49 protein-coding genes are annotated in these 57,671 nt (G+C 39.8%); 27 read left to right on the top strand and 22 right to left on the bottom strand.

What is annotated here, in order from left to right:
* The first annotated feature begins 169 nt into the window (after positions 1-169).
* From GJU39_RS14975 to GJU39_RS14950, 6 genes are all read left to right on the top strand, one after another.
* On the top strand, positions 170-1,330 hold the full coding sequence (locus GJU39_RS14975; RefSeq protein WP_154281765.1) for an HlyD family secretion protein: 1,161 nt from the start codon (positions 170-172) through the stop codon (positions 1,328-1,330).
* 68 nt (positions 1,331-1,398) lie between these two features.
* A complete protein-coding gene (locus tag GJU39_RS14970; protein WP_154281764.1) occupies positions 1,399-3,609 on the top strand; it encodes a peptidase domain-containing ABC transporter in 2,211 nt (736 codons plus the stop codon).
* Between the two features lie 39 nt (positions 3,610-3,648).
* Positions 3,649-3,957, top strand: coding sequence for a helix-turn-helix domain-containing protein (locus tag GJU39_RS14965; protein WP_154281762.1), 309 nt, complete (start codon positions 3,649-3,651; stop codon positions 3,955-3,957).
* Between the two features lie 89 nt (positions 3,958-4,046).
* Complete coding sequence (locus tag GJU39_RS14960; protein ID WP_154281760.1) at positions 4,047-4,223, top strand: hypothetical protein; 177 nt, start codon at positions 4,047-4,049, stop codon at positions 4,221-4,223.
* 8 nt (positions 4,224-4,231) lie between these two features.
* Positions 4,232-4,387 (top strand): hypothetical protein, encoded by a 156-nt coding sequence (locus GJU39_RS14955; RefSeq protein WP_154281758.1) that lies wholly within the window; start codon positions 4,232-4,234, stop codon positions 4,385-4,387.
* A 66-nt stretch (positions 4,388-4,453) separates the two neighbouring features.
* The gene (locus GJU39_RS14950) at positions 4,454-5,329 is read left to right on the top strand and encodes a CPBP family intramembrane glutamic endopeptidase (protein ID WP_154281756.1); all 876 of its coding nucleotides are present in this window, start codon (positions 4,454-4,456) and stop codon (positions 5,327-5,329) included.
* A 115-nt stretch (positions 5,330-5,444) separates the two neighbouring features.
* On the opposite strand, the gene GJU39_RS14945 is transcribed toward GJU39_RS14950, so the two are convergent.
* The 8 genes from GJU39_RS14945 to GJU39_RS14910 form a co-directional block, all read right to left on the bottom strand.
* Positions 5,445-5,912: a 4'-phosphopantetheinyl transferase family protein gene (locus GJU39_RS14945; RefSeq protein ID WP_154281755.1), complete on the bottom strand. Its 468-nt coding sequence runs from the start codon at positions 5,910-5,912 to the stop codon at positions 5,445-5,447.
* Positions 5,909-6,163 carry an acyl carrier protein gene (locus GJU39_RS14940; RefSeq protein WP_154281753.1) on the bottom strand — a complete coding sequence of 85 codons (255 nt, stop codon included), beginning with the start codon at positions 6,161-6,163 and terminating at the stop codon, positions 5,909-5,911. The genes GJU39_RS14945 and GJU39_RS14940 overlap by 4 nt, the downstream gene beginning before the upstream one ends.
* A complete protein-coding gene (locus GJU39_RS14935) occupies positions 6,160-7,434 on the bottom strand; it encodes a beta-ketoacyl-[acyl-carrier-protein] synthase family protein (protein ID WP_154281751.1) in 1,275 nt (424 codons plus the stop codon). The genes GJU39_RS14940 and GJU39_RS14935 overlap by 4 nt, the downstream gene beginning before the upstream one ends.
* Positions 7,427-7,882, bottom strand: a complete 456-nt coding sequence (locus GJU39_RS14930) for a 3-hydroxyacyl-ACP dehydratase FabZ family protein (RefSeq protein WP_245227920.1) — start codon at positions 7,880-7,882, stop codon at positions 7,427-7,429. The genes GJU39_RS14935 and GJU39_RS14930 overlap by 8 nt, the downstream gene beginning before the upstream one ends.
* On the bottom strand, positions 7,876-8,928 hold the full coding sequence (locus GJU39_RS14925; protein ID WP_154281749.1) for a type III polyketide synthase: 1,053 nt from the start codon (positions 8,926-8,928) through the stop codon (positions 7,876-7,878). The genes GJU39_RS14930 and GJU39_RS14925 overlap by 7 nt, the downstream gene beginning before the upstream one ends.
* The gene (locus GJU39_RS14920) at positions 8,925-9,635 is read right to left on the bottom strand and encodes a methyltransferase domain-containing protein (RefSeq protein WP_154281747.1); all 711 of its coding nucleotides are present in this window, start codon (positions 9,633-9,635) and stop codon (positions 8,925-8,927) included. The genes GJU39_RS14925 and GJU39_RS14920 overlap by 4 nt, the downstream gene beginning before the upstream one ends.
* A complete protein-coding gene (locus tag GJU39_RS14915; protein ID WP_154281745.1) occupies positions 9,636-10,760 on the bottom strand; it encodes an NAD(P)/FAD-dependent oxidoreductase in 1,125 nt (374 codons plus the stop codon).
* A 135-nt stretch (positions 10,761-10,895) separates the two neighbouring features.
* Positions 10,896-12,035 carry a sterol desaturase family protein gene (locus GJU39_RS14910; RefSeq protein WP_154281743.1) on the bottom strand — a complete coding sequence of 380 codons (1,140 nt, stop codon included), beginning with the start codon at positions 12,033-12,035 and terminating at the stop codon, positions 10,896-10,898.
* 245 nt (positions 12,036-12,280) lie between these two features.
* Between GJU39_RS14910 and lpxK the strand changes: the two genes are divergently transcribed.
* The 4 genes from lpxK to GJU39_RS14890 all read left to right on the top strand — a co-directional run bounded on the left by lpxK (position 12,281) and on the right by GJU39_RS14890 (position 16,687).
* Positions 12,281-13,342: a tetraacyldisaccharide 4'-kinase gene (gene lpxK, locus GJU39_RS14905; protein WP_154281741.1), complete on the top strand. Its 1,062-nt coding sequence runs from the start codon at positions 12,281-12,283 to the stop codon at positions 13,340-13,342.
* Positions 13,314-14,129 (top strand): purine-nucleoside phosphorylase, encoded by an 816-nt coding sequence (locus GJU39_RS14900; RefSeq protein ID WP_154281740.1) that lies wholly within the window; start codon positions 13,314-13,316, stop codon positions 14,127-14,129. Before lpxK ends, GJU39_RS14900 begins: the two co-directional genes overlap by 29 nt.
* Positions 14,116-16,128: a putative porin gene (locus GJU39_RS14895; protein ID WP_245227918.1), complete on the top strand. Its 2,013-nt coding sequence runs from the start codon at positions 14,116-14,118 to the stop codon at positions 16,126-16,128. Before GJU39_RS14900 ends, GJU39_RS14895 begins: the two co-directional genes overlap by 14 nt.
* A gap of 103 nt (positions 16,129-16,231) precedes the next feature.
* Positions 16,232-16,687 (top strand): NUDIX domain-containing protein, encoded by a 456-nt coding sequence (locus GJU39_RS14890; RefSeq protein ID WP_154281739.1) that lies wholly within the window; start codon positions 16,232-16,234, stop codon positions 16,685-16,687.
* Here the strand turns inward: GJU39_RS14890 and GJU39_RS14885 are convergent.
* Positions 16,684-17,787: a DNA alkylation repair protein gene (locus tag GJU39_RS14885; RefSeq protein WP_154281738.1), complete on the bottom strand. Its 1,104-nt coding sequence runs from the start codon at positions 17,785-17,787 to the stop codon at positions 16,684-16,686. The genes GJU39_RS14890 and GJU39_RS14885 overlap by 4 nt on opposite strands.
* A 182-nt stretch (positions 17,788-17,969) precedes the next feature.
* On the opposite strand from GJU39_RS14885, the gene GJU39_RS14880 reads away from it, so the two are divergent.
* Positions 17,970-18,821 (top strand): NAD(P)-dependent oxidoreductase, encoded by an 852-nt coding sequence (locus GJU39_RS14880; protein WP_154281737.1) that lies wholly within the window; start codon positions 17,970-17,972, stop codon positions 18,819-18,821.
* Between the two features lie 179 nt (positions 18,822-19,000).
* Here GJU39_RS14880 and GJU39_RS14875 read toward each other — a convergent pair whose 3' ends face one another.
* The gene (locus GJU39_RS14875) at positions 19,001-20,359 is read right to left on the bottom strand and encodes a hypothetical protein (RefSeq protein WP_154281736.1); all 1,359 of its coding nucleotides are present in this window, start codon (positions 20,357-20,359) and stop codon (positions 19,001-19,003) included.
* Positions 20,360-20,628: 269 nt separating this feature from the next.
* Here GJU39_RS14875 and GJU39_RS14870 point away from each other — a divergent pair, with 269 nt between their 5' ends.
* From GJU39_RS14870 to GJU39_RS14860, 3 genes are all read left to right on the top strand, one after another.
* Positions 20,629-22,047, top strand: a complete 1,419-nt coding sequence (locus GJU39_RS14870) for a glycoside hydrolase family 28 protein (protein WP_154281735.1) — start codon at positions 20,629-20,631, stop codon at positions 22,045-22,047.
* Between the two features lie 11 nt (positions 22,048-22,058).
* Positions 22,059-25,454: a DUF4450 domain-containing protein gene (locus tag GJU39_RS14865; RefSeq protein WP_154281734.1), complete on the top strand. Its 3,396-nt coding sequence runs from the start codon at positions 22,059-22,061 to the stop codon at positions 25,452-25,454.
* Between the two features lie 151 nt (positions 25,455-25,605).
* A complete protein-coding gene (locus GJU39_RS14860) occupies positions 25,606-27,741 on the top strand; it encodes a hypothetical protein (protein ID WP_154281733.1) in 2,136 nt (711 codons plus the stop codon).
* A gap of 218 nt (positions 27,742-27,959) precedes the next feature.
* Here GJU39_RS14860 and GJU39_RS14855 read toward each other — a convergent pair whose 3' ends face one another.
* Genes GJU39_RS14855 through GJU39_RS14840 form a run of 4 tightly spaced genes read right to left on the bottom strand, consistent with a single transcriptional unit; the run spans position 27,960 to position 30,620 of the window.
* Positions 27,960-29,249, bottom strand: a complete 1,290-nt coding sequence (locus tag GJU39_RS14855) for a GntT/GntP/DsdX family permease (protein WP_154281732.1) — start codon at positions 29,247-29,249, stop codon at positions 27,960-27,962.
* 24 nt (positions 29,250-29,273) lie between these two features.
* On the bottom strand, positions 29,274-29,456 hold the full coding sequence (locus tag GJU39_RS14850; RefSeq protein ID WP_154281731.1) for a hypothetical protein: 183 nt from the start codon (positions 29,454-29,456) through the stop codon (positions 29,274-29,276).
* Between the two features lie 15 nt (positions 29,457-29,471).
* The gene (locus GJU39_RS14845; protein WP_154281730.1) at positions 29,472-30,119 is read right to left on the bottom strand and encodes a nucleotidyl transferase AbiEii/AbiGii toxin family protein; all 648 of its coding nucleotides are present in this window, start codon (positions 30,117-30,119) and stop codon (positions 29,472-29,474) included.
* Between the two features lie 9 nt (positions 30,120-30,128).
* Positions 30,129-30,620, bottom strand: a complete 492-nt coding sequence (locus GJU39_RS14840; RefSeq protein ID WP_154281728.1) for a helix-turn-helix transcriptional regulator — start codon at positions 30,618-30,620, stop codon at positions 30,129-30,131.
* A gap of 166 nt (positions 30,621-30,786) precedes the next feature.
* Between GJU39_RS14840 and GJU39_RS14835 the strand changes: the two genes are divergently transcribed.
* Positions 30,787-31,035: a SurE domain-containing protein gene (locus GJU39_RS14835; RefSeq protein ID WP_209437656.1), complete on the top strand. Its 249-nt coding sequence runs from the start codon at positions 30,787-30,789 to the stop codon at positions 31,033-31,035.
* Here the strand turns inward: GJU39_RS14835 and GJU39_RS14830 are convergent, their stop codons facing one another.
* The 3 genes from GJU39_RS14830 to GJU39_RS14820 all read right to left on the bottom strand — a co-directional run bounded on the left by GJU39_RS14830 (position 31,036) and on the right by GJU39_RS14820 (position 35,047).
* The gene (locus GJU39_RS14830; RefSeq protein WP_154281727.1) at positions 31,036-31,578 is read right to left on the bottom strand and encodes a lipocalin family protein; all 543 of its coding nucleotides are present in this window, start codon (positions 31,576-31,578) and stop codon (positions 31,036-31,038) included. It abuts the gene before it with no gap.
* Between the two features lie 252 nt (positions 31,579-31,830).
* On the bottom strand, positions 31,831-34,365 hold the full coding sequence (locus GJU39_RS14825) for an ABC transporter permease (protein ID WP_154281726.1): 2,535 nt from the start codon (positions 34,363-34,365) through the stop codon (positions 31,831-31,833).
* Positions 34,355-35,047 carry an ABC transporter ATP-binding protein gene (locus tag GJU39_RS14820; protein WP_154281724.1) on the bottom strand — a complete coding sequence of 231 codons (693 nt, stop codon included), beginning with the start codon at positions 35,045-35,047 and terminating at the stop codon, positions 34,355-34,357. The genes GJU39_RS14825 and GJU39_RS14820 overlap by 11 nt, the downstream gene beginning before the upstream one ends.
* Positions 35,048-35,146: 99 nt before the next feature.
* Here GJU39_RS14820 and GJU39_RS14815 point away from each other — a divergent pair, with 99 nt between their 5' ends.
* The 6 genes from GJU39_RS14815 (at position 35,147) to GJU39_RS14790 (ending at position 42,211) form a co-directional block, all read left to right on the top strand.
* On the top strand, positions 35,147-35,839 hold the full coding sequence (locus GJU39_RS14815; protein ID WP_154281722.1) for an arylesterase: 693 nt from the start codon (positions 35,147-35,149) through the stop codon (positions 35,837-35,839).
* Between the two features lie 142 nt (positions 35,840-35,981).
* Complete coding sequence (locus GJU39_RS14810; RefSeq protein ID WP_154281720.1) at positions 35,982-36,266, top strand: hypothetical protein; 285 nt, start codon at positions 35,982-35,984, stop codon at positions 36,264-36,266.
* A 500-nt stretch (positions 36,267-36,766) separates the two neighbouring features.
* Positions 36,767-38,239, top strand: coding sequence for an ankyrin repeat domain-containing protein (locus tag GJU39_RS14805; RefSeq protein WP_154281718.1), 1,473 nt, complete (start codon positions 36,767-36,769; stop codon positions 38,237-38,239).
* 4 nt (positions 38,240-38,243) lie between these two features.
* Positions 38,244-38,729, top strand: coding sequence for a DUF2271 domain-containing protein (locus GJU39_RS14800; RefSeq protein ID WP_167515696.1), 486 nt, complete (start codon positions 38,244-38,246; stop codon positions 38,727-38,729).
* 13 nt (positions 38,730-38,742) lie between these two features.
* Entirely contained in the window at positions 38,743-40,932 is a 2,190-nt protein-coding gene (locus GJU39_RS14795) for a PepSY domain-containing protein (protein ID WP_154281716.1), read from the top strand.
* 181 nt (positions 40,933-41,113) lie between these two features.
* Positions 41,114-42,211, top strand: a complete 1,098-nt coding sequence (locus tag GJU39_RS14790; RefSeq protein ID WP_154281714.1) for a Fic family protein — start codon at positions 41,114-41,116, stop codon at positions 42,209-42,211.
* A 30-nt stretch (positions 42,212-42,241) separates the two neighbouring features.
* On the opposite strand, the gene GJU39_RS14785 is transcribed toward GJU39_RS14790, so the two are convergent.
* Complete coding sequence (locus tag GJU39_RS14785; protein WP_245227916.1) at positions 42,242-43,243, bottom strand: FAD:protein FMN transferase; 1,002 nt, start codon at positions 43,241-43,243, stop codon at positions 42,242-42,244.
* A 115-nt stretch (positions 43,244-43,358) separates the two neighbouring features.
* Complete coding sequence (locus tag GJU39_RS14780) at positions 43,359-45,824, bottom strand: TonB-dependent receptor (protein ID WP_245227914.1); 2,466 nt, start codon at positions 45,822-45,824, stop codon at positions 43,359-43,361.
* Between the two features lie 503 nt (positions 45,825-46,327).
* Between GJU39_RS14780 and GJU39_RS14775 the strand changes: the two genes are divergently transcribed.
* Together GJU39_RS14775 and cysC are read left to right on the top strand one after the other, a co-directional pair.
* A complete protein-coding gene (locus GJU39_RS14775) occupies positions 46,328-48,685 on the top strand; it encodes a mechanosensitive ion channel family protein (protein WP_154281710.1) in 2,358 nt (785 codons plus the stop codon).
* Between the two features lie 90 nt (positions 48,686-48,775).
* Positions 48,776-49,306: an adenylyl-sulfate kinase gene (gene cysC, locus GJU39_RS14770; RefSeq protein ID WP_154281708.1), complete on the top strand. Its 531-nt coding sequence runs from the start codon at positions 48,776-48,778 to the stop codon at positions 49,304-49,306.
* Here cysC and GJU39_RS14765 read toward each other — a convergent pair.
* Entirely contained in the window at positions 49,278-50,258 is a 981-nt protein-coding gene (locus GJU39_RS14765) for a sulfotransferase family protein (RefSeq protein ID WP_154281707.1), read from the bottom strand. The two genes, cysC and GJU39_RS14765, sit on opposite strands and share 29 nt — an antisense overlap.
* The gene (locus GJU39_RS14760; protein WP_209437655.1) at positions 50,255-50,932 is read right to left on the bottom strand and encodes an aspartyl/asparaginyl beta-hydroxylase domain-containing protein; all 678 of its coding nucleotides are present in this window, start codon (positions 50,930-50,932) and stop codon (positions 50,255-50,257) included. The genes GJU39_RS14765 and GJU39_RS14760 overlap by 4 nt, the downstream gene beginning before the upstream one ends.
* A gap of 168 nt (positions 50,933-51,100) precedes the next feature.
* On the opposite strand from GJU39_RS14760, the gene GJU39_RS14755 reads away from it, so the two are divergent.
* The 3 genes from GJU39_RS14755 (at position 51,101) to GJU39_RS14745 (ending at position 53,966) form a co-directional block, all read left to right on the top strand.
* The gene (locus tag GJU39_RS14755) at positions 51,101-52,051 is read left to right on the top strand and encodes a formyltransferase family protein (RefSeq protein WP_154281703.1); all 951 of its coding nucleotides are present in this window, start codon (positions 51,101-51,103) and stop codon (positions 52,049-52,051) included.
* A 44-nt stretch (positions 52,052-52,095) separates the two neighbouring features.
* On the top strand, positions 52,096-52,719 hold the full coding sequence (locus GJU39_RS14750; RefSeq protein ID WP_154281701.1) for a phage tail protein: 624 nt from the start codon (positions 52,096-52,098) through the stop codon (positions 52,717-52,719).
* 80 nt (positions 52,720-52,799) lie between these two features.
* Positions 52,800-53,966 carry an ABC transporter substrate-binding protein gene (locus GJU39_RS14745; protein ID WP_154281699.1) on the top strand — a complete coding sequence of 389 codons (1,167 nt, stop codon included), beginning with the start codon at positions 52,800-52,802 and terminating at the stop codon, positions 53,964-53,966.
* Here GJU39_RS14745 and GJU39_RS14740 read toward each other — a convergent pair.
* Positions 53,963-55,015, bottom strand: a complete 1,053-nt coding sequence (locus GJU39_RS14740) for an SAM-dependent methyltransferase (RefSeq protein ID WP_154281698.1) — start codon at positions 55,013-55,015, stop codon at positions 53,963-53,965. The genes GJU39_RS14745 and GJU39_RS14740 overlap by 4 nt on opposite strands.
* Before the next feature lie 82 nt (positions 55,016-55,097).
* On the opposite strand from GJU39_RS14740, the gene GJU39_RS14735 reads away from it, so the two are divergent.
* Positions 55,098-57,671 (top strand): beta strand repeat-containing protein (locus tag GJU39_RS14735; protein WP_209437654.1); only part of this gene is annotated, 2,574 nt, incomplete at its 3' end.

Here is a 57,671-nt window from a genome sequence, read left to right as displayed (position 1 = left end):
TGATAAAGACCTTATTATTGGTTATATTTTTAGTCTTTGCATTTAATTAGAGTAGTTTATTTCGGCGGCTATTCCGCCTTTCATCCCTACAATCTGCCATTTGGTGTATCAATTTTGTTGCTTTCTAAATTAAAGACAAAATTGCACTCCATAAATTAATGTAAACAGTATGGCCAATGAAAAAGAGGCAGATTTGCAAAACAATGTTTTGGTTTTTTTACACCAGACCAAAGTAAGCACCCAAATAATTTATTCTACTACTATATTGGCAATTGTGGTTGCCCTATCTGCACTTCCCTTTATTTACACCACAGTGAGTGTAAAAGGAAGTGGCTCTTTACAAAGTAATATCGAGAAAAATGAATTGCTGGCGCCCGTATCTGGCAAGATTGCGATGATCAGTTTAACTGATAATAAAAAAATAAAGAAAGGAGACCTTCTTTTAAAAATAGACCCTACGCTTCAGGAAAAGCAGGGAATGATTTTAAGCACTCGTACAAATGAACTAAACAATTTGTTAAAAGATGCTTCGCTCGTGTTAAAAACAGTCGATTTAAGCAGTGGCGGTTTGCCGGCACTGCACACCGGCTTATATGCTGCCAGCTGGCAACAATTTATGGAGCAAACCCAAAATGCATCTAACGCAAAAACCCAGGCTTATAAAATCTATACCAGATATGAAACCTTGTTTAATAAGAAGGTGGTTACACAGTCAGAGTACGAACAATATAAGTTTAACTACGATCAGGCATTGTCTGATTTCAATCTGGTAGCCAGAAAGTATAAAACACAATGGCAAACCGAAGCCAATCAATACCGCAAAGAACTGAAAGACCTGGATGATCAAAAGGTGCAGCTTTCAGAACAAGAGAAATTATATGAACTAACTGCTCAAATAAATGGTACCCTTCAAGGTTTATCGGGTTTGCAGGTAGGCTCATTCGTATCTGCAGGCCAGAAAATTGGTGAGGTATCTCCTGATAGTGCCTTACTCGCCATCAACTACATCAAACCATCAGAGATCGGATTGATTAAAAAAGGGCAGGAAGCGAGATTTCAGATCGATGCCTTTAATTATAATCAATGGGGGTTGCTTACCGGGGTGGTTACGGATATTTCAGACGATATCGTCATGATTAACCAAAATCCATATTTCAAAGTAAAGTGTAAGCTGAATAAAGATTACCTGCAATTAAAAAATGGTTACAAAGGTCAGGTGAAAAAAGGAATGAGTTTCAGCGCCCGTTTTACCATAACCAAAAGAAGCCTTTATCAACTGCTTTATGATAAGGTAGATGACTGGCTAAACCCGGTAAATGGTGGAAGGTAAAAGGCATAATGAAGGTAATGACCAGGTTACCCATCTAAATTTTTAATATTTCTCACATCAGAAAACTAATGTCTATTTTAATTAAACAACGTGATATTACCGATTGCGGAGCCGCATGCCTGGCCTCTGTTTCTGCTTTTTATCGGTTAAGAATGCCTGTTGCCCGAATCAGACAACTGGCCAGTACCGATCAGAAAGGAACGAACGTATTGGGATTAACAGAAGCCGCAGTTAAACTGGGTTTTGAAGCTAAAGGTGTTCGTGGGCAGGCCGACAGCTTAAACAAAATTCCGCTGCCCGCCATTGCGCATGTGGTGGTCAGGAAGCAACTACAGCATTATGTTGTCATTTATAAAGCCACAGATAAATATATTGAAGTGATGGATCCGGGTGATGGCAAGCTTCACCGTAAAAGCCTTGATGAGTTTGCAGCAGAATGGACCGGAGTATTGGTGTTAATGCTGCCAGATGAAAGTTTTAAAAAAGGTAATGAAAAGGTAGATACCGGTAGCCGATTCTGGAACCTGATTAAACCACACAAAACCATTGCCGTTCAGGCACTTTTTGGTGCTTTAATGTATACCATATTGGGTTTATCTACTTCTGTTTTTGTTCAGAAAATAACCGATCATGTGCTGGTTGATGGTAATCGCAATTTGCTTAATGTGATGAGTATGGCAATGATTGCGATCTTGCTGCTTCAGTTATTTATCGGCACAGCTAAAACCATTTTTACCATTCGCACCGGACAGCAAATTGATGCCCGCTTAATTTTAGGTTATTACAAACATCTTTTAAAATTGCCACAACAGTTTTTCGATACCATGCGCGTTGGGGAAATTATTTCGAGGGTTAACGACGCGGTAAAGATCAGGGCTTTCATTAACGATGTTTCCATTAACCTGGTGGTGAACGTATTCATTGTTATTTTCTCCTTTATCCTCATGTTTAGTTATTACTGGAAACTGGCGTTGATGATGCTGGCAGTGATTCCGCTTTACCTGCTGATTTATTTTGTGAGTAACAAACTCAATAAAAAGATCCAGAGAAAGCTGATGGAAGAGTCTGCTGATCTGGAATCACAACTGGTAGAAGGATTAAATAATGTAGCCACCATTAAACGGTTCGGACTGGAACGGTTTACAAATGAAAAAACCGAAACACATTTTGTTTCCTTATTGAGAACCATTTATAAATCTGGCATGAATGGGGTCTTCTCCGGAACATCTGCAGAAATTATTGCCCGGTTGCTCACTATTGTTTTGTTGTGGATAGGGGCTGGCTATGTTTTAGATGGCGAAATTACACCTGGTGAACTGTTTTCATTTTATACCTTAATTGGCTATTTCACAGGGCCGGCTGCATCGTTAATAGGTGCCAATAAAGCTATACAGGATGCGATCATTGCATCAGATCGTTTATTCGAAATTATGGATCTTGAAGTGGAGCAGGATACATCGAGTGTTCACCTCACCAAAGAATTAATGGGTAATATTCGCTTTGAACATGTTGCCTTTCGTTATGGAAGCCGCGTTAATGTTTTCGAAGACCTGAATCTTAATATTGAAGCTGGTTCGTTTACTGCAATAGTGGGAGAAAGCGGCTCTGGTAAATCTACCTTAATGTCGCTGCTTCAGAATATTTACCCCATTCAATCGGGAAATATTTTTATTGGAATCAATGCCATTAAATATTTAAATAATAGCTCTTTAAGAAGTTTATTAAGTGTTGTTCCACAAAAAATAGATCTTTTTGCCGGCAATGTTATAGATAATATTGCGGTTGGAGATTATGAACCAGATATGCAGCGCATCATTAATATTTGTTCGCAATTGGGAATTATGTCATTTATTGAAGAGCTGCCGGAAGGCTTTCAGACTTATCTCGGTGAAAATGGGGCATCGCTATCCGGCGGACAAAAACAACGGATTGCCATTGCCAGGGCCTTGTACCGAGAACCTGAAATCTTAATTCTGGATGAGGCTACTTCATCATTAGATTCTGCTTCAGAACAGTATGTTCAACGAACGATAGATTTATTGAGAAAACAGCATAAAACAATCATCATTATTGCGCACCGGTTAACCACGATTAGAAAAGCAGATAAGATCATTGTGCTGGATAAGGGAAAGGTAGTGGAAGAAGGCAATCATACTGAGATGATCTTTGCAAATGGTCATTATGCAAATTTATGGAAACAGCAGTTTGGGGATGATGATTTGACCAACCTGTTAACACCATCGCTGGGATTTGTCAATTCTAAAATTGTATCCCGGTGATTTGGCTGGATCAATAGCGTTAAACTATACCAAATATATATGAAACTATTAGAATATATAGACCGCATCAGGATCATACATAAATTGATAAAAGAAAGTCATACAGGTGTTCCGGAAAATTTCGCAAAAAGATTATCGATATCTACTTCAAGATTATATGTGGTATTGGATGAATTGAAGTTAATGGGTGCGCCAATAGAATATTCGCGCCAGCTGCAAACGTATTATTATACCCAGGCATTCGAAGTCAATATCAGGGCTGATTTTACCATTTTAAAAACACAAGAATCAATCAGTATTAATGCGGGCTTTTTTGTTCAACAGAATTATCCACTCCTTTTTTTGTAGAGTGGACAAAGGTAATTTAGTGGTGTTGCAACGAAAGGCGTAAACCGAAAAGCCTTAAATGAGTAGGTAAAATTATTAGAATATAAAAAATGAAAAATTTAAATTTAGAAAATTTTGGTGTTCAGGAGATGAATGCTAAGGAGATGAGAAATGAAAATGGTGGGAATTGGTTTTATGGATGGGTTATTGAAGGTTTAATAGACGCCGCAACCGATTGGGATGGAGCTGTTGCATCATTTAATAGAGGGGTTAAAGCCGCGAAATAGGTATGAAAATGAAAAATATAGAAAATTTAAACTTAATTCTGCTTGATAAAAGAGAATGTGAACAAGTTAATGGAGGAAACTCTTTCTTTTGGGTATTAGGTTATGTACACCAATCGGTTAAGAATTTAGTTGATTGGGTTTACGATCCAAATAACGATCAATAATTTATAAAAATCATATAGGAAATGGATTTTTATATCTAAATCCTATATGATTAATCTTTTTATATCATGAAGCATATACTTTATTTTCTATTTATTTGGTTTTTAGCAGGTTCTATTATTGGAGTTTTTGCGATGGGTATTATTGCATTGATAGACGGAATAACTATTAATGAAGTACTAAAGAGTTATACGAAAAATATTTATTATATATTTGATTTTCAGATTGTTGGTTTTTTAGTTACAGTGCTTGTTGTATTGTATTTTTTACATAAGGAGGAGCAAATTGGTTTTTGGGATATTGGATTAAAAATAGATTCTTTTAAATCTTTGATTTTAGGCTTTGTTTTTGGAGGATTACCCGTAAGTTTAGTAGCATTGACACTATATTTAAATCATAGTATAGTTTTTAAGCTTAGTATCTATAAAAATCATAATATTTTAATTTATTTTTTTATACTAATATTAGTCGCATTAAATGAAGAGATTTTAACAAGGGGTTATGTTTTAAGATATCTTTTGCTAAAAAAAAATAAGTACGTCGCATTATTACTCTCTTCCATACTATTTGCAACTTTTCATATTCCAAATGATGATTTTGCTTTAATATCATTTATAAATATTTTCTTGTCAGGAATGTTTTTAGGCCTTTTTTATATATACTTTAAGAATTTGTGGTTTTCAATTTCAGCGCATTTTGCTTGGAATTTTTTTGAAGGGCCAGTTCTAGGTAGTGCTGTAAGCGGTTTAAAAACGGATAGTATATTAAAGCAGGATTTGCTAGGTAAGGATTTATTCACTGGTGGAAAGTTTGGGTTTGAAGCTTCAATAGTATGTACAATAGTATTGATCATATTTATATATCTTCTTTATTTATTTTGTGAAAAAAATTATAAGAAGAATGGAAATCTTCAAATTGAAAGTCTGGAAACAGTTCTAATCTAAGAATTAAATTTTGAAAAAATAAACAATAAAAAGCTTTGACAACTTTTATACTCAAGCGCTATTAAAGTTGTTAAAGCTGAGATCTTAGCCAGTTATTGGTAAAATTTATCAACACTTATCCATACACCAAAGCCAGGTACCGTCCATGATGGCTCACACAACCAGGCGCCAGGCTTTTATAATCAATGGGATGATTAGGTTCAGCATAAATCTCAATCACAATGTTGCTGAGTTGATTAAAAAGAGGAGCGGCGATGGTATGAACATAACTTGCTGAAGTGGTTGTTTCGGTAAAATAAATCTGATCACCAATGCATACCAACCCTGTAATTTTATCATTAGATTGGGTTAAACAACAGGCCAAACTTGTTGGTGCAAAATTTCGAACACCAGTGATGCGATTATGAATTTTGTAAACTGCTTCTTTCATGCTCCATAAAATCCAAACCGTTTCATCAGCACCATTTGAAGTATTAATCAGTTCTTGTTCTGCTGGGGTAAAGATTTTATCCAGGTAACCTTTTCGCCGCCAATTGCTTTGCATTTTGGCCAAATCGAGGTCTACCAGGTCATTTCCGATCATTTTTCACTTAACTTTTCTTTAATAACTTCAATTGAAGCGCTTACTGTGAGCATTTTCTCCATAGAGGTGTTATCGATGGTGATGCCGAATTCTTCTTCCACATCTAAAATAATATCCACCAGATTTGCTGAATTTATGTTCAAATCTTTAATAAAATCAGATTCTTCATTCAGGTTATCCAGCGCATCAGAAACAGGAGCATAAGTGGTAATAATGGGTTTTAGTTTATTGATGATTTCTTCGTTGCTCATGGGTTGTATTTTTTTAAAATAATGCAGGCATTTACATCGCCAAAACCGAAGCTTGCCTTGATTAAGGTATTGATTTTTTTTGATTTCATCACCTGAGGAATCTTTTCAGCATCAATCAATTCGGTGATGGCGGGGTTTAAATCTTCACAATTTACGTTAGGAAAAAGGAAATCCTGATGGATCTGCAATACCGATGCCACACACTCGATACTGCCCGAAGCTGTTAAACAATGACCTGTCATTCCTTTTAAAGCATTGATATCTGGAAAATCACTTCCTTTCCGGTTTAGTGCGATCGTCCAGTTTTTAATTTCCAATGCATCCATCCCGGTAGCTGTTAAGTGGCCATTTATGGTATCAATATCATTGGCTTCTACATCTGCATTTTCAAGAGCTTTAACAATACATCGTTGCACTGCTGTGGAGTTAGGGGCTGTCATGGTTCCAGCGCCCCTTTGTCCGCCAGAATTGGCGTGTCCGCCTAAAATCTCCGCATAAATTTTTGCGCCGCGGGCTTTAGCATGTTTTAAAGATTCTACCACAAAAGCACCGGCGCCACTTCCAGGTACAAAGCCACTTGCGGTTGCACTCATTGGTCTGGAACCTCTGGCAGGCGTATCATTATGTTTGTAGGTACAAACTTTCATTCCATCAAAACCGCCCCAAATGTAAGGGCCACTATCACTCGTAGCACCTGCGAGAATTACAGTGGCTTGTCCGGTTTTGATGCGTTCATAAGCGGTGAGCAAACTTTCTGTACCCGTACAACAGGCAGATGAATTGGTGGAGATCTGATTTCCTAAACCAATTTTGCCAGAAAGATAAGCACTAACGCCGCTATTCATGGTTTGCGCAACCACAGTGCTTCCTAATCTTCTGATCTCCAGTTTATCAATGGTGTAAATCGCTTCTCTAAACCGGTCAATGCCAGAAGTTCCGGCACCGAAAACCATTCCATAATCCCAGAAAGGTTCGTCTGTTTCGTTTATCTTCAAACCAGCGTCCTGCCAGGCATCCAGGCCAGCGATTACACCATACAGAATTCCGGTACTGTTAAAGTTGCGTAATTCTAAGGGTGTAAAATACTGCGCCGCAAGTGCAGGTGGTACATCAGGTAAGCCGGCAATCTGGCAAGAGAATTTTAAATCGCTTAAAAGTTGTTGATGTTTGATGCCAGAAATTCCATTTTTTATGGCGTGTGAAAAATTTTCCAGCCCAACACCGTTCGGCGAAACTACCCCCATTCCTGTAATTACAACGCGATTATCCATTGGCTTTCCTGATAAACATGCCCGCAAGTTCTCCGTAGCAAACTTTCACCCCGGCTTCATTCTGCATGGTAATTTTGCACTTCAGTTTATTAAAACGGAAATATATTTTTTCAGCGATTACGGTGACTTTCTCTCCCGGAAATACCGGTCGTAAAAATTCAACATTGGATGAGGTCATGGCCACCTGTCCGTTAAATTCATTTTCTTCAGCAGAAAGTAGAAAAACGCCCAGGCAAACTACCCCGATCTGTGCCATTGTTTCGGTTAAGATTACGCCGGGCGTAACCGGATTCCCCTTGAAATGGCCTTTATAAAAATCAAGCTGAGGATCGAAAGTAAAAGATCCTGTTACCCCGTCTTCATTAATTTTTTCGAGCTCATCTACAAAAAGAAAGGGCTTTGAATAAGGTAATAAATCTATAATTTGCTTTGTTGTCAACTTTACCATTCTATTAATATTCTTTGTGCAGAAAATCCAGGACCAAAACTTAACATCAAACCCTTTTCACCTTTAGCAGGATTTGAGTCTATAAAACGTTCCAAAACATATAAAACGGTGGCGCTGCTCATGTTTCCATATAGGCGCAACACTTCTTTGGTATCATTAATGTTTTTGCCCAATTCGCCGAACAAACTTTCTACCATTTGTACAATTTTTTTACCTCCGGGATGAAAGATCAGGTAATCAATATCTTTAATTTCTAAATTTTGCTTCGCTAAAAAGGGATGAATAATGTCCGGGAAATGAGCTTCGATTGTTTGTGGAACTTCAATGTCGAGTACCATTTTTAGTCCGGTATCCGTAAGGTCGAAACCCATCATGTGTTCGGCATCATAAAAATGGTACATTTCTTCGGAGATGATTTTGGGTCCTTCATCATCCTCATGAGAAGATAAAAGTACACATGCGGCACCGTCGCCAAAAATTGCAGCACTTACAATGTTCGTCATGGAGAAATCGTTTAACTGAAACGTTGCTGTTGGCGATTCGACTGCTACAACTGCTGCCCGTTTTCCGGGGTTTGCTTTCAAAAAGTTTTTGGCATAAATCATTCCGGATACCCCTGCAGCGCAACCCATTTCCGTTACGGGTAAACGAACAATATCCTGCCGAAGTTTTAATTCATTAATCAGGTAAGCATCTAAAGAGGGGATCATAATCCCGGTACAGCTTACGGTAATGATAAAATCCAGCTCTTCCGGCTTCCAGTTGGCTTTCGCCAGTGCAGTTGTCAGACATTCTTTACCTAATTTTATACCCTCGCGGATGTAGATTTTATTTCTGTCTTCAAATGAAGCATTGCTGAACACCTCTTCAGGCGACATGAATGAGTAACGTTTATCAACGGCGGCATTCTCAAAAATCTTTTTTACTTTTCTGATAAACCGCTCCTCTTGTCCGGCTAACCAGGCATCGAGAAAAGGTACAATTTCTTCGGTTACACGATTGAACGGCGGTAATGCTTTGCTAACGGCTTTGATTTTTACGCTCATATTGATTTTATAACCCACTGGTAGCGAAATGCCCATCTCCAACGGATGCTGTAACTTTTAAACTTTAATTCTGTAGAATATTGTGCTAAATCAGCTCTTTTAAAGCCTCTTAAAATGGAAACTAAACCATCTTTTCGCGACATCTCATTCAGCCTGAAAACAAAACAAATCGCATTAAATAGGTAATATGCCAGTTTGCTTCGGTGTAAATCGTTAATCACCACGCCAAGTTTAGTTTGCTGATGGAAAGATTTCATTAATGCTAAAATCTCGTGATCTTTAAAATGATGCAGGGTTAGCGTACATAAAATAATATCAAAACTGGTCGTTTTAAAGGCATCGGTAAAGATATCTATACATTGATAAGTGATGTTGGTATAGTTCTCCGATAAACTTTCCGCATGGCGAATGGTAAAAGCGTTTGCATCTATACCAATCAGTTTAAACTTCAATTGTTTTGCTCGCCCGTAATCGGCCAGCGTTCTTAACATATCCCCATTGCCACAGCCAACATCTAAAATGGAGATCTCTTCATCATGTTGTGAATTGATTAGGGTTTTAACACCATCCAGGGTCACTTTGTTTCCACCTAACAGCTTATTGATGCTGGCAATTTTATCAAGTGCATCTCTCAAAATTTCACCTTCAAGGGCGAAATCATCCATCAGCTCGGGCTCATTACTTCTTGTTCTGGTATCTACAACCATTTAACTTATTATTATCGGTTTTCCGTGTGTATGTTTTATTATTTTAGGCAAAATGGCTGGGAATTTAGCAATACCATTAATTAAAAAGTTAGAAAGCTTTTCCTTTCTTAGTAACCCGGAAAGTAAGTGGCCGGTTTTCAATCTTGATTTAAAATTATGTTTCCATGCTGTTGTATACGCTTTTTCGAGTTTTTCAATATTAGTAATCTCTCCCTCCAAAAAACTGATCATCAGTGTGCTTGCTATTTTCGCAGCATGTATAGCCATGCCCATTCCGTTACCGCACAGCGGATGGATTAACCCTGCAGTATCGCCAACCATTAAAATATGGTTTTTAATACATTCTTTTCGCTTGAAAGAAATCTGACTAATGGTTAATGGCGCTTCAAACATTAAGGTGCTGTTTTCAAAAATGCTTTTTAGATGTGGATTTTGATACAGTATATCCTGTTGGTGCGCGCTAATGTTTTTATATTTTTTAAACGAAGAATAGTTTACCAGATAACAAATGTTAAGCAGGTTGTTCTCTACCTTTGATACCCCGCAATAGCCGCCTTTAAAATGGTGAAGCGCGACCAGATCATCAGGGAAATTACCTTGATAATGGGCTTTTATGGCGAGCCAGGCCGACTTTTCTTTTATAAAATCGCGATCTAACTTCACATCCAAAGCTGATCTTTTGCCATAGGCACCAATGACCAGGCGACTGTGATAATCTTTCTCTTTGGTGGATACTGTAAAGATTTCGTTTTCATATACCACATCCAATACCGTATCGTGAACGATGAGGGCACCTGCTGATTTTGCTTTTTCATGCAAGAAATGATCGAACGTAAAGCGGCTGATTCCAAAACCTCCCAGGGGTAAATCAGATCGGATAAGGCTGCTTTTGGGCGTACTCATCTCAAATTTTGTAAGTTGGGTGGGTTGAAGTATTGCTGGATCAGCACCCAGCGAACAGAGGTAGGGCAATACCTCATTAGAAATATATTCTCCGCAAACCTTATGGTGTGGGTATTGATCCTTTTCAATTAAAATTACTGCTTTACCTGCCTTAGATAGGTGAATAGCGCTAACCAGTCCGGCCAGGCCACCTCCAATAATGATTACATCAGCACCAAGCATATCTTGCAATTTAAGATAATTATATCAACAATGTTTAGCGCAAAACTAAAGGCTATAAAGAATATGGAAACCCTATAGTTTATATTTAGGCAAGTGTTTTAAGTGCAAGCAATTTAGCAACTAACGGGATCTAGATTACCTGTCGCTTCTTTCTTCCATATTCAAATCGGTATCAAACGGACTTTTAGTAAAAGGATAGATAGATTGATTGACAAAACCTTTCGGGTAAGCCGCTTCGTGTACACCCGTGCCGGCCGGCCATTCATTTTTTGGCAGATAGTAGGTGCCAAATATCATATCTATAAATGGAAATATGGAGGCGAAGTTATGCCCGTAATATTTCGGGTCTTCGCAATGGTGCCAATGGTGGTACTGCGGTGTGGTAAAAATATATTTCAGCGGACCGAAGTTAATTCTCGTATTGGCGTGAATTAATACGGCATGGATGGCAATAAAAATAATGTAAACGTTAAACACCGTTGATGAAAATCCGAAAATATATAGCGGAATAAAAGTCATTGCCCTGGTGAAAAAGATATCAATAAAATGCGTCCGGCTCCCGGCAAGCCAATCCATATTTTGTGTAGAATGGTGAATAGAATGAAAGCGCCATAAAGAAACACGCGTATGAAAAAAGCGGTGCGCCCAGTATTGAAATAAATCTGTAGTGAAGAAAGCTAAAAATAAGGCAATGATAAAAGGTAAACCCTGCACCCAGGTGTGAAGTTTATCTAATCCCATCCATCCAAAGAATAACACGGCAGGCTTTTGGGTAATGATTCCGAAAAACTGGATAAATAAATGGCTGATGACGAAGTAAGTTAAATCGGTACGCCACTCTTCATGGAATTTGGTTTGCTCGTTGTTTTTAGGGAAAAATAATTCCAATGGAACAAATATCGCCACCATTAAAAGTAAGTCTAAAATCATCCAGTCTAAACCAAAATGCCAGCTGGATTTGGCCACATCTCTTCCTTCAACGCTTAATGCACCCAGAATAACAGCTAAAGCGGCTAGTGCAAATCCCGGCCATCCCCATTTTAGTTTTTTACTTAAGATAATACTCAGCGCAGCAAAGAAGAAGGAAGCAATTACGCCGCCTAACATCAACACTTCCATACTATCTTTGGTATATATTTCCCGAAATTCCGGAGTGGTCAGTTTTTCAGGATAGTGAAAACAAAGAATCCCGAGCAAAGCTAAAACAGCAAGAAATATAGAGATATAACCACTTATCTGGCCCTGGCCAATTACTAAACGTTTATTAGGAGACATTACTTAAGATTGATTATCAGCAATAATAGTGAAAATAATATTCTTATAACGTAAAGTTTTTGATCAGATTGTTTCATCCGGATTTTTAGCGACTTACACAGCAAAATCAAGAAGCAGAATTTTAAGCTTATTTTTAAAAGCTTAAAATTAGAAACATTTCTTATTGGAAAGGGTTGCTTTAATAGGCATCGCAAAAATGCGGTGCCTTTCTTTTTTAAATAATAGGTAATTTTGAAAACATAATTATGCTACTTAACTATTTACGTTTTTTACTGCTTCCGTTCTCATTAATTTATGGCATAGCCATCACCCTTCGAAAAAAACTTTACGATTGGGGAATTATGCGCTCCGTAAAATTTGATTTGCCAGTAATTTGTGTGGGCAACCTGGCGGTTGGCGGATCAGGAAAAACACCCACCACTGAATATTTAGTGAGGTTATTGGCAGATTATAAAATTGCGATTTTGAGCAGGGGATATGGCCGGGAAACGAAAGGTTTCATTTTAGCGGATGATCATGCCACTGCTGAAATGATAGGAGATGAACCGCTACAATATTACCATAAATTTGAAGCGGTAACTGTCGCCGTTTGTGAGGATCGGGTGAAGGGAATTGAAAAATTAAAAGAAAACCACGATTTAATCATTTTAGACGATGCCTTTCAACATCGACCGGTAAAAGCGGGCTTAAATATTCTTCTTTTCGAATTCAGGAAATTGGGAACCTTACAGTTTTTACTTCCGGCCGGGAACCTGCGCGACGTTTTTGCCTCTAGGAAAAGAGCAGATATTTTATTGGTTACCAAAGCCCCGGTTCCATTGTTGCATGTAGCACAGCAGGCCTCCGTTAATGAATTGCAGCCTAATGATACGCAAAAAGTGTTGCACTCCTATTTAAAATATGGCGATTTACAACACCTTTATTCAGAAGAGAGCCGTTCACTGGAATCGATAAAAGATTATCAGATATTTTTATTAACGGGCATTGCGAATCCAGATCCTTTAATTGAGGAATTGGAAAAGTATACTAAAACCATTAAACACGAGAAATTTGCTGATCATTATGCCTTTAAAACAGACGATATTCGGAAGTTTAAATCAGCATTCGAATCGGGCAGTAAAAAAGAAAAAATCATCATCACAACAGAAAAGGATAGCAAACGTTTAAAAGCTGCGGGATTTAAAGATTTACTGGTAAATTTACCCGTATATTTTTTACCTATTGAGGTTGATTTATTTGAAGAAGATAAGATTACCTTTGACGAACTTATTTTAAACTATGTTAAGAGCAATAGAAGAAACCGTTGAATATATAAAACGCAAAACTGAAAACTTTAAGCCCGAGATTGGTATTATTTTAGGAACAGGATTGGGTGGTTTAGTGAAAGAAATCGAGGTTGAGCATCAACTGATGTATTCCAACATTCCAAATTTCCCTATTTCTACATTAGAATTTCACAGTGGTAAACTAATTTTCGGAACGTTAAACGGAAAAAAAATTGTTGCCATGCAAGGGCGTTTGCATTATTACGAAGGTTACAGCATGCAGCAAATCACTTTCCCGGTAAGGGTAATGAAAGGTTTGGGCATCGAAAATCTAATTGTTTCCAATGCGGCAGGATCATTGAATCCTGAATTTAAGAAAGGTGATTTAATGATCATCGAAGATCACATTAACCTTCAGCCAGATAATCCGCTACGCGGTTTAATCGAAAGCTCACTCGGTCCGCGCTTTCCTGATATGAGTCAGCCTTACAAAAGAGATATTATTGCAAAAGCACTGAAGATTGCTGAAGAAGTGGATATTAACTGCCATAAAGGCGTTTATGTAGCCGTTTCCGGGCCAAATTTAGAAACTAAAGCAGAATATAAATACCTGCGTTTGATTGGTGCAGATGCCGTTGGGATGAGCACAGTGCCTGAAGTAATTGTTGCCAACCATGCTGGCTTACCGGTATTTGCCATTTCGGTATTAACAGATGAAGGTTTCCCGGAAGATTTACAACCCTTTAACCTCGACGAGATTCTAGCGGCTGCGGCTAAAGCGGAACCGAAGATGACCGAAATTTTAACCCGCCTAATTGCTGAGTTGTAAGATGGGTAAACTGGCTCAAATTTGTCTTTTAATTTTACTGCTAACTGGCATCAACAAAGCCTTTGCCCAGGATTTAAAAACAAACATTAATAAAAAAACTGAAGCAGATTCCATCCGGAAAAAACTTGATGGAAAGGATTCTGTTATTTACACTGCGAAATTTATTCGTTATACAAAGCTTGGTCTGAGCAAAGATAGTATCGTGTTGTTGCCGCTCGATACATCTACCATAAATATCCAGAATTATAGCCCGCTTTTGCAGCCTCAGCATCCCACCATTAACAACGGTAATATGGGGCTTTCTGCCAGACCTTTACTTTACGAACCAAGCAAAAGAATTGGGTTCGATGTAGGTTTCCACTCCTTGGATTATTATGCAATGACACCGGATGACATTATCTATTATCAGGCCAGGGCACCCTACACCAGTCTGTATCTGGTAAGTGCAGGCCAGAAAGAGCAGTTGTTTAAAATGATCCATAGCCAGAATATTAAAAAAAACTGGAATGTTGGGGTGAATTTCAATCGTGGCGATTCCCGGGGTTTTTACCGGAGACAGCGTGGAGATCATTTAAATGTAGCTGTTTTCTCCTGGTACCAATCGCCGAGTAAGCGATACAACATGTGGGCCTCGGCTATTTTTAATACCATGCGTGCCTACGAAAATGGTTCAAATAGCGATACCACTATTTTTGAGCCGGGATATAGTAAAATTGATCGTGCATCAGAAGTGGTAAACCTTACCACAGCAAGAAATTTATATAAGAAAAATACACTCTTCCTGAGGCAAACTTATTATGTAGGAAGGATAGATACTTCAACAAATGCCAATAACGCAGTTTTACCTACTAATAAAGTTACCTACACAGTAGAATACAATAGCGATAATTATAGTTTTGCCAAGAATGAACCTGATATAAATAATGTATTGCCCATTGGATTTGCTGATCCTTCCTTTACAAATGATTCTACCAAGGTACGCCACATTAAGAACGAATTTATTTATAGCTTTTTTCTTCGTCCGAAAAATTCAACGGTCATAAAAAATGAGCTAAAAATTGATGCGGGAATCCGGCATGATTACTATACGCAACGTTTTTTGGGCTTCAAGCCTGATGGGTTAACGTATGAAGAAAGTCAGTTTACTTATCAGAATACAACAGTTCTAGGTTCTGCTGGTTACCGTTTTTCTAATAACATCGATTTTAATCTAGATTTACAGCAGATTTTACAAGGTGAAAATGCAGGCGATTATTTGTATGAAGCTAAAAGCAGAATTCTGTTAAGTAAAGCCGTTGGGCGTGTAGAATTAGGTGCTTATGTACAAAATCAATCTCCATCTCAACTCTTTAATTATTATCATGGTAATCACTATAGATGGGAAAATACAGGTTTTCAGAACACAAAAATTGCCAACCTGTCTTTTAACTTTATCAATGATAAGTACGAATTCACAGCAGGAGCCAAGTATTTCTTAACCAGTAATTATCTCTACTTTGCTTTAGATAATGCCAACGGAAATAATGCAATTGCGCCTAAACAGGTTGATGGAGATATCAGCTTAATCAGATTTGATGTTTCGAAAAAATGGCGGTTCGGAAAGTTTGTATTGGAGAACTATCTGGCGTATCAAAAAACAGATAGAAATGAAATTCTCAGAACTCCAGAATTCTATACCTATAATAGTATTTATTTAAACAGTACTTTTTTCAAGGTGCTGAAATCAAATTTTGGTTTTGATGTACGGTATAATTCTGAATATGCCAACTATTCATATTCGCCGGCAACTGCGCAATTTTTTATAGGAAGTAACACTGTTTATAAATCAACGCCAATTGTTGATGTTTTCTTTAAAGCAAATCTTAAACGCGCAAACCTTTTTGTTAAATACGATTTCGTAAACCAGGGTTTATTTGTTCCCGGTTATTATACGGTGAATCGTTACCCTATGCAGGATGCCTTATTGAAGTTCGGTGTAAGCTGGAATTTCTATGATTAATGGAATTTAATTATCAATATATCCTGTTAGCTTATCATCCAGCAGGCTTAATTATCAAACTTAATTAAGCTATTATTGTATTAAAAGCTAAAACCACAATTCTATGAGACAAAGTGCAGGATTATTGCTTTACCGGAAAACCGGACCTGAGGTAGAATTTTTCCTGATTCACCCAGGGGGACCACTTTTTGTAAAAAAGGATTTGGGGGTTTGGTCTGTGCCCAAAGGAGAGTTCGAAAATGATGAGGAGCCACTTCATGCTGCAATCAGAGAATTTGAAGAAGAGGTGGGAACGAAGATTGATGGAGATTTCATCGAACTGCAACCGATTATCCAAAAGGGAGGGAAGAAAGTGCTGTGTTGGGCAATTGAAGGTGATCTTGATCCTGAAACCTTAAAGAGCAACACCTTTGAAATGCAATGGCCGCCGAAATCTGGTAAAATGCAAAGTTTTGTAGAAGTAGATCGTGGGGATTGGTTTGTTTATGAAAAGGCTATTCTGGCTATTAAAGACAGGCAAATTCCATTATTGGATCAATTAGTTACCCTACTGGCTTAGTCCAATAAATCAAAATTTGATATTTCTTTTTCGGCTCCGTTAATAATCAGCGCAATTTGATGGTCGCCTAAATGAAATTTTCGTGTGGTAATTAAAACGAACTTTTGCTTTCTAACAATGCTTACTTCGTCACCAGCCTGGTAAATTCTTTCCGAAATTTTAAAAACCTTTTTAGTGTTCTGCCCACTTTTTTTCTTGTAATAAATTGCATATTCCAGTCTGATTTTTTGCGCAGTTGAATTCTCATTTTTGATGGAGAAAGAAAAAGCAAGACTTTCTCCAATCCTAACCTCAGGGGTTAAAATCAGGAAATTTTTTAATAAAATACCTTCATCACTTAATCCATAATGTTTTAAAATCTCCGCATGGCCTTGCTTAAGCAGTGTTCTACATCCATGTTTAATAATGGCATCCGTTTCTGCGCTTAATCCCGACCAGCGTTTAGCTATATGTAATACGATTTGTGGATGATCTTTTGCAATATCATTCAAGCTGTTTGCAACACTTCGCCGCACATATTCAGAAGAATCCTGCTTCAGGTTTTCTAAAATAGGTAAAATGCTCGCCGGATCTTTTTTTAGAAAAGGAATTCCCATGGCCCAGGGCAAACGCGGCCGGCTGCCCTCACTTGCCAACCTTCTTACTTTATGGCTTTCGTGTAAAGACCATTGCTGCATTTGGGTAATCATTTGCTCACCATATTTTATAATAAACGGGCGAACTGCAAATTCGCAGCTTACAAACTGGGTTACAAATTCAAGTGCTTTAACAGACTCTTCAAAATAATTTATCCCATAGATTTCCAGATAATCGGGTAAAAACATGTACGCTAAACCATCTTCTCCAATTCCTTTTTTTCTCAATACTTCAATAGTATTTTTAATAATCTGGATTGTTTCCGGATATTTAGCAGGAAGAAAACCATGAAGTACATTAGAAGTGTGTTTCATCCGTTCCTTTAATTCCTTTGAGCTGAAATCATCATTGAATATTTCTTTAAGGAACTTTGGCCGATCAAAACCAGGTAATGTGGCAACCAGGGCGGTTGTTAATTTATCATAAAATGCCGGAGAATACAAGTCTTTAAGTAGATGGCTCATCGTTGTGCAATTGAGTTTTAAAGTTATATATTTCAGTTGCTATTTCCGTTTTAGGTTTTACACATTCACTGGTTTCAATCAATATTTAAACTCCAGGAGGTGATAAAAAATTAAAATGATACAAACACTACTCATTTCAATCATTTCTTGATCAAATTTGTTCCTCATCAAAAGATAAAGAAATGAGCACTACAAAAATAGGGTGGATTGGCCTCGGAAATATGGGCATTCCAATGGCAGAACAATTGATAAAAGCAGAATATCCGGTTACCGTTTATAATAGAAGTGAAGGAAAAGCAAGCCAATTAATGGAAATGGGTGCCAGGGTAGCGGATAGTCCGCAAGGATTGGCTTCAGAAACTGATGTGATTATCATTATGGTAGCTGATGACCAGGCAATTGAAGCTGTTTTTGAAGCAGAAAACGGTCTTTTAAAAGCTGCGTTAAAAGGAAAAATCATCATTAACATGAGTACGGTTTCGCCAGCAATATCTAAAAAGATGGCTGCCATCTGCGCCGCACAAAATGCACATTATCTGGATGCTCCGGTTTCCGGCAGTGTGAAACAAGCTGAAACTGGTCAGTTAGTGATTATGGTTGGCGGCGATCAATCTGCCTTTGAAGAAGTAAAACCAATACTCGATCGGTTAGGGAAATTAAGCAAATGGGTTGGTGAAACGGGCGCAGGCAACCAGGCTAAACTGGCTATTAATTCTCTATTAGCCTTGTATACCCAGGGTTTGGCAGAAACCATTTTGTTTGCCAATGAAAAAGGAATTAAATCGGCAGACCTCTTAGACCTGATTGGCAACGCTGCAATTGGTAACGTATTTACCAAAATTAAAGGCGAAGCAATTTTGAACGACCAATACAAAGCTGCATTTGCTTTGAAACATATTGTTAAAGATTTAAGGTTGGCAAAAGATGAGGGAATTTCAACTCCTTTAGCTAAAACAGCATTAAAAACTTTTGAAGATGCAGAAAGTACCTACGGCGAAGAAGATTTAGTGGCTATTTTTAAAGCTTTAAAGTAACTGGCTTGCGCTCGTTTATAACGAAGCAGTATATGTTGCGATTTTATCGCACTTCCATCGTCACAGAGTAAGAGATATTCCACGATCGTTCGGAAACGAGCGTGGGCTAGGATTTAAGTTGGCTAGCTTGCGCTCATTTATACCAGGTGCAGTGTATCATTACGATTCTGTCGCACTTATTACATTTTCATCAGGTTTGGGTAAATCCGGATGAAAACCTGTGCACCAACAGGATTTTTGCCATAAAGCTGATCAAGCGCAGCATTGGTTTTATAAAGCGAAACCTGTCCGCCTACTGCGGTTCTGAATTTATTAAAGTTTAAGATGTCGTAATTAATCCCAAAGCTCAGGGCGTTAACCCCAAAAGCATCATGACCGTAAATATCCTCATTCAGATTTAGTTCTTCGACAGATTTTTGTACATACTCATATCTGGTGTATAAAGAAAGTTTTTTATTCCGATAAGCACCTTCCAGCAATATAGCGTTTTCTCCATCATGGCCTTTTGTTTTATTTAAGCCCCAAAGTGCGGTAGCATTAATGTTTTTCTCCTCACCAAGTGGTAGTGAATAAATGGCTGAAGCAATGGTTCTGTTTACATTTTCATCGTTGTGGAGTGTTTCCGGGCTTTTAATCCAGCCATGCGAAACCTGCAATGCCCAGTTTTTTGTTGGATTGTAAGATAACCTGGCACTGTAAGAATCGAACCTTGGTTTGTCAAAATCTAACCGGTTTTCATCGGGCTCTCTTCCGGTAAAAGACGAAGCTTCTATTTTAACTTTATCATATCGGTAGCCAATTGTGGCCACTCCAAAAGTAATATGTGTGCCGTCATTCCAATGGTGAGAGATTGGCGCATCTGGATTAGCGAGTGCCGATGGACGGTGCATAAAGGCAACTGAACCTAAGGCCGGTTCTCCGGGATAACCCAGATAGAGTGTTAAATCTGATTTTTTATTGAAGGCGTAAGTATAGGCCACAGAAAGTTCTGAAAACAAATCGTGAGGGTGCTGGCGATCAACTAAGGGCTGTCCTTTCCAGCTTTCACCCGTTTGAAACAAAAGGGGATATCCGGCACCGCCTTCGGTAAAACGATCTAACGAAAGCATAGAACTGAAATGAAATAAACCTTTCTCACCAACCTTTCTTTGCCCCATAAACATGAACCAGTTTGGTGCATCAAATTTATCTCCTCCACGGCTTCCTTTATCTGCCACATCTTGTTTCGTATAGCGTAATGCCACATTTCCATGCGCCATATACATCCATTTTTTGGAGTGAAACATTAAACCATACATGGGTGAAGCATCTGGTAACCATGCGGTTCCTGATCCATTTCTTTGCATCGGTAAGTTTAAAGAATAGGCATGGCTCATTGGTACTTCAGTCTGCATCCCTTTCATGTGGTGCATAGTATGATCCACCTGGGCAGTATCTTTTTTAGCCGAATCACCCCTCATGTGCATTTCATGCTGGGCGCTTGCGCTCAAGGCAAATCCAGATAGCAGCAAGATAAATAACGATAGTTTGATATTCATTTCAGTAGTAGTCTTGTTGGTGTGTGGTTACAAAATTAAAACTAATGCTGTTGCCGGCTTTACATCATTACTGGAAATGTTTATATAATTCCTGGTCAAAAGGAAAAGAGAACATTCTTTTGAAAACGGTATTAGATCACTAAAAATCTATAACATAAACAGGATGCAACAGGATAGTTGACAACGCTGGTTTTGATATATTAACCAAAATGAGTACAGTATAGCATCTGTTATAGATCATTATATTTAACCAAATATTTTTTAAACTGATGAAAAGTCTCCATTCTCTTTTGCTTGCAGCCTTGTTGCTGACTGCTATTGCCGTTTCTGCGCAACCTAAAGCACCTGCCTGGGTAAATAAAGCAGGAGCCAGGAAATTTACTTTTAAGCAGAATAATCTTGTCGTTAATGAATATGGTGCAGTAAATGATGGTAAAACTTTGGCTACAATAGCCATTCAGAAAACCATTGATGAGTGCGCGAAGAAAGGCGGTGGGATCGTTTCATTCTCCCCCGGAAAATATTTAACCGGATCATTATTTATAAAATCTGGTGTGAATCTCCAAATTGGGAAAGGAGTAGAGTTATTAGGAAGTCAGGATATTAAAGACTATCCCGAAATTGATACCCGCGTAGCCGGAATTGAAATGAAATGGCCGGCTGCATTAATCAATATTTTAAAAGAAAATAAGGCTTCTATCTCTGGTGGGGGGCTTGTTAATGCTCAGGGTAAGCCATTTTGGGATTATTACTGGAATTTGCGAAAGGATTACGATGCAAAAGGCCTCAGGTGGATTGTAGATTACGATGCTAAGCGCCCTAGAACAATTTTGGTAGAATCTGCAAATGATATTATCATTAAAGATGTAACCATTCAACAGGCTGGCTTTTGGACGGTACAGCTTTTATATTCATCTTATGTAACGGTTGATCACATCACCATTAAAAACAATGTTGATGGCCATGGCCCAAGTACAGACGGGATCGATGTAGATTCTTCATTATGGACACTCATTCAAAACTGTGATATAGACTGTAACGACGATAACTTTTGTTTAAAAGCTGGTCGTGATTGGGATGGCTTGCGGGTAAACCGGCCTACAGAATATGTGGTAATTCGCAATTGTGTGGCACGCAAAGGTGCCGGATTGCTCACACTTGGCAGCGAAACATCCGGTAGTATCCGCCATGTATGGGCTACAGATTTAGTAGGTTATGGTACAAGTAATGCCATTAATATCAAATCAGCAAGAACACGTGGAGGAACTGTTGAAGATATTTATTTTGGAAACATTACCATGCATGGCGTTGGAAATGTAATTCAGATTAACCCTAACTGGAACCCGGCCTACAGCTATTCTACGTTGCCTGCCGGGTATAACCCTGATTCTATTCCACCACACTGGACTAAACTATTAAATCGGGTGGAACCGGAAAGTAAAGGTATCCCAACTTTTCAAAATGTAAATGTTTTTAATGTTACGGCAACCAATGCTAAAAAAGCCATTAATGCCATCGGGGTGAATGGAACAATCTTGAGAAATTTTAAGTTAACCAATTTGAAAATCGGAGCAGCAACCGCTGGAAGTATAGATTTTGCCGAAAACTGGACTTTTAATCAGGTTGAAATTGCAGCAGCAGACGGGTCTTCCTTAAAAGTAACGAATTCAACAAATGTTAAGCCTTAAATCAATTTCCCATGAAACGCTTTTGCATTTTAAGTTACTGTCTGTTTGCAACGGTTGCCAGCCTTTTCGCACAGGAACTTTATCCTCCAAAACTAAAGGATGGAACCTGGCATAATGAAAAAGCAAGCCTCAGGTATCATCCTGAAGGACGAGATTTCGTAATTAAAAATGGTGCACGCCGATTCACGAGGGCATTATACGGTACCAATACCGCTTTTCGGGTAGAAGCAGGAGACCTACCGGAATTTGCCTTATACATGCCGGCAATGGGTGGTAATTTGCAGTTTGGCCTGATCAACGGAGCACAAAGCAAGTGGCTGATTAAAGCAGAAAATATAACTGCGAGATACCGGCCGGGGTCGATGCTATACACCATTCAGGATCCATTGCTTGGTGAAGGTAAAATGCAGTTAAACCTGTTGGCTTTAAGCAAAGGTGATGGATTAATCCTGAAAATCCGTTTTGAAAATGTAAAATCAGGTGCCGAAGTTTTGTGGGCATTTGGTGGGGCCAGCGATCAGAAATTTAAAAGAAGTGGTGATTTAGGGGTAGATCCGGAATCGTCTTTTTATTTGAAACCAGAAAATTGTAAAAGCAACGTATTCACGGTTGATCGGCATAATTTCGCCCTTCAATATGGAAAAGAAAAGACATTAAAAGGCCGGTTCCCTGCGGCAATCAGAATAGCAGATGCCACTCGTCTTTCCTCTCCGATAGAATTGGATCAATCTGGAGATCAGCAAAATCCACTCCTTACAGGCAAGATAAAAGTAAAAAACAATAAAGATTTTTATGTGCTGATTCAAAACCCTGAAATGGATAAAGCGCCGGTACGGTGGACTCCTGAAACCCAGTTTTTAGCATCAGAAAAGGCAAGGGAAATTTTAGCCAATCGGATCATAGTTGATACGCCCGATCCTTTTTTTAATACCATAGGTGGAGCTTTGGCTATGGCTTCTGACGGCATTTGGGAAGAACCTTCTTACCTGCATGGCGCAGTTGGATGGCGTATGCGCTTGCCGGGTTGGAGAGGGCCGTACACTGCAGATCCGCTCGGTTGGCATGATCGGGCAAGAACTCATTTTAATGCTTACGCCCGTTCGCAGGTGCTTACGCCAGAAAGCGGACCTGTTTTAGCCGATACCACCTTCAATTTATCACGATCGAAAGAGGCAATGGGTACCGCTATGTTTACCAATGGCTATATCAGCAGAGAGCCGGATGGAAAATTGATTCGTCCGCACCATTACGATATGAATCTCGTCTACATTGATCAGCTTTTCCGGCATTTTAACTGGACGGGAGACTTAGCTTATGTGAAAGAGATGTGGCCGGTAATTAAAAGGCATCTGGCCTGGGAAAAGCGGGTTTTTGATCCTGATAACAATGGTCTTTATGATGCTTATGCTGCCATTTGGGCGAGTGATGCGTTACAATATAGCGGTGGAAGCGGCACCCATAGTTCCGCTTACAATTACCGCGCTAATTTACTTGCAGCAAAGATTGCACCTTTAATTCAAGAAGATCCAAAGCCTTACCAACAGGAAGCAGATTTGATTTTAAAGGCTATGAATGCACAATTGTGGATGCCCGAAAAAGGTTGGTTTGCAGAATATAAAGATGCCCTGGGTTTGCAAAAACGCCATCCGTCAGCAGGTTTATGGACCATTTACCACTGTATTGATTCAGAAGTTCCGGATGCTTTTCAGACCTGGCAAAGTTTGCGGTATGTAGATACCAGCATTCCACATATCCCTGTCCGGGCAAATGGCCTGGAAGATAAAGGCTACTACACCCTGTCTACCACCAATTGGATGCCTTATGAGTGGTCGTTAAATAACGTTGTTTTGGCCGAATCTACCCATACCGCCCTGGCCAATTGGCAAGCCGGCAGAACAGAAGAGGCTTTCAAGCTTTGGAAAAGCGAATTGTTAACCAGTATGTACATTGGCGGAAGTCCGGGTAACTTTGCACAGGTTTCGCGTTACGATGCTACTTTGGGCGAATCCTATCGTGATTTTGGTGATCCGGTTGGGATTAATTCACGTGCCCTGGTTGAAGGCCTTTTTGGGGTTATTCCCGATGCGTTAAATAAAACGCTGCTAATTAGACCCGGGCTACCTCAGGATTGGGATCACGCCAGTTTGAAAATTCCTGACCTTGCTTTCTCCTTCAAAAGAAATGGCAAAACAGACGAGTATAAATTGACACCGGCTTTTGCCATTCAACTGGGTTTGAAAATGAGAATTAAAGCCAGAAGCAATAGTATCCGCTCGCTTAAAGTAAACGGAAAAGAAATTAATTGGAGAAACGTAGATGACGCCATTTCCACTCCTGAAATTGAATTCGATGTCGCGCCAGCGAAAAATTACCAGGTTGAGGTGGTATGGGGCAAAGGCAGCTTATCACAAACCAAGCTAGATGATAAATATCGTTTAGGCGCAAGGATTGATGTGAATTTTGCTGATGCGAAGATTTTAAAAGTTTATGATCCGCAGGGTATTTTGGATCAGCCTGCAACGATGGATGGAAACCTAAAAGCAGTCGTAAAAGGTGAAATTGGCAACCGTACAGCTTTTGTACAACTACAGCAGCAAGATTTCACTTATTGGTTTCCAATATGCTTTGAAATTATAGAAAAGGATAAAAAGGAAAATCAAATCCTCAACCTGACTGATTCAAAATGGAGGAAACAAAAATTGGAAACGATAAACTTATCTACATTCTTCAATGATCAGGTAGGACAAATTTTTAAAAATAAATATTTAAGTCCGAGGCCTAATACCACCACGCTGCAATTGCCTATACAAGGCATTGGCGACTGGACCAATACGAAACTCAATCCTGAAATTAATGATACTGGTTTGCGGCACCTGGCTGGTGCGAAAAATGAATTTACCTTGCCTTCGGGGCTGGTTTTCAACACGCCATCAACGCCTAAACTTAAAAATATTATTTATACTTCCCAATGGGATAATTATCCTGCCCAGGTCGAAATTCCGCTTTCTGGGAAGGCCAATGCCGTATTTTTCTTATTGGCAGGTTCCACCAACCCCATGCAAAGTAGAATGGATAATGGAGAAATCATTGTGTATTATGCTGATGGTTCAACGGAGAAATTGCCATTGCGTAATCCCGAAAACTGGTGGCCAATAGAACAAGATCTTTATACGGATGGCTTTGCTTTTGATACTGGTGCCGATCGCCCTGTTAGGGTGCACCTCAAAACCGGCAAGGTAGTAACGTTCGCTAATGCTGCAGAATGGAATGGAAAAGAAATTGAGGGCGGGGCAGCGACGGCTTTGGGCATTAAGCTCAATCCTGCAAAAACACTTTCTAAAATTACGCTTTCAGCACTTTGTAATGATGTAGTGGTGGGATTAATGGCTATTACTTTAAGCAGGTAATTTACAAATGAACGAACCTGGATGGAATCCAGATGATTGGCAAAATCGAAAAAACAAATCTCAAAGAGGAGGAAGATGCCGATAAATAAAGGAAAATGGCTCTTGTACCTTGATAATATTTAAACGATATCGTAAAATGATGCACCTTTCTATGTTAAAAAAAATAACAATTATTTTGTTGCTGGCTGTTTTGGTCAAGAGTGAAAACCTGCTTGCACAAATTAACCGTGAAGTGCTGGTTTCCCGGCATAATGTTGTGGTAAAGAAAATAGACTCGCTTGCTTCTTTATCTGTTGGTAATGGCAGGTTTGCCTTCACTGTAGATGCCACCGGGCTTCAAAGTTTTCCGGATCGCTATGTGAAAGGAGTTCCCCTGGGCACGCAATCGCAATGGGGCTGGGGATCTTTTAAAAATGATTTAGGTTATAAAATTACCGAAGCTTACCGCTATTACAACCAATACGGACGTAAAATCCCTTATACGGTTCAGCAGAATGAACCGCTTCGTGCAAAAGAAGCCACTAACTATTTCCGGCAGAATGTGCATCGTTTACAATTGGGCAATATTGGTTTCGACCTGATTAAAAGAGATGGAAAACCTGCTACAGTAAATGATATTGAAAACATTAATCAAACACTAAACCTCTGGACGGGTGAAATCAAAAGTAGCTTTACTTTGGAAGGTATTCCGGTAGATGTGATTACGGTTGGTCATCAGGATATTGATTTGATTAGCGCTTCGGTTTCATCGCCCCTTATTGCAACCGGCCGCTTAAAAATCAGAATCAGGTATCCCTATCCAACTGGCGAATGGGCTGATGTTGGAAACAACTGGGCAAGTGGAGAAAAGCATCGTTCATCATTACTAAATAACACCAGAAATGGTGGTTTAATTAGATGTGAGGTTGATTCTGCGACTTATTTCACCACTCTTTCCTGGAAAGGGAAAGCACAACTGGCTGAAAAGCAGCAACATTATTTTACCCTTACACCGGATAAAACCTCAAAAACTTTCAGTTTCAGTTGCCTTATTTCTGAGCAAAAAGCTCAGACAGAAATTCCATCTTTCGAGCTGACTCAAAATAACAGTAAATCTCAGTGGAAAGCCTTTTGGCAAAGTGGTGCTGCGGTAGATTTTGATGGCAGTACTGATAAAAGGGCTTTTGAATTGGAACGCAGAATTATTTTATCAGAATACCTGACCAAAATTCAATGTTCCGGCGATTTCCCGCCCCAAGAAACAGGCTTAACCTACAACAGCTGGTTTGGTAAACCTCACCTCGAAATGCATTGGTGGCACGGTGTGCATTTCGCACTGTGGGGCAGGCCAGATCTACTAACGCGCAGCACCGACTGGTATTTTAAGGTAGCCGATAAAGCGAAAAACATCGCTAAAGTGCAGGGGTTTGAAGGCGCGAGGTGGCAAAAAATGACTGATAATAAAGGCAACGAGAGCCCATCTTCCATTGGTGCCATGTTGATTTGGCAACAACCACACTTTATCACTTTTGCTGAGCTGGAATACCGTTCCAAACCAGACAAAAAAGTGCTGGAAAAGTATAAAGACCTCGTCTTTAAAACGGCAGATTTTATGGCTTCTTTTGCTCATTTTGATAAGGAAAAAGGGCGTTATATTTTAGGCCCTGGCTTGATTCCGGCGCAGGAACGTTTCAAAGCGGAAACTACTTTTAATCCTACTTATGAGTTGGCTTATTGGGAGTGGGGTTTAAAAACTGCACAAGAATGGCGGATTCGCCTGGGTATGGAACGCAACAAAAAGTGGGATGATGTAGTCGCACAGTTATCGCCTTTGCCTGTGCAGAACGGAGTTTACCTCGCTGCAGAAAGTGCGCCGGATTCTTATACTAATCCTGAGTATAAAACCGATCATCCTTCGGTATTGGGTACTTACGGCATGTTGCCTGAAACCAGTTTGCTCAATAAAGTGACCATGCAGAAAACCTTTGATTTAGTGTGGAAAGATTGGAGCTGGAATGATACCTGGGGATGGGATTTCCCGATGACAGCGATGACTGCGGCCCGCCTGGGGATGCCAGATAAAGCGATAGATGCGCTCATGATGAACGTTCAAACGAATACCTATCTCGTAAACGGGCATAACTACCAGGATGACCGGCTACGGATTTACCTGCCCGGAAATGGTGGTTTGCTCACGGCCGTTGCCCTGATGTGTGCAGGCTGGGACGGCAATAATAAAACCAATCCCGGTTTCCCAAAAGATGGAACATGGAAAGTAAAATGGGAGGGTTTTAAAAAAATGATGTAAAGCTACTAACGCAGATTAAAGGCATGCTCATCTTAGTGTTCTCTAAGGTCATATCGTCATTCGTTGGCAGTGCCGCCATTACACAAAGCACTTAGCTATGATGTATTGTGCAGATGGCTTCCGGATTAAAAATGCTTTAGGCAAACTGATAGCAATGACATCGAATCGATTGGTGTGAAGAGACTGTTACTACTATTCGCTAAATGGCTTAACAGCACTTATACAAATTGATTCAGGAGCAGTACACCTAATAAACCCAAAACAGAAACAATACTTTCCATAATGGTCCACGTTCCAAAAGTTTGTTTCAGTGTGAGGTTGAAATATTCCTTAAACATCCAGAATCCTGTATCGTTTACATGCGAAAACATCAAACTTCCGGCACCAACCGCTAAAACCATCAGTTCTGGCGAAGCATGCTGACCAATCAATGGCAATACCATTCCCGAGGCGGTTACAGCAGCAACTGTTGCTGAGCCCAATGTTACCCGAAGTGATGCCGTAATTAACCAGGCCAGTAAAAGTGGTGAAAGGTTTAAATTTCCTGTTAATTCTTTTACTGTTTCCCCAACTCCACTGTCGATTAGGATTTGTTTAAATGCTCCGCCAGCTGCAATAATCAAGATAATCATCGCAATACTTTTTACCCCTTCGGCGCAAGACTCCATTGCTTTTTCGATGCTGGTATTCTGAATGAAGAGCGTAATAATTACGGATATAAGAAGCGCTGCAGTTGGATCTGCCAGGAAGATGAATAAAGATTTGCCGGGGTAATGGCCGTTGATTCCGCTTCCCACTGTTCCGGCGACAATTAAAAACACAGGGAGCAGTGCAGTGATGAAACTTTTCGCTGTGCCAGGCAAACCTTCGCCTTCTTCAATTACAAAATCTTTAATTACGGCTGGCTGAATTTTATTCATAATTAACCGCGGAAAGTATATCCCGGCGATTACGGCAATGGGTAAGCTTAAAATCAAGCCATAAATCAGCGTTTGGCCAATGTCTGCATGGAAAATTCCAGCCAGAGCAACCGGACCGGGATGTGGGGGTAAAAAGCCATGTGTTACCGAAAGTGCCGTAGCCATGGGCAAGCCGATATATAATTTTGATAAACCCGTGGCTGCAGAAATGGCAAATACCAAAGGGATTAAAACTACGAAACCGGCGTTGTAGAAAAGCGGAATCCCAACCAGCAAACCGGTAAGCAACACTGCCCATTGAATGTTCTGTTTGCCGAAGGCTTTAATCAGGATGACAACAATCCTCTTTGCAGATCCGCTATCTTCAATCAGTTTTCCCATCATGGCGCCCAAAGCCAGCACCATCACCATACTGCCTAAAGTACTTCCAATTCCATTGCTGATGGAGCCCATTACTTTTGCAGCCGGCATTCCCAGTAATAATCCCGTAATAATGGCTACTGCAACCAGGGCAATCATTGGGTTGATCTTTGTCAAGATCATAATAAAAAGCAGTAAAATGCCGAAAAGAAGGATGAACAATGACATGGTTAGAGGGGGTTGAACTGCAATTTACTTTTTTATCGTGATTGTTCGTCCGGTTACCAGATGAAATTCAAAAATCCTGTATAACCCATCGTCGTTCGTTTCAATGCTTTCTACCAAACCGGTTTTACTGAAGGTATCGGTTACCATGTCACCAATTTTCACCTCCTGAAGTATATCATTTGGCGTTTCGCTGTTTAATCTGATCATAAGTCAAAAGTAGGGTTATAAAACATCTTTTAAAGCCAACTCAAAATCTTCTTTAATAAAAATCCATTCTTTAGATTTCAAGCAAATGGGATCGAAATCCAGGTCTGCATCGCTGAAGTTTTTGAAGTTTATGAGAATTTTTTCTCGATCGTGTGTCCACTCAAATCTCTTCTGATGTAATTCTATCATTTGATCAATGGTGTAGTTTTCTAATAATTGATGTAAATCCCAATAATCTTTTTTTCTTCCGCCCCTTAAAATTACATCCACTTTCATCGCAATAATTTCTTCAACTGTTGCCATTCTTATATCATCGTGAGTAACATAATCCTGAAAAAAAGGATCCATTGCATAATAAAGATCCAGCTTAATAGCGTTATCGCGATCAGTACCTGCTAAATAGGATTTCCCCATACCAGGATTTCCTCCAAAATCTCCTGTTACATATTTGTATTTCTGAAGTAGAAACTTTTCAATTTCATCAAAGTCGACGGAGCGATAAGGAGCATCAGTAAATAAGTCAATATCGATGGACAACCGATGACCCAGATATAAACTCAGTGCGGTACCGCCAACCAACCTGAATTTTTTTAATTCAGGTGCTTGCATTAAGTCGACCAGACAAGCTTTTAGAGATTGATCTACCGTATTCCAATGTAGCATTTAAGTCGATTAAAAAATAGCGGAAGAACTACTTTGATCTATATTTAATTCAGTGTCAGCCAATACTTTTTTTACTTTTGTTAATCCATAAAATCTTTCTAATTCGGCTTTTTCCTCATTATTTCCTCGTTCGAATACTCGCTTAATTACCGCCCTGTATTGTGCCTTCCAATCAATTTGCTTAATATCTGTGTCCCAAAAAAGGGCTTTCCTCAAAACTTTTAGATCAGGCTTATCATCCTTTACCAATCTTTCTTTTTTAATTTCATAATAAGCCTGTAGAACCAACATTGTTCCCTCTTCAAGATCTAAAGCTTTATCGATTTTAATAGAGAGTGATGGTGTTAAACCTCTTTTGCCTTTAGAAACATCGTTTATAATTTGTGGGTATTCTTTTAGGGAAAGTGCAAAAGGCCTTTTTTTAATATTCCTTTTTTTTAGTTCCCTTTCGAGAATAACCCCCGGATGGATTCCTTTATATTTTTCAAATGATGGTGTCATAATCAAATATAAACAAATTTGTTTATACTTTTACCTGACTATTAAACCAACATATCTTTATTCAAAATAACTTCAAGCAGGCTATGCAACATCGAAATCGATAATTTATATTTTTTCTTGTCTGAAAAAAGTTCATCATCAATATGCAGGTCGCTTTCTTTCCAATGTGAATTTTCCTCCGGAACGGAAAGATATAAAATGGACCCGTCAATCAGTCAGGCTTTACGATGGGCATGTGGTACCTGGAATAGATCCGATGGAAAGAAAATATTATTGGATTACGGGATCACCTCTCGAAGCTGGAGAGGAAAATACCGACCGTTGGGCGATAGAAAATGACTATGTTTCGATTATGCCGCTTCGGTTAGATTTAACAGATAAGGCTGAGCTGGAAAAAAGAAAGCACAATCAGTAATTATTGATCGTGCTTTGTCCAGATAAGGTCTTCTGTTTTGTAACCGATTTCCTTTGCTTTTTTCAGATAAGCCGCTTTAATTTCTTCCGGAACAATCGGCGTTCTGGATAAAATCCACAAATAATCAAGGCTGTTTCCAGCAACCAGTGCATATTTGTAATCTTTATCTATTTCTATAACATTGTAGCCTGCGTAAAAAGGTCCGAAAAAGGAAACTTTTAATCTGGCTTCATTTTCATTATTTACGAATTTTGCTTTGCCCACACTTTGTTTCCACTCTTTTTTCACATAGTTATAACCGCGGTTATCTACTTTAATGGTTCCATCATCCTGAAGCGAATAAGTGGCTGTAACGTTATTTAAATCTTTTTCAAATTTGAAGTCCATTCTGGCTACTTCAAACCATTTACCTAAGTATTTATCTTTTTTAAAAGGCTTTATTGCAGTTGCCCCTTTCGGGATAGATACCCCGCAACCGACATAGCTGATCACAATTATTCCTAAAGTTGCCAGTAGCAGGGTGTTTCTAAGCTTATGGTTCATTTTTAACTCAATTTGCTTAAAAACACCTTCTTCCCTAAAATGTTTCCATTGGTTACCGATTTAATCAAAGATTAATACTGCCCGGAATAAGCAGTAACCATTGGTAAATTTTGATTTGTTGGAATAAAAATAATGATTGAAGATTCCGACTAACATGATTATTCTAATATATCAAATCTACGTTATGCTGTTGTCAGGAAATTTTTTCCTGACCAGATTTTCTGAGGATTTAAAATCCTCTAATTGAAAATACTAACTTCCGGATCTCAATATTTTAAGTGGCGGTTGATTTAAAATGCTCCTCGTACTTAAAATTCCGGTAACCACTACCAATAAAATTACAGAACCAAAAAGTAAGAGGGTAGCCGGAAAAGGCGGAATAAATGCGGCATCGAATGTAAACTTTGCTAACGCCCAGCTGCCACCAATAGCGAGGATTAATCCTGCGCCAGCAGCAAACGTTCCTAAAAAGAAATATTCAATCGCATTAATAGCCAGGATTTGTTTTTTGCTTGCGCCCATGGTTCTCAGTAAAATACTTTCTTTGGTACGCTGATTTTTACTGGTAAGCACGGCAGAGATTAAAACAATCCAGCCGGTAACCATGCTAAAACCAGCCATAAACTGAATAACAAAACCAATTTTGCTTAACAGTTCATCCAATAATTTGAGTACCAGATCTAAATCGATTACCGAAACATTTGGGAAGTTTTGAACAACTTCTCCCTGAAACCTGGCCGATACCTCATTAGAAGGCACACGGGTCATTAATACATGAAACTGCGGTGCCTGTTCTAAAACTCCGGCAGGGAAAACCACTCGGAAATTGGTTTGCATTTTACTCCAGTTCACCTCACGTAAACTTCCAACAACCGTTGGAATCATCATTCCCTGAACATTGAACAGGATTTTATCATTAAGGCCAACATTAATCTGCTGTGCATAACGCTGATCAAGGGAGATATAAATCGTTTCATTGAGTTTTACTTTGCCTACCCACTTTCCGGCGGTAATTTGCTCTGCTGCAGTAAGGCTATCCTGATAAGTAGCCCTGAGTTCGTTCCGGTAAGCCCGGCGGTTACTCGTATCCGCACTCGAAGTTTTTCCGTTAATTTCTTCTATTCGCATCGTAATTACCGGAACCTGATTCATCAGTGGTAAATTGAACGATTTTGTAAGACTATCTAAGCCATTCTTCTGCGCGTTTTGAATATCAAACATCACAATGTTTGGCTGGTTGCTCCCGGAACTAAGCGTTACCCTGCTCATTAAAATACCCTGCACAAAAAACAGCGTACAGATAAATGCCGTAGATAATCCAATCGAAACGGTGAGCATTAAAGTTTGATTATTCGGACGATAAAGGTTTGCAAATCCTTGTCGCCATAAGTAGCTGATGGAATTTGGCAAAAGCTTTTTTACAAGAAACATCAGGATTTTTGAGAGCAAAATCAAGAGTAGGAAAGCAATGCCGATACTGGCTGTAAAGGCAAATGTTTGTATCCAGTTTTTCATCTGTAAATGGGTAAAGCCAATTACAAAAGCAATCATCAGGATGTAAACTAACCAGATTAAAGGATCTTGTTTTTGACTCTTTTGCTCAAAAGAAAACCTGATTGCGTTTAGCGGTGAAATTTTTCTTACAGAGAGGAGTGAGGGAAGTGCAAAAAGAACGGAAATGATAAGTCCTAACAGAATGCCTTGCGCAACTGCAGCCCATGATACCTGCATGGTTATCTCCACAGGAAGAAAATCTTTAAGTACAATTGGCAGCAAAAACTGTATTCCTGTGCCGAGCGCTGATCCGAGCATTGCCGCAATGAGGCCAATAAAAAAGACCTGAATCAGGTAGATAAAAAATGCATGCCTGGCTTTTAAACCCAAACAACGTAAAGTAGCAACAGCACTTAGCTTTTCCTGGATATATACATGAATGGCGCTTCCAACCCCCACACAGCCCAAAAGCAATGCGATAAAGCCAGATAAAGCGAGGAAACGGTTTACATCTTTAAAAGACCTTCCGGTTTGCTCTTTGCGGGATTCGACCGTATCAGCATCAAAGCCCTCGCTTTCTAGCTTTGGTTCGTTTTTCTTTACCCATTCATCAATTTCCGATGGATCATCGTACTTATAATAAAACTTATTGTTAATCCGGCTTCCGGTTTTAATGAGGTTGGTTTTGGCCAGAAATTGCATGGGAATGTAAACCGTTGGTGCTACCGTTGCGGCAATTCCGGTTTGTCCGGGTGCTTTAACCAGTGTTCCAAGAATTTTGAAGCTGAGATCGCCAACTTTAAGCGAATCGCCCACCTGTGCGCCGAACTGCAACATCAGCGTTTGATCTACCAATGCATCCTGACCAGACTGGAAGTTTTTTCCGGCCTCAACCGGCAGGGTTTCAAGCGTTCCATAATAAGGATAGTTGCCTTTCAATGCCTTCATTTGCACTAACCTGCTACCGCCACCTTTTTTAAAATAGATCATAGAGGCAAATGTTTTCTCCTGCGAACGGTCGTTTCCAAGCGTATCGAGCATTTTCTGCATGGCCTTGGTTACGCCTTTTCTACTGTCTAGAACCAAATCCGCTCCGGTGAGTTCTTTCGCCTGAGAATCGATATCATGCTGTAAATTATCCTTGAAAGAATATACCGCTACCAGGGCTGCAATTCCCAATATAATGGAAGAAATAAACAGCAATAAACGCGAGCGGTTTTTCCGGCTATCCCGCCAGGCCATTTTAAACAGCCATGATAATTTGATACTTTGCTTAGGGAGCTTATTCTGCATAACCTTGGTTTTCATCAGAAATAATTGCGCCACCTTTAATTTTTATGGTTCTGCTGGTTCGGGCAGCAAGTTCCAAATCATGGGTTACAATAACCAGCGTAGTGCCTGCATCTTTATTCAGGTCGAACAATAACTTAATCACTTTTTCACTGGTTTCAGCATCCAGATTTCCGGTAGGTTCATCAGCAAAAAGAATAGCTGGCTGATTAGAAAAAGCCCTTGCCAGTGAAACACGTTGCTGTTCTCCACCAGATAACTGAACCGGATAATGATGCGAACGATCGGCCAGGCCAACTTTATCCAACAAATCAAGCGCCTGTGCTTTAATGTTTTTTGCACCACGTAATTCCAGCGGAACCATTACATTTTCTAAAGCAGTTAAGGTTGGTAACAGCTGGAAATTTTGAAAAATGAAACCTACATATTGATTTCGTACAGCTGCACGTTCATCTTCATTAAGTTTTTCGAGTGCAATCCCATTCAGTTCAACTGTGCCGCTGCTTGCGCGGTCTAACCCTGCACATAAACCCAGTAAAGTGGTTTTGCTGCTTCCGGAAGGGCCCGTGATGGCCACCGTAGAGGCACTTTCGATTGCAAAATTAATATTGTTGAGTACATTGAGCTCGCGCCCGGCACTTTGATAAATTTTATTTACGTTACGAATATTTAAAATACTTTCCAATCGTTTATTTTTTAGAATTTGTATATGGATATGAGCCCAAACATAACCGCCCTTAATCTGTTAAGGTAGTGGTTTTTATTAGAGAATTAATTATATAATATGTTACGAAAACGCTTAACAGGCCTATTTGTTTTGGCTTTACTGTTTGCCGCCTGTGGAACTAAACAAAGCAAGGAAAACAACAATCAAACTTTAGATTCAGCTGACCAAGCCACTCCATCATCAGGCAAGCAGCTTAAAAATATACTCTTTTTCGGAACCAGTTTAACCGCAGGTTATGGCCTTGATCCGACTGAAGCTTATCCAACCCTGATTCAGAACCGGATTGATTCGCTAAAAATGCCTTATAAGGTGATTAATGGCGGACTAAGTGGTGAAACTTCTGCCGCCGGAAAAAACAGGATTTCCTGGTTGCTGAAACAACCTGTTGATGTGTTTGTGTTGGAGCTTGGTGCTAATGATGGTTTACGTGGATTACCAGTTGCGCAGACTGCTAAAAACCTGCAGAACATAATTGATAGCGTTAAAATAAAATATCCTAACGTAAAGATGGTGATGGCCGGGATGCAGGTTCCACCGAATATGGGTGCTAAATATGCACAGGATTTCAAAAATATTTTCCCAACGCTGGCAAAAAAGAATAATATGGCATTAGTGCCTTTTCTTCTGGATAAAGTTGGTGGTATTCCAAAACTTAACCAGGAAGATGGAATCCATCCTACAGCCGAGGGCGATAAAATCCTGGCTGAAAATGTTTGGGTGATCTTAAAAGACATATTGAAAGAAAAGTGAGTATTAAAATAAGTGCCGTTGCAGATAGTAACAGGCTATTATTTCCATATGTTATAAATAAGATCTGGCTAATGTATACTCTCTGTTACAATTATTCGTTTTTAGAATAAGTTTGTAAATTAGTTCATTAATCGTAAAGCATATGGAAAACCTAAACGATACCAAAGTCACAGCATTTCTAGATAAAATTAAAGCTGAATGGCCAGGATTTGTAGAACGTTTTGAATTTAAAACGGCTTCAGTTATTTACGTTTATTTAAAGAAAGGAATCTCAAGCGGAGATTTTTTGGGCAAACTTTCCAAGAAAGTTGAACGTTTGGTTGATTTTAATAATCCCATCATTTTATACCATATCGAAAGTGACGGACTGGTTTTAAGGTCACATCCTATTAACTGGTATTCTGCTATAAATACACTCTCCCCATAGATTAATCCAAAATTCTATAAACTCCCTGGCGATCTTACATTTCTATTCGCCCGTGCTGAAAATTGAGAGATCTGCTAATTAAAGCACTAGCATAAATCTCTAAGGATTATATTTCTTTTAAACCTTCGGTTGATGGCTGTTTCATCGACAGGAAACCTATGCCTATATATTTATCAGTATTAAAGTACAGATACAGTAAAACTCAGGCTAGTCGGTATGATGTTAACTGGTAGGCTGAATGCAAATGGATCAGCCTGTGGAGGCTATTGTATAAGTAGTGAAAAGGTTACAATAATGATTTTAGTGATCCCTAAGCGTTAGCGTGAAAACTACGCGAATTGTATTCAGCGCTATTTCTTTGTGCAAAATTTAATTTTTAATTAATTTAAATAAAATGGTTTCGGATCCTATTATTTAGAACGATTCTTGTTAACTTAGCGGAAATTCTTTTAGAGCAACTATCTAGCAGGATGAATGAATCATAACTATTCAGGTTAACAATGAAAAAAATATTTTTAGCTATTCTTGCAATAGCTGCTCTTCATGCACAGGCTCAAAAAAATGCATTTCTTGAGCAATCTTTTTGGAAAGGAAATACAGATCTTGCGACCATTAAATCAGAAATTGAAAAAGGCAATAGTCCGTCTCAGTTGAACCAAATGTCATTTGATGCATCGGTTTTAGCGATCAATAATGGTGCTCCTCAAGAATCGATCTTATATCTTTTGGCTCAAAAAGGAAATGATGTAAATAAATTAACGCATGACAGCAGGACTTATTTATTCTGGGCAGCTTCAAAAGGCAATGTTCCGGTGATGGAATACCTTTTAAAGAACGGAGCAAAGGTAGATTTACAAGATAGCCACGGTTTTACGCCGTTAACTTTTGCTGCAGCTGGTGGTCAGGCGGATACCAAGGTTTACGATTTGCTTATCTCAAATGGAGCCGACTTGAAAAAAGACCTGAATCACGACGGTGCAAATGCACTTTTAATCGCCATTTCAAATGATAAAAACTTTGCGTTAACTGATTATTTTGTATCGAAAGGCTTAAGTTTAAACAGTGTAGATGCAAATGGAAATACAGCTTTTAATTATGTAGCCAAAAGTGGAAACATTGAATTAATGAATAAGTTGATTGCAAAAGGCATTAAATATAACGACAACGCCATAATTATGGCAGCCCAGGGCGGACGTGGAAATGTTAATGGTTTGGCTGTTTTTCAGTACCTGGAAGGATTAAAACTGAAACCAACAGCTACAGGAAGCAATGGTGAAAATGCTTTGTTTTACATCGCCAGAAAACCAAAACAAGAGGAAGTGATTACTTATTTTCTTGCTAAAGGTGTAGATGTAAACCAGGCTGATAAAGATGGTAACACTGCATTTATTAACGCTGCCGGTTTTACAAGAGATTTAGGAACACTGGAATTGCTTTCGAAAAATGTAAAAGATATTAACCAGGTAAATTTAAAAGGTACTTCTGCTTTGGCCATGGCTGTTCGCAGCAATACCGGCGAAGTGGTTAAATTTCTTTTAGATAAAGGAGCAGATCTAAAAGTGGCCGATAAAGAAGGAAATAATCTGGCTTATTATCTTTTCCAGGGTTATGGACCTCGCGGAATGGAAGACTTTAATGCAAAACTGAAGGTTTTAACTGATAAAGGGTTCAACATTGGTGCTATACAACCAAATGGAAATTCGTTATATCATTTAGCTGTTGCCAAAAATGATCTGGCCTTAGCAAAACTTGTTGCTGATTATAAAGTAGATGTAAATCTGAAAAACAAAGAAGGTTATACTGCTTTACATAAGGCAGCAATGACGGCCAAGAATGTAGAGTTGTTACAATATTTACTTTCTGTAGGTGCTAAGAAAGATGTGGCCACAGATTTTAAAGAAACACCCTATGATTTAGCATTAGAAAATGAATTTTTAACCAAGAACAAAGTCTCAATCGACTTTTTAAAATAATAAAATGAATAACTTTTTTAAACTGTGCCTGGCATTCGCATTTGTTTTGTCACTTCCATCGCTCAGTTCTGCCCAAAAAACAACAAAATATAAATGCATGGTGCAAATGACCAATTATGTTGGTGAAGGTGCCTATATCGCGGTCTCTTTAATTGATGCTAAAGGTGCTTATGAAAAAACACTTTATGTAATGGGTTCTGATAAAAAATGGTATCCTGATTTAAAGGAATGGAATAAGGCTTACAAGAAAAAGCCTACTAACATTAGTGCCGTTACAGGTGCATCTGTTACCGGTGGAGACCGCAGTGTAACCGTTTTGGATCTTGAAACTGCTAAAATAAACAAAGGTTACAAATTACGTTTCGAAACCGCTGTTGAAGACAATAAATACTATTTAAAGGATATTGAAATCCCCTTAACTACTGAAGGTTTGGCTGCTAAAACTGAAGGTACGGGATACATTAGATATGTACGCTTAAGCGCAAACTAAAAAAGCTTAATCAATGACCATTTCATTCTGGAGATACAGCCACTTAGCACTGGCGGTATCTTCTTTTCTTTTTATAACCCTTGCTTCCGTTACAGGGATCATTCTGTCTTTTAAGCCCATTACGGAGAAAACACAATCTTACAAGGCTAAAAACTTCGATGAGCTTACTGTTGCCGGGGTTCTACCTAACCTTAAAAAATCTTATACCGATATTGGCGATGTTACGGTAGATGTTAACCAGTTTCTGGTGGTAAATGGCACAGACCTTCAGGATAACTCCGGGAATTTCTATGTAGATCCTTCAACTGGAAAATCTTTGGGTAAAGTAGGTAAAGAGAATGAATTTTTCAGGTGGGTAACCACACTCCATCGTTCCTTATTTTTGCATGAAACAGGCCGGGTTTTCATCGGAATAACCGCTTTCCTTTTATTTCTGATTGCCACATCTGGTACGGTGCTTATTATTCAGCGCCAAAGAAGTTTTAAGAAGTTTTTCGGAAAGATTGTAAGAGATGGCTTTGCTCAATATTACCATGTGGTGCTGGGCAGATTACTACTGATCCCCATCCTCATTATTTCATTAAGTGGAACCTTTCTATCGTTGCAGCGGTTTGGGATCATAAAAGAACAAAAAATTACACACAAAGTTGATTTTGATGCGCTCAAAACAAGTCCTGAAAAAAAGATCTCTGAGTTTGAAGTGTTCAAAAATATTTCGCTCCGTAGGGTTCAATCTATTGAATTTCCTTTTTCTGAAGATGTAGAAGATTATTTCACACTGAAACTGGATGATAGAGAAATTACCGTCAACCAGATAACAGGCGAAATCCTTACTGAAGAAGTTTATTCTAAAGCTACGCTGTTCAATAACCTTAGTTTGGATTTGCATACAGGTAGGGGCAGTGCCATTTGGGCTGTTGTTCTGGCGATTGCATCTGCTAACATTTTATTTTTTATTTACTCGGGCTTTGTAATCTGGTGGAAAAGAAGATCAGGCAAGATGACGAATAAGTACAGATTCGATCAGGCTGATTTTATTATTTTAGTAGGATCTGAAAACGGAACCACCTTCAGGTTTGCCAGGGCAATACATGAACAGTTATTGAAAAATGGCAAAACATCTTTCATGGCCGAGCTGAACGGCTATAAAATATTTCCAAAGGCGAAGCAATTATTAGTTTTTACTGCCACTTACGGTGAGGGCGAATCGCCAACCAATGCCAGAAAATTCAGGTCTTTATTGGAAAAGTATCCTCAGGCCAATGCATTGGATTTTGCTGTAGTGGCCTTTGGATCGCATGCCTATCCGGATTTTTGCAAGTTTGGTTACGAAGTAAATAATGCGCTTTCCCATCAGCCATGGGCCAGGCCACTGGTCGAAATCCATACGGTAAATGACCGCTCCCCAGAAGAGTTTACAAAGTGGGCTACGCTATGGGCACAACATTCAGAAATGGAGCTAACATCCTTATCTAAATTACTGGCGGCAGCACCTGTAAAAACACAGTCTTTTGAAGTGGTATCTAAAATCATTGCTACACATGCAGAAACTTCGTTCATTATTCGTTTGCGTCCGAAGAGAAGAAAAAAATTCACATCGGGAGATTTACTGACCATTTACCCGGCTAACGATCATCGCGAGCGGCAGTATTCTATTGGTAAGATCGGAAATGATGTACAATTAAGCGTTAAACTGCATGAGGGTGGTTTAGGATCAGGATTTTTGTATCAGCTCACGGCTGGCCACAAAATAGAAGGAGTCTTAATCAGAAATGAACATTTTCACTTTCCCGAGCAAGCTAAAACGGTTGTAATGGTATCCAATGGTACCGGAATTGCGCCTTTTCTTGGCATGTTAAACCAACATAGCGCAGGCAGGAATATTCATCTTTATTGTGGTTTTAAGAACAAAGATTCTTTTTCTCTTTATGAAAATCCGCTAAATACAGAACTTTCCAAACTGGCCAAATTAAACGTAGCTTATTCCAGGGAAGGAGAGAAGCAATATGTTAAAGATTTATTAGCCAAAGACGCTTCTTTTATTGGTGATACCTTGAATAATAATGGCGTGATAATGCTTTGCGGCTCGCTGAGTATGCAGAAAGATGTGATTGCCTGGCTGGAAGATGCATGCACTCAATTTACCACTCAGGATATAAGTTATTATCAATCACGTGGTCAGATTTTAATGGATTGTTATTAAGCATATTAACTTCGGCCATCATTAGGTATTCCAGATTCTATTTTCTTTTCATTTTTATCAAAACTAATCTTTATAATCTCATCAATGCGGAGATTAAGGGTGTTATTCTCCGCATTTTTGCGGAGAATAATTTGCTTTATGCGGAGAATATCGTTAGATTTGAATGGAGCTTGTGAATAATATGTACATCTATCAGCAAAAGAAGTGGCCGGATTTTACCTGGGATGAAAAATCACTTTCCAATTCTTTGGCTCATGTTCGGTATAATCAAGGCAAACTCCTGGGTAAAATGGAAGGATTTGGCTTCGACTTACAGGAAAAGACTACGCTTGAAACACTGACTCAGGATGTATTAAAATCTAGTGAAATTGAAGGTGAAATACTTAATCGTGAGGAAGTTCGTTCTTCTATCGCCCGCAAGCTAGGCATGGAAGTAGCAGGGCTGGTCCCTTCAGACAGGCATGTTGATGGTGTTGTGGAAATGATGTTAGATGCGACCCAACGCTATCACCTGGAGTTAGATTTTGAAAGGTTGTTCGGATGGCATGCTGCACTGTTTCCAACTGGTAGAAGTGGTGTTTATAAAATTGTTGTTGGTAACTGGCGTAACAATACTACAAATGATCCTGTGCAAGTGGTGTCTGGTGCATTAGGTAAAGAAAAAGTCCACTTTCAGGCACCAGATTCAGCAGTATTAAATACAGAGATGGGCCAGTTTATACATTGGTTTAATCACGTTAATGATATCGATCCCATAATCAAAGCGGCTTTAGCACATTTATGGTTTGTTACAATCCATCCGTTTGATGATGGTAATGGTAGGATTGCAAGGGCAATAACCGATATGCAACTGGCACGTGCCGATGAAACTTTTCAAAGATTTTACAGCCTTTCTACCCAAATCAGGTTAGAACGAAAAGCTTATTATAGCATTTTGGAAAAAACCCAGCGCGGATCATTAGATGTAACAGAGTGGCTGGAATGGTTTCTTTTATGTTTTGATGCAGCACTTTCCAGTACGAATCATACACTGGTAAAAGTGGGTGAGAAAGCCAGTTTTTGGGAAAATACTGCTGCATTTAATGTCAATAACAGGCAAAAGATTATGCTCAATAAACTTTTAGATGGTTTTGATGGCAAACTGAATTCATCGAAATGGGCTAAAATTGCAAAATGTTCTCAGGATACAGCCGGGCGTGATATTAATGATTTGATGAACCGTGGCATTTTAAAGAGAGAAGCTGGAGGTGGCAGGAGTACGAGTTATGTTTTGAGCTAATAGAGCGGGGGGATTTTTTTTAAAAATGTGCTAAAGGCCTTTTTTCCAACGTTTAATCATTTTCTCACTCAAATTGTTGGAGTGGTAAACCTGGCCATTATCGCCAAACATTATACAGCTAAACTTTGGAAACTGATTGATAAATTTAAGTCCGGCTTCTTTTCCTAAAACCATGATGGAAGTACTAAAACCATTTGCCAGTTCTGCATCAGGGCCGAAAACGGTTACACTGGTTAAGCCTGTTGCGGGGTAACCGGTAACCGGATTGATGATGTGTGAATACCGTTTCCCATTGAATACCACGAATTTTTCATAATTCCCGGAAGTCACTACGGCACTATTTTTTAGTGGCACAACAGCATAGAGACTATCCTTATGAAAAGGATTGGTTATGCCGATCGTCCAGTGGTGGCCTTTTGGATGTTTGCCCCAGGTACTCATATCACCAGAACCATTTACAATTCCGGCTTTGATGCCTTTTTTTAGCATCATATTGCGACAGCGATCGGCTGCGTAACCTTCTCCCAAAGCACCAAAACCGATTTTCATTCCCTTCAATTTAAGAAAGATGGTCGAATTTATGCTATCCAGAATAATGTTCTGATAACCTACTTTTTCGACAGATTTTTTAATGGCTTCAGCAGTTGGCATTTCAGCCATCGAGCCATCGAATTTCCAGATTTTATCCATCGCCGCGAAGCTGATATCAAACGCACCACCAGTTATTTTGGATAAGTAAAGCGCTCGTTTGGTGAGATCAAACACTTCCCGATCAACCTTTATCGGCTTTATGCCAGCATTACTATTTACCTGAGAAATTTGAGAAGCTGGCTTCCAATCCGAAATTAAGAATTCAATCCGGCTGATTTCATTGATTACAGTGTCAATATTTTCTTCTGCTGTTTTAGCATCTTTCGCAACAATGGTAATTTCGAATTTGCTCCCCATTAAAAGGATTGTTCTTTTTCTCAATATCTGCCCGAAAGTGGCACAATTTAATAAGAGCAGGAAGGCAATCAGCTTAATTTTCAAGATGAATTTTATTACTAATGAATGGTCAAATTTAGGAAAGTAAATAGAGAAATTTCAGCAAAAAGCCCCAAAGTGTTTTAAATACTTTGGGGCCTTAACGCTAAAAGCTATTTCTTTAGAATTTATAAGATAACGTAGTCATGAACTGACGAGGTGGAATTGGGTTCACACTGTAGTTTTCATGAACGAAATAATTAAGTTCGTTAGTGATATTCGAAATCTTAGCTAGTAACGATAATTTTTTCCAGCTGTAACCGGCAGAAAAATCAAACGTAGTAAAAGCACTTAATGGAATCAACCTGCTGTAAGCCTGGATTTTTGAATCATTGTATCCACCATTACGTGCACCAGTGTAATAAGCTGATGCACCAAGTTTTAAGCCCTTAACACTTCCATCCTGGAAAGTATAAAATAAGGTTCCATTTGCAGTGTTTTTAGTAGAACCAACTAAACGCTGACCTTCAATAATACCACCAAGTGTAATCGTTCTGGTTGCATTTGGCTGAGCTGGTGTTGGCGCTGGTCCGGTAAGAACAGTTCTGTCACGTGTTTGCGTATAGCGGATATAGTTGTAGCTATAACCCGCAATAAAATTCAAACCTTTTATAATTGTACCAGTAATATCGAGTTCCAAACCATCACTTAAGGTTTTTCCGTTAAGTTCTTTAATGTTCGCATCTGCATTTATTCCGCCTTGCGCATTCAGAACTGCCTGTTGTGCAAACTTGTCATTAGCAATTCTATAAACGGTTAGGTTAACGGAAAGTCTCCCTTTTAACAAGTCATTTTTAATACCAGCTTCGTATTGATCAACGGTTGATGGATCAAGTGGCGCCAGATTGATGTCGGTACCAGTATTCTGAATGAAATTGCTGGCATAACTCGCATAAATTGAAGTTGTTTTTAGTGGCTGATAAATTAATCCAAACTTTGGCGTGAAAGCACTTTCTACTTTAGATTTATCAAGGTTATTCACACTAATGGTTTGTACGCCAGAGGCGAGATTGGTTGCTATTGTTCTCGGTGTTTTCTGAAAGGTATAACGAACGCCGGCCAGCACTTTAAATTGATCTGTAATTGATATTAAATCCTGTGCAAAAGTTCCCATACGATATAGGGGGGCAAAAGTTTCGGTAACCATATTGGCCGTTGGCTCAATTCCTGATCCAAAATAAGTGCTTGGATCTAATAGGTTCACATTGCCATAGTTAAACGTAGCCTGGTTATTATTGAACGTGAAGCCACCACTCGTAGTGCGTGATTGATCTGCATCGGCGCCCACCAATAAAGTATGTGTTATACTCCCGGTTTTGAAGAAACCATTTAAATTAATCTGCTCATTGTAGGTGAATTCTTTCGTTTTAGAACGGGTAACATTACGTGCTGCAAATCCATAAGGAAGTGGGTTGGTTGCCACTTTAGTATCGGCAAACGGACGTTCAGCACTGAAGTAATTTCTGTTATAAGACTGAAAATTCGCAATGACATTTAATTTCCAGGTATCACTAAATTTATGGTTAACGTTTAATTGTGAGGTTACCGTGTTCGTTTTATTATATGCCCATGGTGCGTTTACAAATGTTCCGCGGCCAAGATCAACAACTTGATTTTCAATTGTTCCAATCCCGAAATCGGGAGTCATGTTACTTTTTAAGTAATCACCTTGAAGCAAAATGTCTGTTTTGTCACTGATTTTATAAAGTAATGATGGGTTCACGTATACCCGGTTTGATTTTACGGAGTTTCTGAAACTGGCTGCATCTTCATAAGTTCCGATTAAACGGAAAGCAAGCTTTTTAGAAATCGGTCCATAAATATCTGCCGTTGGTTTGTACATGTCGTAACTTCCAGCGCGCATAGATACTTCGCCACCATACTCAAATTTAGGTTTTTTAGTCACCATATTTACTACGGCGCCACCAGTTACGCCGCCATAAAGCAAGGCCGCACTTCCTTTTAATATCTCTACAGATTCTAAGGTACTGGTTTCGGGCATGCCTCCGCTACTGGCACGAGTGCCATTTTTGAACACATTATTAGTACCTAAGCTATAACCACGGGCAAAGAAAGTTTCGCCACTTACTGAACCACGATTTTCACCATAGGCTACACCGTTTACATTTTTAAGTACATCGCTTAAACGATTTGCCTGTTGATCGGTAATTACCTGATTGCCGATAATCTGAACAGCCTGCGGAAGATCCATCGGTGCAATCGCAATTTTGCCCAGGTTTACAGGCTTCTGATTTGGCGTTTTGTAACCGTTTATGGCCACTTCATCCAGTTGAGATGATGATTCAGCAATCGCAAATGTGACTTCGGCATCTGAACCAGCCACCACATTAACTGTTTTTTCCTGTGCTGATACACCAACTGCTGAAATTTTGATGGTGTAGTTTCCGGGTGAAACGTTTTTTATTTTAAAATTTCCTTTTTCGTCACTTTGTGCAGTCTTAGATGTGTTTTTTAATCCAACGCTTACAAAAGCAGCAGGATTTCCATCGCTTGTTTTGATAGATCCCGACACGGATCCGTTTTTGGATTGCGCATATGCTGTTCCGGTTAGGAGTATAATTAGCATAGTCAAATTAAAAAATTGAGTAAATTTTTTATACATCTTATTTAGATTAATTCTTAGTGGCGCAAAAGAAAGAAATTAAAATGAGATTAGAAAACTATTTTTAATTATTCTAAATAATAATAAGGTTATCGGAAATTTAATGGTTTATAGGAGGCTTTTTCACCCGCTCAAGGGCCTGTTGAGGGATGTTTTATAAAGTAACTAATATTTCGACCAGCTTAATTTGATAGTACTTAAGCGTAATTCTTATAATTCTCTCCTGAACTTGCTGAAGCGGTAAAGGAGGCATTTGTTATTGGAAGGTGTTACAGCATTTATTTAATTAAACTGTTCGCTGAATATATTAGACTTAGGCTGTATAACCAGAATCGACATTCTGATTTGTGAAGGCCAAATGAAGTGTCTATATATCAAAATTCGAATACCATCGTTTATAAATCAATTGTATTCGCTATTTTTGACGGCTATGTTGCTAAGCAACAGGTTCCCCACTTTAAATTTCAATGGTAAAAAAAAATATTCTTTTAATAGCGGTTAGAAACCTCGCTATACTGCTTTCTATTTTCTTTTCGGCTGATGCATTTGCACAAAAAGACAAGCAAATGGAAAAAGATCAGGATGTATCTATGCTTTCTGATTCTGCCACGTTAACCAAAGGTGATTACCTGATGCATTTGGAAAAGGTATTTGAAACTATAAATAAAGTTCCGTTAACGGTGGCTTCTTTTAAAAAGCTTAAGCGTATGGAAGCACATCTGGCTCAGGATGAAGCTGCCCTGGCATTACTTAAAAGCCGGTTATCACAAGCAGACAGGGGATTAAATCTCCATAACCTGCAGATGGATGAAACGCTGCTGGAAGAATTGCAAAGCAACAATAAGGAATGTTTAGCAGATCTGGATGAATATGATAAGGAGTTAAGCGCGTTAAAAACCGAAATACTTAATCTTAGAAAGGATACAGTGCTGATTAAGGTTTTTAAGTTACCGGCCTTGAGGGTAATGTTTAAAGATCAGTTTGCAGAGTTAAAAAAGAAAAGGGTATTAACCGATAGCTTAATCAAGAATACTACCTTATCGATCAATAATCTCCATGCCAGAACTTCATCTAACCTGATCAATATTAAAGAGTTGATGTACTTAACTGATAGTCAGCTTGATGCGGTAAGTATTAAAGCTTTTGGTAAAGAACGGAGGTATCTTTGGGAATCGGTAAACAGGCCAGCTAATAAAAGCGTTGGTTTCCGCAGGTTTATTCAAGGGGAGCGGGAAATTTCGCGCTATTATTTTGTATATACGAGAAGCAGCCGGATTTTGTTGCTTTTTACCTGTACGATATTCTTTTTGTGGGTATTTTTTAATTTCAGAAGTGTAAAACAACGGGGCCGTTTGGAAGCGCTTGATGAATTTTCGTTGATTAATCCAAGGCCCTTTTTAATTACGTTTATTATGCTTTTTGCATTGGCGCCTATTTTTGATCTCCGCGCTCCTGCACTTTACATAGAAGCCGTACAAGTAATACTGGCCATTGTACTTTCTATATTTTTAAGAAAAAAACTAAATAAGAAATTATTCTACTACTGGTGCCTGTTTGTGGTACTTCTGCTGGCCCCTGTTTTTTTACGTTTGTTAGGCATGCCGCCAAGATATCAGCGCTGGTTACTTCTGTTTTTAAGTTTGTCTTCTGTAGCTTATGGAATAATAGTATGGAAACTGCTTGATGAGAAAACAAAAAGGTATAAAATGATTCTTGCTACAGGCTTTATCTATACCAGTTTTGCCATTACCGCTGCCTTTTGCAATTTATTTGGCCGTTTTACCCTTGCCCAGATTTTTTATTCAACCGGTGTCAGCGCCTTACTTAATGCCATTTCACTCACCATTTTAGCTAAAGCATTAGTGGAAGCCTTTCTGTTACAAATGAAGAGCAGCAGAATCCGGAAAGGATATCCGGAATACTTTGACTGGCAACCGGTAATAGCCGGCCTTAAAAGACTTACCGGCATTGGTGCGACGATTATCTGGGGTGTGATATTTACCACCAACCTCAACATTTTCAATGGAATTTATGAATCAGTTATGGTTGTCTTAATTGAAAAAAGAACCATTGGCAGCTTCTCTTTTACCTTTGGCGGCATTGGGTTGTTTTTAGGGATTATCTGGGTGGCTAACTTCCTGCAAAAATATATTGCCTATTTCTTTGGAGATACCGGAGACGATAGTTTCGACGATAATAAAGGCGAACGGTCTAAATTGTTAGTTACCAGGTTGGTATTGCTTATTAGTGGTTTTTTAATAGCCGTTGCAGCATCTGGTCTGCCAATAGATAAAATCACGGTGATCCTGGGGGCATTGGGTGTGGGTATCGGCCTGGGCCTGCAAAATATAGTGAGTAATTTTGTTTCCGGAATCATTCTTATTTTTGATAAAACCATCCGGATTGGTGACATTGTTGAACTTAGCAACAAGAAAGGCAGGGTGAAAGAGATTGGCGTACGTGCCAGTACTTTGCTGAGTGATGAGGGCGCTGAGATTATCATCCCAAATGGCTCTATTTTATCTAACAACATCATCAACTGGACGCTGAGCAATAACCAGATGCGCGTTGATATTTCATTATCAATTGCGAAACCGTTCAATTCCACTGAAGTGGTAAGCCTGATCCGGGAAATTATTATAGAAAATAGTAATGTTTTCTTGAGCAAGGAACCTATTATTTTGATCAGTCCGGTGAGTAAGCTGAACAGCAACATCAACATCTATTTTTGGTGTAAAGATATCTCCAAAGCTGATCTTACCAAAAGTATTATTAATGCACAGATTTTTGAAGCATTTGAAGAGAAGGAAATTGAGATTTTGTAGGATTTTAGATGGCGTTTATGGATGAATTGATGTTCATTATTCAATAAAATCAAAGGTTTAATTTATCTTTATCCATATTAAAAATACCTGATGCTCTCCTTACAAATCACAGGCCTGTCAGGCGCGGGAAAAACCACGCTTGCCCAATGGGTTAGCTGCCAACTTATAAAACTGGATTATCCCTGTATCGTAATAGATGGGGATAGTTATCGACAAACTTTGTGTAGCGACCTTGGTTTTTCACATGCCGACCGGATGGAAAATATCAGGCGTTTGGGAAAGCTGGCCAATGATTATGCGCAGCAGGGAACTATTGCCATTGTTGCTGCCATTAATCCTTTTGAAACTGTCCGTAGGGAGCTTAATTCGCTGTATAATACCAAAACAGTATGGGTTGATTGCCCGATGGATACACTCGTAGCAAGAGATATAAAGGGCCTTTACCGGAAAGCATTACTTCCGGACGGGCATCCTGATAAAATCTTGAACCTTACCGGAGTGAATGATGTGTATGAAAAGCCGCTTCAAGCAGATTTGCGTCTCGATACAGATCTCTTAACCTTAGATGCTGCGGGCAGGTTGCTGTTGAACTTCATTCTTGCGCAGGTTGCGCCAGCCTGAGCACTTCCAATTGCTCGTATTGTTTAAAAGCTTCATGCTGATAAGCAGGAACGGTTTCTTTGGGTTGTACTTCACTAAAAACCTGGCCAGGATGCTTTGCATGAAAGTGGCTTCGGGTGTTGATTTGCGCCCAGTCATCGTTATTCAACGCTACGTTGGCAAAATTGCAGAAACGCTGCATTATAGCCATAATCCCTTCATTATAATTAACCAATAAGGTAAGTGGATCTGCTTTTACTGCATTAACAAAAGCTTCAAGGTAATTTTCCAATACTTTGGCCGTGTGCCCATCAAAGTCAGCCGGATCAACTGCACCAGCTTCAATTCCCAATAACTCATTTGGCACAACACCAGGAACGGCTTGCATTCCCCGGAACTTCTGGTGAGACCGGATCACCTCATCAGGCTTGCGGTACAACAAGATAAATGGCACGTCAGGGTATAATCTTCTAATCAGGGGCATAAAATGGATGTGCCAGCTATCTGTTTTGATAAAAAGATGCTTTTTATTTCCATCAGGATTATGCCCATAAATTTTAATGGTGGCTTTCACCATTTCTTCGCGTTCGGTAGCAGATAACCAGTCGTGATGTTTAGTTAGCCTCAGCACTTCATCTATAAATGGGGCTTCTGGCAATACAATATGACGTTCGTTAATGGATAGAGACTGCGAGATCAGCGTTGATCCACACCTGGAAATATGAAAAATAAAGGCCGTGGGTTTAAGGCTTTTTAACCCGGAGGCCCATTCTGGGATTATGGCGATATTGCTTAAGGGCTTAAATGCATTGGAATTGAAAGGATGAGATAAGCATTTACTGATTGATTCATCAAAGAATGGCCCGGTAAAATGATCCCCATTGGTATAAAGCCATTTGCAGGTATACTCACCATTAATTTGCTTCAGCTGGTAGGGAATCCAGTTTTGCAATGGATGTTGGACCTCACTCATAATTGTGAATTTACTAAGGTGTTGTATTCGGCCTGCAGCTCCATAGCCATTTGCAGCGACCGGTCTGTCCCTTGTGCTTTTAAAGAGATAATCATTTGTTTTAATAGCTCCGGGGAGCGGCTTTCATCAGGCGCATGGGCAATTGTGTCGGTGTTTAGAATCCGTTGCTTTAACCAGGCATTTACCTTACAATCAATCACCAAATGGATTCTGTCTGTATTGCCATTGTTGGTTACGCGGTGCGGAAGGTTGGCGTTAATGTACCAGCATTCGCCTTCGTTCATGATGATACGTTCATCGTTAATATAAAATTCTACGCCAGCATTGGTCTGGATGGGGATATGCAAACGGGCTTCACCCTTCTCGAAAGCCAGTTCCATATCCCTGTGCTGTTTAATTACTGATCCGGCAGCAAGCCTAAGCAATCTAACGGACATTAGTTCACATTTCATTCCGTCGATAAAGGATTTAATATGTGGAAAAAGCATCATATTGGGATGGTCTCCAAAACGATCACTGTTAATTAAATCCGGAAGAATGTTATCCATTCCTCCCGGGGTACGCAGCGGAAGAACAGTCCAGCTGCCCTTATAATGCAATGTATTAAAATGGGCCGTCCAATTGTATGATAAATTGCAAAGATCAGGCTGCGCATGGATAAGGGAAACAGACATTTTTGTTCTTGAATAAATAACCATGGTATAGCCAAATAAATTTATACGTTACTAATTTAAGTCTAAAATTCAGATAAGGTATACTGATAAATAAGTATTTGTAAATAAATTTTTGGAGTTGTGAAAAAAAATAATATTTTTACGTTATCCAAATAACGTCTCAACTCTGTGAAAATCATCGTACTCTCAAACCACATTGCGGCATTGCCCGCTCTTGTTTATTTTCACGAAAAGGGTTGGCTAAAAGCCGTTGTAACCTCTCCTGGTTCTTTTGAGAAAAATTTAGTTAAAAATTTCTGTAATTCGAAAGGTATTAAATGTCTGCTTTTAGATCATGATGCGTCGTTTTCAGATCAGGTAAATAATCTACTCGTTACTACGGCTACTGACTTAGTATTTGTCTTTGGGTTTTCAAAGAAAATACCGGATGTTCTTTTGCAGAACCACAAGCTCCGGTTTTTAAATATTCATTTCAGTTTATTGCCGGCTTATCGTGGTCCGGCACCTTTGTTTTGGCAGATTAAAAATGGAGAAACAGCTACAGGGATTACCATTCATAAAATGGACAGTAGCTTCGATGGCGGACCAATTTTATATCAAGAGCAGTTCCAGCTTTATCCTGAAGAAAGCTTCGGTGCGTTGAATAGCAGATTAAGCCAGTTGGCCGTAAATGTAATTAGGAAAGCGCTGGAAAAATTGAATAAAAACGAAAGTCAATTCGTTGATCAGGATGAAAGTTTATCATTTAGTTACCCATCTGTAAAACGAGAAGATTTACTGATCGATTGGGAAAATCAGACAGCCGCGGAAATCATGAACCTTGTAAATGCCTGTAATCCCATTTTCAGCGGAGCTATTACATTTTTGAACGGACAAGAATTGGCAGTAGTAGAAGTTTCGCCAGCGATAATCAATGATGTAAGTAACCTTGAACCTGGTACAATAGCTTATGCTGATGGAAACTATGGTTTATTTGTAGCCTGTAAATACAATACTTTTTTGCGCATTAACATTGTACAAACCAGTGAATCGATTCTATCGGGCTATAAACTGATCGCCCTAGGCTTAAAAGCAGGGGTGCGTTTTCAACAAAATATGCAGCAAGAGTCGCTGTGCTAAATCAATTAATATATAATTTATTTAAACCTTAAACTATTAAAATTATGGATGATTATTTGGGTATGGTGAGAACGTTCGCAGGGAGTTTTGCACCTAGAGGATTTATGGGCTGTAACGGGCAGCTGCTTTCAATTTCAACAAATTCTGCGCTTTATGCGATATTAGGTGTTTCTTTTGGGGGTGATGGACGCACCACTTTTAGCTTACCAAACATGGCCGGCAGAACCGCTATTGGCACAGGATCCGCAGCTTTTGGAACATACACTATTGGGCAGGTTGCTGGTTCTCCAACAACTACATTAACTATTTTGAATATGCCTGCGCACAACCATGCGGCTGTATTTGCTGGTTCCGGATCAAGCGTTACCATTCCTGCGCCAACAATTAAGGCGTCAAGCGCGGTAGGAACAGCTGCGGCACCTTCTACAGCAGCTAACACTTTAGGGCAATTAGTAGTACCACGTTCTACAGGTGTTGCAATGTATAACAATGCGTTGCCAGATACAGAATTAAATGTTGGAAGTCAGCCTTCGAGTGCTACAGTTACCCCAACAGGAACAATAACTGTTGGTATTAATGGTAGTAGCCAGCCGGTTAATATTGCTAATCCTTATGTAGCATTAACGATGGTAATCGTTGTTGAAGGATTATTTCCGAGTAGAAACTAATCAATAAACAAATGGCCGGCTGGTTTTCGCCAAACGGCCATTTGGAATCAGTGATATGAATACAACTTACTAGCGCTCTTATGATGTTATCGCCGTTAAAAATTGGTTTTATAACTACTTATTCTTCCATTTATCCAGATCATGCCAATAATATCATAAATGGCTTGTTTGCCGGCCTCTGTAAAGATATTTACACACAGCATGATTATCAGTTTATACAAGAGTATGTAGGACAGGGTAAGGAAACGGATGTTAAGCAAGCGGTACAAAAACTGCTTAATTTTCATAACGTGGATATTATAATGGGCTATATCAGTTATAAAGTAATTCCAAATTTAATCCCATTGATTGAGAGCCGTCAAAAACTTGCTTTCTTTTTTGATATGGGAGAATATCTTCCTTCACTAAACTATACGAGCCCTAATATTTTTCATAGCAGCTATCAGTTATGGCAGGGTGAATATGCCCTTGGCCATTGGGCACACAAGAATTTCGGAGATAAAGGCGCGGTGCTTATGCCCCCTTACGATGGCGGCTATCACCTGGCTGCAAGTTTTAGACATGGTGCTATAGCGGCAGGGTCTGAACTGATGGATTTTCATATCCTATCATTAAATCACAATGAACCTCACGTGCTTGATATGGAGGTTTTACTCAATAATATAGAAAACGAACCACCTGCTTATTTACACGCTTTGTTTTCAGGCCCTCAGGCCATAGAATTTATAAAAGCTTTTTATGAAAGGGGTTTAGAGAAAAAAGTGCCACTCCTGCTTTCAGAGCCCATGTGTTTTCCGGATGTGTTAAAGGAGATTACAGGTTTTCCTTTGTCTTTTTATTCTTGTTCGCAATGGACAAGAGAAATGGCTGGGGAAATGAATGATGCTTTTGTAAGGATTGTCGAGGGACAATCTGGCAGGGCTGCGGATGTATTTTCTTTATTGGGGTTTGAGGCAGGCATGACGCTCAAAGAGATGGAACCTGCTATGCAACGTCGGGACTGGAAAAAGGTAATGGAGTATTTACAAACAGATAAAAAGAAAGGTCCGCGCGGTGAGGTTAATTTTTTTCCAAAATCTGGCTTCCTATTGCCAGATGTAGATATTGTGAAATTAAACGTGTCTGGCATTAATGTCAGCACAGTGGTTGTTGAGCGGGGAAAACGGCTGGCATTTAACGATATCACTTTTAGAGAAATTCATGAAGAAAGCGTTAGTGGATGGCAGAACCCTTATTTATGTATTTAAGTGCATATGATTCGGGGATCGTTATCCATTTTATAATAAAAAGATAAACCAGATTGACGAATCTGCTCGTTTAACGGCGTCAGATAGTCTTTTTCTGTTAAAATAGAATCGTCTTCGAGCAACACAATGTCTTTATAAATCTGCACTTCGGTAATCAGCAAAAGGGCAGTGTAGGCAGCTTTAAGATCTTTAGCATCAATCGTTTTTAGAAAAATGCGGCGATCCGCGGTAGTTCTTTCAAATTTTGTTACAGAGTGCTTGTTAATGGCAATCAGATTGGTAATCTTTTCTCGTACTGTGGCATTATATGCCCTGGTTTCCGTATCGAGAAAATATTCGAAAGCGGGATTTTTTTCTTCCCCCCATTTTGATTGATAAAGGTCAACCCGTATCTCTTGAGGAATAAGTGCTCCATCTGGTTTTAAAAACTGGTGAAGGTGATGGAAAATAGCCACCTGCGGTTCTTTTCGCAAGGCCTTATCCATAGTTTCAGATATAATGATGTCATAAAAGTCATTATTTGTTGGGGTAAACAGGGTTGCATCTGCTTTGATAAATCCATTAAAGTATGCCTGCAGGTTAAATGCTGTGATTAATTTGCTTACGGCATGTAATGATGACTGGTGAATATCAAGCAAAGTAACCTGGATCTGGTCTGCAGAAAATAGGGTGGTTAACGGCAAAATGAGCGATGCATAAGGTCCGGTTCCGGCATATAAAATCAGCAGAGGTTGTTGATGGTCCTGACCGAGTTTCTCATTGATTAGCTTTTTAATGCCGATGGTGAATTTATAAGAACGCAGGTAATCAAGAAAACAATATGCAGCCATATACGGATTTACACGGGTGCCGTTTTCACTCAGTTCTTCGAAAATTTCTTCCTCATCTGATGGGGCGAGTACACCTTCGATATTGGTGAGTTTTGAATAAAGATTGTGCAACTGGTTTACCGTATCTACCACCTCGGGTGTAGAAAGTGCGCCTGTTAATTTTTTAGAAAGTAGTTCAAATGCCGTTTGATGATTTGATAATTCTTTTGAGATTGACATGGTGTTAATTAAGGTATGGTGCAATTATAATAAAAATTATCCCCACTTATTTTGGGTAAATGTATACGATAACGTGTTAAATATGATGAGAAAATTTTACTTATTAATTTGTTTGTCGATTGTTCAGTTGGTTGCCTATGGGCAGACCAAAACACTCGATTTTAACAATGTCGCTAGCGATATAAATGGAACGAGGTTGGGAACAACATCTTTCACGCAGACTACTGCGGCTCAAGAAAGCTGGACATTTACAATGGTAGCTAATAGCCCCGGTTTTTGGTCATATAATGACCAAACGCTTTGGCTCCAGTCTGGCGATCCAACCGCCACGCCTGTTGGAAATGCCAAGACATCCATAAAGCGGGCGGATGGTCAGACCTTTAATTTTAAAACGATTAATTTTTTAACCTTTGGCCAGGATCAGTATCTCAGGATAGAAGGTAAAAAAGCAGGGACAGTAAAAAACACCCAAAACGTTTATCTGGCAGATGCAAATGTTCCTCATCCATATAATTTTACAGGCTGGACAGATATTGATGAAGTGGTGCTTACCATCACTTCAAATGCTCAATTTCCAACTAATACCAGTGCAGCCGATTTTTATTTAGGTATAACCAGCTTTAGTTATGATCCTTCACCAAAAACAATTACAAATGCGACAACGGCTATAGGCAGTACCACTGCAACCTTTAATGGTAACATAACGAGTGCAGGTTTTTCTGCAATTATAGAGAGAGGTTTTGTTTACTCCACGAGTCTTAATCCTACTACTGCTAATACCAAAAGGGTAGTTTCCGGAACAGTAACAGGCACATATTCCTATAATGAAACAACACTATCAGGCTCTACAATTTATCACGTAAGGGCTTATGCAATAAATAGTATCGGTACTTCTTATGGAGTAGATCAGCAATTTACCACTTTAGCACCACCAACGGTAACGGCTTTAAGCCCAACCAGTGGCCCAGCTGGTGGAGGCACCAGCGTAACCATTACCGGTACCAACTTCACCGGGGCGACCGCAGTGACCTTTGGCGCTACGGCGGCTACCAGCTTCACCGTTAACTCGGCAACACAGATCACGGCTACCGCACCGGCAGGAACAGGCACCGTTGATGTCCGCGTCACTACAGCAAGGGGCACCAGTGCGACCAGTGCCAGCGACCAGTTTACTTATGTTTCAGGACCAACGGTAACGGCTTTAAGCCCCACCAGCGGCCCGGCCAGTGGTGGCACCAGCGTGATCATTACCGGCACCAACTTCAGCGGGGCGACCGCGGTGACCTTTGGCGCTACGGCGGCCAGCTTCACCGTTAACTCGGCAACACAGATCACGGCTACCGCACCGGCAGGAACAGGCACGGTTGATGTCCGCGTCACTACAACAGGGGGTACCAGTGCGACCAGTGCCAGCGACCAGTTTACCTATGTCGCAGGACCAACGGTAACGGCTTTAAGCCCAACCAGTGGCCCGGCCACTGGTGGCACCAGCGTGACCATTACCGGCACCAACTTTAACGGGGCAACTGCAGTGACCTTTGGCGCTACGGCGGCTACAGGCTTCAGCGTTAACTCGGCAACACAGATCACGGCGACCGCACCGGCAGGAACAGGTACGGTTGATGTCCGCGTCACTACAGCAGGGGGCACCAGCGCGACCAGTGCCAGCGACCAGTTTACCTATCTCGCAGGACCAACGGTAACGGCTTTAAGCCCAACCAGCGGCCCGGCCAGTGGTGGCACCAGCGTGATCATTACCGGCACCAACTTCAGCGGGGCGACCGTGGTGACCTTTGGCGCTACGGCGGCCAGCTTCACTGTTAACTCGGCAACACAGATCACGGCTACCGCACCGGCAGGAACAGGCACCGTTGATGTCCGCATCACTACAGCAGGGGGCACCAGTGCGACCAGTGCCAGCGACCAGTTTACCTATCTCGCAGCACCAACGGTAACGGCTTTAAGCCCCACCAGCGGCCCGGCCAGTGGTGGCACCAGCGTGACCATTACCGGCACCAACTTCAGCGGGACTACCTCGGTGACCTTTGGCGCTACGGCGGCTACAGGCTTCAGCGTTAACTCGGCAACACAGATCACGGCTACCGCACCGGCAGGAACAGGCACGGTTGATGTTCGCGTCACTACAGTAGGGGGCACCAGTGCGACCAGTGCCAGCGATCAGTTTACCTATGTCGCAAGACCAACGGTAACGGCTTTAAGCCCAATCAGCGGCTTGGCCAGTGGTGGCACCAGCGTGACCATTACCGGTACCAACTTCAGCGGGACTACCTCGGTGACCTTTGGCGCTACGGCGGCTACAGGCTTCACCGTTAACTCGGCAACACAGATCACGGCGACCGCACCGGCAGGAACAGGCACGGTTGATGTTCGCGTCACTACAGCAGGGGGCACCAGTGCGACCAGTGCCAGCGATCAGTTTACCTATGTCGCAAGACCAACGGTAACGGCTTTAAGCCCAATCAGCGGCTTGGCCAGTGGTGGCACCAGCGTGACCATTACCGGTACCAACTTCAGCGGGACTACCTCGGTGACCTTTGGCGCTACGGCGGCTACAGGCTTCACCGTTAACTCGGCAACACAGATCACGGCGACCGCACCGGCAGGAACAGGCACGGTTGATGTTCGCGTCACTACA

The sequence above is a fragment of the Pedobacter petrophilus genome (assembly GCF_009674725.1).
GTDB lineage: Bacteria > Bacteroidota > Bacteroidia > Sphingobacteriales > Sphingobacteriaceae > Pedobacter > Pedobacter petrophilus.
Note: the sequence above shows the minus strand (reverse complement) of the source record. Positions and strands in the feature narration are given on the sequence as shown.

Coding starts and splice junctions, on each gene's coding strand:
- GJU39_RS14870 (WP_154281735.1), top strand. CDS start 20,629: ATGAAAAGTCTCCATTCTCTTTTGCTTGCAGCCTTGTTGCTGACTGCT.
- GJU39_RS14875 (WP_154281736.1), bottom strand. CDS start 20,359: ATGAATATCAAACTATCGTTATTTATCTTGCTGCTATCTGGATTTGCC.
- GJU39_RS14810 (WP_154281720.1), top strand. CDS start 35,982: ATGGAAAACCTAAACGATACCAAAGTCACAGCATTTCTAGATAAAATT.
- GJU39_RS14890 (WP_154281739.1), top strand. CDS start 16,232: ATGAGACAAAGTGCAGGATTATTGCTTTACCGGAAAACCGGACCTGAG.
- GJU39_RS14795 (WP_154281716.1), top strand. CDS start 38,743: ATGACCATTTCATTCTGGAGATACAGCCACTTAGCACTGGCGGTATCT.
- GJU39_RS14960 (WP_154281760.1), top strand. CDS start 4,047: ATGAAAAATTTAAATTTAGAAAATTTTGGTGTTCAGGAGATGAATGCT.
- GJU39_RS14845 (WP_154281730.1), bottom strand. CDS start 30,119: ATGCTACATTGGAATACGGTAGATCAATCTCTAAAAGCTTGTCTGGTC.
- GJU39_RS14975 (WP_154281765.1), top strand. CDS start 170: ATGGCCAATGAAAAAGAGGCAGATTTGCAAAACAATGTTTTGGTTTTT.
- GJU39_RS14885 (WP_154281738.1), bottom strand. CDS start 17,787: ATGAGCCATCTACTTAAAGACTTGTATTCTCCGGCATTTTATGATAAA.
- GJU39_RS14765 (WP_154281707.1), bottom strand. CDS start 50,258: ATGAGTGAGGTCCAACATCCATTGCAAAACTGGATTCCCTACCAGCTG.
- GJU39_RS14920 (WP_154281747.1), bottom strand. CDS start 9,635: ATGGTTGTAGATACCAGAACAAGAAGTAATGAGCCCGAGCTGATGGAT.
- GJU39_RS14840 (WP_154281728.1), bottom strand. CDS start 30,620: ATGACACCATCATTTGAAAAATATAAAGGAATCCATCCGGGGGTTATT.
- GJU39_RS14850 (WP_154281731.1), bottom strand. CDS start 29,456: ATGATCAGATTAAACAGCGAAACGCCAAATGATATACTTCAGGAGGTG.
- GJU39_RS14970 (WP_154281764.1), top strand. CDS start 1,399: ATGTCTATTTTAATTAAACAACGTGATATTACCGATTGCGGAGCCGCA.
- GJU39_RS14910 (WP_154281743.1), bottom strand. CDS start 12,035: ATGTCTCCTAATAAACGTTTAGTAATTGGCCAGGGCCAGATAAGTGGT.
- GJU39_RS14940 (WP_154281753.1), bottom strand. CDS start 6,163: ATGAGCAACGAAGAAATCATCAATAAACTAAAACCCATTATTACCACT.
- GJU39_RS14825 (WP_154281726.1), bottom strand. CDS start 34,365: ATGCAGAATAAGCTCCCTAAGCAAAGTATCAAATTATCATGGCTGTTT.
- lpxK (WP_154281741.1), top strand. CDS start 12,281: ATGCTACTTAACTATTTACGTTTTTTACTGCTTCCGTTCTCATTAATT.
- GJU39_RS14935 (WP_154281751.1), bottom strand. CDS start 7,434: ATGGATAATCGCGTTGTAATTACAGGAATGGGGGTAGTTTCGCCGAAC.
- GJU39_RS14800 (WP_167515696.1), top strand. CDS start 38,244: ATGAATAACTTTTTTAAACTGTGCCTGGCATTCGCATTTGTTTTGTCA.
- GJU39_RS14760 (WP_209437655.1), bottom strand. CDS start 50,932: ATGTCTGTTTCCCTTATCCATGCGCAGCCTGATCTTTGCAATTTATCA.
- GJU39_RS14775 (WP_154281710.1), top strand. CDS start 46,328: ATGGTAAAAAAAAATATTCTTTTAATAGCGGTTAGAAACCTCGCTATA.
- GJU39_RS14965 (WP_154281762.1), top strand. CDS start 3,649: ATGAAACTATTAGAATATATAGACCGCATCAGGATCATACATAAATTG.
- cysC (WP_154281708.1), top strand. CDS start 48,776: ATGCTCTCCTTACAAATCACAGGCCTGTCAGGCGCGGGAAAAACCACG.
- GJU39_RS14950 (WP_154281756.1), top strand. CDS start 4,454: ATGAAGCATATACTTTATTTTCTATTTATTTGGTTTTTAGCAGGTTCT.
- GJU39_RS14955 (WP_154281758.1), top strand. CDS start 4,232: ATGAAAAATATAGAAAATTTAAACTTAATTCTGCTTGATAAAAGAGAA.
- GJU39_RS14740 (WP_154281698.1), bottom strand. CDS start 55,015: ATGTCAATCTCAAAAGAATTATCAAATCATCAAACGGCATTTGAACTA.
- GJU39_RS14790 (WP_154281714.1), top strand. CDS start 41,114: ATGTACATCTATCAGCAAAAGAAGTGGCCGGATTTTACCTGGGATGAA.
- GJU39_RS14930 (WP_245227920.1), bottom strand. CDS start 7,882: ATGGTAAAGTTGACAACAAAGCAAATTATAGATTTATTACCTTATTCA.
- GJU39_RS14745 (WP_154281699.1), top strand. CDS start 52,800: ATGATGTTATCGCCGTTAAAAATTGGTTTTATAACTACTTATTCTTCC.
- GJU39_RS14855 (WP_154281732.1), bottom strand. CDS start 29,249: ATGTCATTGTTCATCCTTCTTTTCGGCATTTTACTGCTTTTTATTATG.
- GJU39_RS14865 (WP_154281734.1), top strand. CDS start 22,059: ATGAAACGCTTTTGCATTTTAAGTTACTGTCTGTTTGCAACGGTTGCC.
- GJU39_RS14830 (WP_154281727.1), bottom strand. CDS start 31,578: ATGAACCATAAGCTTAGAAACACCCTGCTACTGGCAACTTTAGGAATA.
- GJU39_RS14805 (WP_154281718.1), top strand. CDS start 36,767: ATGAAAAAAATATTTTTAGCTATTCTTGCAATAGCTGCTCTTCATGCA.
- GJU39_RS14860 (WP_154281733.1), top strand. CDS start 25,606: ATGTTAAAAAAAATAACAATTATTTTGTTGCTGGCTGTTTTGGTCAAG.
- GJU39_RS14815 (WP_154281722.1), top strand. CDS start 35,147: ATGTTACGAAAACGCTTAACAGGCCTATTTGTTTTGGCTTTACTGTTT.
- GJU39_RS14900 (WP_154281740.1), top strand. CDS start 13,314: ATGTTAAGAGCAATAGAAGAAACCGTTGAATATATAAAACGCAAAACT.
- GJU39_RS14945 (WP_154281755.1), bottom strand. CDS start 5,912: ATGATCGGAAATGACCTGGTAGACCTCGATTTGGCCAAAATGCAAAGC.
- GJU39_RS14915 (WP_154281745.1), bottom strand. CDS start 10,760: ATGCTTGGTGCTGATGTAATCATTATTGGAGGTGGCCTGGCCGGACTG.
- GJU39_RS14780 (WP_245227914.1), bottom strand. CDS start 45,824: ATGCTAATTATACTCCTAACCGGAACAGCATATGCGCAATCCAAAAAC.
- GJU39_RS14750 (WP_154281701.1), top strand. CDS start 52,096: ATGGATGATTATTTGGGTATGGTGAGAACGTTCGCAGGGAGTTTTGCA.
- GJU39_RS14925 (WP_154281749.1), bottom strand. CDS start 8,928: ATGAGCGTAAAAATCAAAGCCGTTAGCAAAGCATTACCGCCGTTCAAT.
- GJU39_RS14880 (WP_154281737.1), top strand. CDS start 17,970: ATGAGCACTACAAAAATAGGGTGGATTGGCCTCGGAAATATGGGCATT.